Source organism: Chryseomicrobium palamuruense (genome assembly GCF_042649045.1).
Classification (GTDB): domain Bacteria; phylum Bacillota; class Bacilli; order Bacillales_A; family Planococcaceae; genus Chryseomicrobium; species Chryseomicrobium palamuruense.
On record NZ_JBHSEF010000008.1, the window covers coordinates 1 to 57030 of the forward strand.

Below are 57030 nucleotides of genomic sequence, written 5' to 3' on the forward strand. Positions count from 1 at the left end.
AAGGCTATTAATCATGCGCACCTGAAGGTGCGCTTTTTTCGTCTTGGAGTAATCTCAATTCGGGCTTACGATAGATAGGATTGAGGTGTATCGAATGAAGCGTGAACCACTATGGACGAAAAATTTTATTATGATAGCGGGTGTCAACTTTCTTCTGACGCTCGTATTTTTCTTATTGGTTGTCATTATCGGGTTATATGCGGTAGAGAGTTTTAATGCCACAACCAGTCAAGCGGGCCTTGTCACAGGGATTTTCATTGTGGGGACACTAATCGGCCGCTTATTTATTGGGGGAAAGATTGATCGCATCGGTCGCAAGAACACATTGATCATTGGATTTATCTTGTTCAATGCTGTGACTCTTTTATACTTTATCCAGTCCACTATCACTGTACTCCTTATTACGCGTCTTTTGCATGGTATTTCTTTAGGAATAGCTAGTACAGCTGCTGCAACCATTGTCGCTTATATCATTCCTATGGCGCGTAGGGGAGAGGGCATCGGCTATTTTAGTATGAGTTCGACACTTGCTACGGCGATTGGGCCATTTGTTGGTTTGCTTCTCATACAGTACACAACGTTTCCCGTCATCTTCACTATTTGTTTTGTAGTAGGCATAGTAGGGCTATTTTCAGCACTTCTAGTACAAGTACCTAACCAATCCTCTGCACCTGTTGAGGGGAAAAACATGGTAAAACGCTTTGCGGTCTCCCAGTATATTGAACCGAAAGCAGTGCCCATTGCCTCGGTTACTTTGTTTATCGCTTTTTGTTTTTCAAGTGTGTTATCATTTGTGAATTTTTACGCGATAGAATTAGATCTTTTACAGGCTGCCAGTGTATTCTTTCTTGTGTATGCCATCTCTGTACTAATCTCTCGTCCGTTTACTGGGCGGCTGATGGATGCGAAAGGTGCCAATTATGTCATGTATCCGGCATTTGTATTGCTTGCAACAGGTCTCGTTTTACTGGGAACAGCGAGTAATTCCTTTACGTTTCTCTTAGCTGCTTCCTTAATTGGTTTTGGCTTTGGGAATATGCAATCCTGCACGCAGGCGATTGCGGTAAAGATTACTCCGATGCACCGGATGGGGATGGCTACATCGACCTTCTTTATCTTCCTCGATGCTGGGTTAGGATTTGGACCTTACGTGCTTGGTCTATTGTTAGCTGGAGTTTCCTATTCAGAGATGTATATTCTACTGGGAGGCGTAGCAGCATCTACAGTGATTCTTTATTATGTGGTGTATGGTCGAAAAGATAAGTCATACCTTAGTGCACACTAGCTATTGCAGGTGGGATTGGAATTTGCTATATTGAAGTCAATACTGCAAATCAATGAAGCGGTCAAGTAAGAGTCGTACACGTTCAGAAAGTACAGTGAGTGATGAGAGCTGTACCGTCCATGCGTTCTGAAACCTCCCGCCGAGATGCTGTGCAAACACAGCCGGTCCGTCTACGATACAGACGCTTGAGATCGCTGTTCTGGCGAATAAAGGTGGTACCGTGTCTATCCAGCAGGAAGACGCCCTTTGGGGTGTTTTTCTGCTTTTTGTTTTGCTCAAATTAAAGGAGGAATAGCAATGTCAGTACAAAAAAATGATTTTTCCAAGTGGTATATCGATACCATCCAAAAGGCAGACCTTATGGATTATACACCTGTTCGTGGGTGTATCGCGTTTAAGCCAGATGGCTATGAACTGTGGGAACGTATTCAAGCTGAGATGGACCGCCGTTTTAAAGAAACTGGACATCGTAATGCATACTTCCCAATGTTGATTCCAGAATCTTTCTTCCAAAAAGAGAAGGATCATATCGAAGGTTTCTCACCAGAACTTCCATGGGTGACAGAAGCAGCAGGAGAACAATTAGAAGAACGCCTGGCTCTACGTCCGACATCAGAGACGATGATTGGTCATTTGTATTCCGATTGGATCAAGAGTTACCGTGACCTTCCTGTTCTTATCAATCAGTGGGCGAATGTTTTCCGCTGGGAGAAAAAGACGCTTCCTTTCATTCGCACGTCTGAGTTTCTATGGCAAGAAGGGCATACTGCTCACGTAGACGAAGAAGACGCACGTAAAGAGACGATGCAGATGCTTCAAATCTATAAGGAAGTCGTTGAAGACTTGCTAGCTATTCCAGTGTACGACGGGCAGAAAACACCATCAGAACGCTTTGCTGGAGCTGTAGATACATACTCCATCGAGGCGATGATGAAAGACGGGAAAGCCGTTCAAGCTGGGACTTCTCACTATTTAGGAACGAAGTTTGCTGAAGCATTTGATATCAAATATTTGAACAAAGAAAATAAGCATGTTCACGTCCATACAACTTCATGGGGAACGTCCACACGTTTAATCGGGGCAATGATTATGGTTCATGGCGATGAACAGGGGCTTGTATTGCCTCCAAAAATGGCACCTACACAAGTTGTCTTAATTCCTGTAGGGCCTTGGAAGAAGAAACCGGAAATCATCGAGAAGTTGGATGAGGTTTTTGCTGAGCTAAAAGCAAAAGGTATTCGTGTGAAACTGGATGACTCGGACCAATCTCCAGGCTACAAGTTCAATGAGTGGGAATTAAAAGGTGTGCCAGTTCGTATCGAACTTGGACCACGTGACCTTGAGAACGGACAGGCTCTGATGAAGGCTCGTGACGCAGAAGAGAAAGAAGCAGTTTCTTTGGAACAACTTGTCGCATCGATTGAAAACGAATTAACGGTCATGCAAACGCGTCTTTTAGAGAAAGCAAAGCAATTCCGAGAAGAAAACAGCCACACACACATCGATACGATGGAACAGTTAAAGAATCATATAGAAGAAGCACAAGCAGCTGGAAATGTACCAGGGTGGATACTAAGTGGCTGGTGTGGAGAAGATGCGTGTGAAGAGCAAGTAAAAGAAGAAACAAAGTTCACGACACGTAATATTCCATTCAACCCACCTGCTGAGAAGAAGGTCTGTGTCAATTGTGGAAATGAAGCGAAACATAGTGTGTGGTTCGGCCGCGCGTATTAAAATTCAAAACGCCTGGATGTCAGATGACGTCCAGGCGTTTTCCGTTGTATTCGCTATAGTTTCTTAGATTAGTCATGGGTGGGGAAATAGTAAAAGGTCATATGGTCACAGATAACAGGTCATGGGTTGACTCTGAAAGTGAAAAGAATACAAACGGCTTCTAGACGGAGTCTCACCGCCTAGAAGAGTTACTCATAGCGGGATGCATCAAAGTCTAGTTCAATCTGGTAATTACGTGCATTCACAAGACCAGATACTTTATTCGCATTGCGTTCATATTGCTGTGCCTTCTCCCGGTATTCATCAGGGTCAAAGCGGGCTACACGCACATAACTTGCTACTTCCCCATACCCAAACTCAGGCTGTTCTTTAGGTGATGCGCCAAGCTGTTTGTAAAGCATTGCTTGTGCACGTAGCTGCATCGCGTATTCAATCGCTTCCACTAGAGGAATAGCCTCTCCTTGATAATCGATGGCATTCGTCAAGTTCGCTTCATAGATCAACCGATCAAGAATCATGATATCTTGACGCATCACTTTGATGTCGTAGTCGATTTCATCAACCCCACGTTTTTGGTCAGGTAGAGATTGGCCTTTTTCTATAACAGAAAATGCGGCACGAAGAAGTTCTTGTTTGAGTTCTTTCACCTGTTTCGTGAGAAGACTACGAAGGCGAAGGCCGTCTGCCAGTGTGAATGAGTTCATTTATATCGTCCCTTCCGGATTGTCTTTTGATAGTACTACGAATTGCGCATCGCCTCCATGAATTTGAGTAAACATGGCAGCCGTGGCTTGCATCAGTTTGGTTGCCTCGTTATCAGCCGTCGTGGGAGACAGGTAGACAATATGAAGAGCGTTGATTGTCTCACGAGTAACTGCACTGCGCAACGAATCCACATAGGGACTTCCAAAAGGACCTGCTTCATCAGATGAGTGTAAAATTCCATGAAGGGTCGTTTCTCTTCCATTTAGTGCGGCATACTTTGTCGATTCTGTCCCAATATCAAATAGGATGTCATTGCCAATTCGGTCACTGTCATACAGTCCTAAAGGAATACTGTAATAGAGCGAGAAAAAAGTATTGCTGTCGACCGCCGAGTGCACGGGAGTGAAGTAGTTTTGTTTAGCTACTCTTCGATACAATGCTTCGGCAGATGGACGGTAACGGCTTGGACTCGTCCCTGTTTTTTTAAATAGCATACGCCAGCTTTCCAGATTCGGAAAATGGTGGAGGCCTTTTTCTTCAATTTCAAAAAATAGTTGTTCTTGAAAGAGCTGCAGACGACCTTTAAGCATTTGAGGCGAATCGCCTACAGAAATTTTGGTATAATGGATAAGGCCGATTTTCAGTTCAGGAATGACTTCGAGTAACTGAGGATGTAGTTTACTATGCATACTTAACCACCCTTTCTACATAGAAATCATACCACAGGAGGCGAGGCGGGTGAATGTTCAGGACTTTCAAAAGCAATTGATTCACTATGCCCACTCCATAGGAATCGATAAAATAGGGTTTACATCGGCTGCTTCTTTTCCGGATTTGAAACAACGATTAAAACTCCAACAACAGCTTGGATATGCTTCGGGGTTTGAAGAGCCAGATATTGAAAAACGAACAGAACCAATCAGACTTCTAGAGAACGCAGAAAGCATCATCTCTATCGCTATTGCGTACCCTTCTAAAATGAAAGATGCACCTCAAAGTAAGAGAGGGGCACGACGTGGGATATTTGCTCGAGCTTCGTGGGGAATGGATTATCACACCGTGTTACGTGAAAAGCTCGCAAAGCTAGAAGCATTTATTTTACTTCATGCACCTGATGCTAAGTTAAAGTCCATGGTCGATACGGGAGAATTATCTGACCGGGCTGTTGCAGAACGGGCCGGGATAGGGTGGAGCGCGAAGAATTGTTCTATCATTACTCCGGAATTTGGATCTTACGTCTACCTCGGAGAAATGTTGACAAACATTCCGTTTGAACCTTCTGTCCCTATGGAAGATCAATGTGGGGATTGCCGCTTGTGTTTAGATATTTGTCCTACAGGTGCCTTAATTGAGGGCGGACAGCTGAATGCCAAACGGTGTATCGCTTTTATTACACAGACAAAGACGATGGTTCCTGAAGAATTCCGTGCGAAAATAGGGAACCGGGTGTACGGATGTGATACGTGTCAGACCGTATGTCCGAAAAACAAAGGAAAACATTTTGCCCATCATGCGGAATTTACGCCAGATCCTGAACTTGTGAAACCGTTATTGTTGCCTCTGCTCGAGCATAACAATCGTACGTTCAAAGAGACGTATGGTCACATGTCGGGAGCATGGAGAGGGAAAAATCCAATCCAGCGGAACGCTATCATTGCACTTGTTCATTTCAAAGAGCGGGGAGCGATTCCGAAACTTATTTCAATACTGGAGTCGGACCCACGTCCGGTCATGAGAGGGACTGCTGCATGGGCACTCGGCGAACTTTCCTCACCGGAAGGACAAGCAGCCTTACGTATACGTAAAGAAACAGAAACAGAAGAAATCGTGCTGCAGGAAGTCGAAGCAGCCTTACTAAAGGAGTAAGAAAATGGCTATTCACATTGTTTTATATCAACCACAAATTCCTGCAAATACAGGAAATATTGCACGCACGTGCGCAGGAACTGGCGTCAAACTACATTTGATAAAACCTCTCGGGTTTTCTACAGATGACAAAATGCTAAAGCGGGCCGGCCTTGATTATTGGGAGCATGTCGATATCACGTATCATGAGTCTTTGGAAGACTTTATTGGTGCATTTCCGGAAGGTGAATTTTTCTTACTCACAAAATTTGGCTCTAAGCCGCATACGGAGTTTGATTACAGCGATCCATCTAAAGAGTACTTTTTCATCTTTGGGAGAGAAACAACAGGGTTACCCGTCGAGTTTAGAGAAGCTCACCAGGAACGTGCACTTCGCATTCCGATGAATGATAACATTCGTTCATTAAATCTATCGAACACAGCAGCCATTCTTGCTTATGAAGCTCTTCGCCAACAGAACTATCCAGGACTGCATTAAAAAAAGGACAGCCGATGACGGGCTGTCCTTTTTATACTTATTTTTGTGTAGTTGAACCTGGTTTATCGTCATAGCCTGCAGTAAAAATCGCAGAAAGGAATGCTACACAGACACCGAGGATTATTAATAATTTCATGGGTTGTGCCTCCTAGCGTAATAGTCTGTTTTCAGTATACAGGATTGCCGAAAAAAAAGAAATCATTCCGGACAGCTAATTATGGCAAAAAAGCGTCAATTCCGCTACCATTAAGAAAAAAGGAGGAACGGCCGATGACGAAAGAAAACAATTCACGTGAGAATGGTTCCATGGCATCTAATATGGAAGAGGTTAAGCAACTAGGAAAGCAAATGGAAAAACTACGTGACGAACGCGAATTGAATCAAGATGAGCGCGTTGCCGATCCAAGTCAACATGACCATGCACCGGAGACAGAAAAGCGAGAGGACTGACCAGTAGTGAACTTAACAAAAGATTCAACTGTACAATTAGCGAATGGAATCGAGATACCTCGCATAGGGCTTGGTGTCTATAAGATGACGGACCGCGAGGAAGCACTCCAAGCAATGGAACACGCGCTGGCTGTCGGGTATCGTCATATCGATACAGCCTCTTTATATGATAATGAAAAAGAGGTTGGGGAAGCTGTACGGGCATCTGGTATTCCTCGCTCTGATATTTTTGTTACCACAAAGGTTTGGAACTCTGATCAAGGATACGACGAGACATTACGAGCTTTTGAAAAATCGTTGAAATTGCTCGATATGGACTACCTCGATTTGTATCTGACACATTGGCCGGTCGAGGAAACCTTTGTCGATACGTACCGAGCAATGGAACGACTGTACGATGAGAAATTGATTCGCGCAACAGGCGTTTCGAATCACCATGCACACCATTTAGAAAAAATCATGGCACAGGCAAATGTCGCGCCAATGGTCAATCAAGTAGAATGCCATCCACGTTTAACTCAGTTTGAGTTACGGGAATTTTGTAAAGAACACGGAATCGCTGTGACAAGTTGGTCTCCGTTATCTCGAGGCCGATTACTTGAAGAGCCAAGTCTTGTTCGGCTTGCAGAGAAACATGGAAAATCTCCAGCTCAAATCATCATCCGCTGGCACCTACAAGGGGACTTAATCGTCATTCCGAAATCGGTCACTCCGAAGCGGATAGAAGAAAATATCGATGTCTATGACTTTGAATTGTCCACAGAAGACATGCGCACGATTGACGGCTTGAACTTAAATGAGCGTGTTGGAAAAGACCCAGATAATTTTCATTTTGATTTTTAAAACAAAACGCCATTCCGATTTACTGGAATGGCGTTCGTTTATGTGCGCGGAATTTCCACATTCACCAGTTCACCTGTAAATGGATGACGGAACTGGATACGGAATGCTTGAAGAGCATAGTGTTCAGTTTTAATAGGAAGTGCACCGTATAAGGTATCTCCAATAATCGGGTGACCGATATGAGCCATGTGCACACGAATCTGATGCGTACGACCTGTTTCAAGGAGGACATGCACCTTGGTCATCTTAGGGTTTCGTCCAACTACTTGGTAATGCGTGATCGCAGTTTGTCCTGTTTGAGAAACACGGCGTCGCGAAGGATGATGACGGTCAGCGCCGATTGCTGCTTTAATCGTGCCTTGGTTGTCTTGCATTTCCCCTTGAACAAGTGCTTCATACGTTCGGACAATCTGTTTCTTCTCAAGCATCTGATCAAGAATGGCTTTCGCAATCGGGTGCTTGGCGACGAGTAGCAATCCACTCGTTCCTTCATCTAAACGGTGTACATGCTCGGCATATCCATGGCCTTTGGAATCTAAATAATGGAATACACCATTCATTAATGTCTGTGTATCCGTCACGTCATTCGGATGCGTCTTCATCCCGGCTGGTTTACCCACAATGACGAAATGTTCGTCTTCATAAAACGGTTGTACCGGAATTTTAGGACTTGGGAAGTAGGAGGAACCTTCCGCTTCGTAGCGAAGCATGATGGTCGAGCCCACTTCAAGAGGCTGATCCCATGGAAGAGGAGTCCCTTCCAGCGTTTGAACCGCTTTTTGCATGCGCAATTCGTGAATCCGTTTCTTGCCGAGCTGCCATGAATCACGCAAGAGTTCTTCTGGTGTCATCGGGGCAGGAAATGTGATCTGTATTTGAAACTTCATAAGGTAAACTCCTTTAGTTCTTCACGACTTCGTCAAAGAAACGCAGAATTTGATCTTCTGGTAAAGCGCCTACAGCACGCATCTCTTCTTGACCATTCTCAAAGTGAACCAATGTTGGTGTTACTTCGATAGCAAAATCCTGCCACGCCTGTTCGTACTCCAACACATTGTACTGCACGATTTCGACATCTTCTTGCTTAGCTAAAGGCATCAGCACAGGCGTCATTTCTTTACAATACTGACATATTGGACTGAAGAAGTATACCGTTGTCGGTTCGCCAGATTGAATTTTTTCGGTTAATGCATCTGGCAGAATAATGTTTTGATAATTCTCGTCATCTAATAAATCGATCGTTGATTGTTCTAAGTTATCCGTGTCATACGGGTTGTTCGCGAGTTTTTCGCTATTCGACATATTCGTTAAGATAATAATTAAGACAAAGGCAGCGACAATGATACCGCCAAAAATAGCTAATTTTTTCATGCAGGATGGTCCTCCTTGATGAGTTTGAGTACGTACAAGCTGACTACGGCTATGGCAACGAATGCGGTGAATGCCATAAACGGAATCGTTATAAACCCTAAATAGTTCACATACTCACCTGTACATGACACACGGCCACAAGCCGGAGCAGATTCACGTAAAAAGTCGAGCTTTTGGATTCCATAATGATAGAGAGATGTCAGTGTACCGATGCCTGAAAACACGAGAGTAGTCCATGCGATTTTGGCATTTTTTTGAACGATGGCGACACCGATAAGTAGAACAAGTGGATACATCAGGATGCGCTGATACCAACATAACTCACATGGTTCATAATGACGAATCTCTGAAAAATACAACGATCCGAGGGTAGCAGTGAACGCAAAAATCCACATAAGCAGCAATGCGTTTTCAATTCGTTTCGACATACAGTTGATTCCTTTCAGTCAGCTTTTTCTATTCAAGTATAGACTTTCACTCAGGGCAAGTAAAACATTTTCAACCTCTTCTGTGACAGGGTATAATGAATGATAACGCGCAGAAGGAGGGGTTCAGATGAAAGAGGAATTCGATTCCACTCAATTTGAAAAACATATGATGATTCGTCAGATGACGTTTGCAGATATAGAAGCTATTTTAGAAATTCAAAAGATATCGTTTCCCGGGATGGAACCTTGGAAAGTTGAGCATCTCCGAAGCCACTTGACAGTATTCCCTGAGGGACAGTTGGTTGCAGAACTCGACGGGACGGTCATTGGTTCTTGCTCCAGCTTGATTATCAATTTTGACGAGTACGACGATCGTCATTCATGGTCGGATGTTACGGACGGAGGGTACATCACGAACCACAATCCGGACGGATACAATCTTTACGGAATTGAAGTCATGGTGCATCCGGAATATCGTCGTATGAAAGTAGGGCAGCGACTGTATGAAGGTCGGAAAGAAATTGCCAGACAATACAATTTAAAATCCATTATTATTGGTGGACGCATCCCGAACTATCATAAATATTCGGATGAGTTGTCTCCTCGCGAGTATGTGACAGCGGTCTCACGCCATAAGATTTATGATCCTGTCCTCACGTTCCAGCTGATGAACGGGTTTACATTAATGCGTATCAATCCGAACTATTTGCCGGACGATAAAGCATCTGGTAAATTTGCGACATTAATGGAATGGAACAATGTTGATTATATACCGCTATCGAAGCGCCATTTCCGTACAAGTTATCCAGTGCGTATTTGTGTCGTTCAATACATGATGCGGAAAATCAGTTCATTTGAAGAATTTGCGAATCAAGTGGAATACTTTGTTGATGTCGCATCCGATGCGCAGTCTGATTTTGTGGTGTTCCCTGAAATTTTCACTACGCAACTGATGTCGTTCCTAGAAGAACCATCTCCATCACAAGCCGTACGTCGTTTAACAGAATATACACCCCAGTACATGGAGCTCTTCAGCGACTTATCCGTACGCTACAATATCAATATCATCGCTGGTTCTCATTTTGTGAAAGAAGATGATGATGAGATTTATAACATCGCTTACTTGTTCCACCGGGACGGCTCGATTGATAAACAATACAAGATTCACATTACACCAAACGAGCGCAAATGGTGGGGAATCAGTGCAGGAGATTCCGTCCGCGTATTCGATACGGACTGCGGAAAGATTGCCATCCAGATCTGTTATGACATTGAGTTCCCTGAACTTGCACGAATCGCAACAGATATGGGGGCGAATATAATTTTCACTCCGTTCTGTACAGAAGATCGACAAGGCTATCTTCGCGTTAAATACTGTGCACAAGCCCGAGCTGTAGAAAACCAAATCTATACGGTCATTTCCGGAACAATTGGAAACCTGCCACAAACAGAAAACATGGACATTCAGTATGCTCAGTCAGCAATTTATGCTCCATCCGACTTTGAATTTGCCCGTGATGGAATTGTTGGTGAGACTGAAGCCAATGTGGAAATGGTGTTGATTGGCGATGTCGATCTTGAAATTCTGCGCCGTCAACGTCAAGACGGAACAGTCAAACAACTGAAAGACCGTAGACATGATGTCTACGCGGTTGAGTATAAAAAAGGATAAAGGGCTGGTCTTTGGACCGGTCTTTTTTCATAGGGAGAGATGACTGTGCATTCTTCATTAAATGACCATATGACACTATTAAAAGAAATTGCGGAGTTCTTAAATGAAGAGACAGAGATGGAGACGATGCTACAAGGGGCTCTAAAAAAGTTACTTACACGCAGCGTCTTTGCCTCCGGTTGGATTTTCTTTATTGACGGAAAAGGGAAACATAAACTGATTGCCGCTGAAAATCTTCCACCTGCCCTGATGGAAAATGATTGTCGTTCGATGAAGCGTGGCGGTTGTTGGTGTGTTTCACGCTACCATAACGGCGAACTTCAGAAAGCGTCCAATATCATTGAATGTCAGCGAATTGAACAGGCACGCAGACAGAGCGAGAAATCGTCAGGGGAAATCACACATCATGCGACCGTTCCACTTCAGTCCGGGAAGGAAAAGTTCGGACTTTTGAATGTGGCGACACCCAACACAATCGAATATGATCAGAGTGAACTGGCTTTACTTGAGTCCATTGCTTTTCAAATCGGCTCTGCCATCAAACGTATCCATTTGACGAGACAAGAACAAGAAATTGCCCTGGTACAAGAACGGAATCGACTCGCACGAGATTTACACGATTCCGTTAACCAGCTTCTCTTTTCTGTCACGCTCACCTCTAGGGGGGCCATGGAGATGACGGAAGATATGGAACTGAGAGATGCGTTTCATGATATTCATCAATTGACGCAAGAAGCGTTGACGGAGATGCGCGCACTAATCTGGCAACTCCGGCCGAAGGGATTGGAAACGGGACTTCTTGAAGGAATCAAAGGATATGCAGAAATGCTTGGTATTCACGTAGTCACTCATGTGTCGGGTGTCATCCAGCTGCCTTCCCGAATTGAAGAGACCATCTTCCGTATCGTCCAGGAAGGGCTGAATAATATCCGGAAACATGCGGGTACGAATCAAGCTGAGTTGTTTTTAACGGTGAATTCAACGGATGTCCTCGTTATTTTAAAAGATGACGGGAGGGGGTTCCATGCTGGGAAAATTCCAGGAACCCTTGCCTCTGTTGGTATGCAGAGCATGCGTGAGCGCGCTCAAGCCGTTGAGGGCACAATTGAATGGATCAGTGCGCCATCTGAAGGTACAGAAGTGTTCGTACGAATTCCATATTAGGGGGGAATGTAATGATTCGAATCGTGATTGCGGATGATCATCATGTTGTCCGAAGAGGTTTATTATTTTTTTTAAAGACACAAAAAGATTTTGAGGTCGTGGGAGAAGCGAAAGACGGACAAGAAGCCATTGAGCGGTCACTAGAAACGCAACCTGATGTGGTCTTGATGGACTTAGTGATGCCAACAAAAGATGGGATTCAAGCGACAAAAGAGATTAAACAGCAACTTCCAGATACGCACGTGCTAATGCTCACGAGTTTCTCCGACCGTGACCATGTGGTTCCTGCAATTGAAGCGGGGGCAGCAGGTTACCAATTAAAAGATATCGAACCGGATGAGCTAGCGAGTGTCATTCGTCAATTGATGAGTGGGGAAAAACCAGTCAATGCCGTCGCACAGACAGAACTAGAAAAAGAGCGGTCTGAATATAAACCTCATATTTTAAATCCATTGACGGCACGGGAGCAAGATGTGTTAGCGGAATTAACCAAGGGAAAAAGTAATAAAGACATTGCGTCAACTTTGTTTGTCACTGAAAAAACGGTGAAGACCCATATCTCCAATATCTTCGCAAAGCTCAGTGTGCAGGACCGCACGCAAGCAGCACTCTACGCTGTGAAGCATGGTCTGACAGAACCTAGCGGAAAAGGGTAAAGCCGAGTCGTAGGACTCGGCTTTACTCGTGTTCGATTAGATCGTATTCAGGCTCAATATGAACAAGTGCGAGAGCATGTGGCTTTGCTTTATGAATCTTGCGTTCAATTTCTTCCGTGATCCAGTGACTTTCTATGACATTGAGGTAAGGATCAACGGTAACCGTCACATCGATCATCGCTTGATTTCCGTGCATCCGTCCTTTTAAATCCAATACTTGATAGACACCCGGTGTTTTTCCTACAAGAACGTTCAGTGCCTCCGCATCCTCACTATTAAATCCATCAGAGAGCGTAAAGGCAGCGTCATAAAAGATTCCATACGCTGTGTAGAGAATAATCACGCCCACAATAAATGCAGTGAGTGAGTCGAGAATGGGAAAGCCGACGATGGCTCCAATAATTCCAATAGACGCACCGATTGATACAAATGCATCTGACCGATTGTCATAAGCAGCAGCTCGTAGCGCAGATGATTTTATTTTTCTCGCAAGAGCTATATTGTAGCGGTATACCCCATACATCACAACTGCACTGCCAAATCCAACGAACAGCGTAATGGGCGATGGAGCCTGTTGTACTGGGTTCATCAAACTTTGGAATGACTGAATGACTACTTGGATACCGATGATTGCCATAATGAATGCGGCGATTAGAGAAGAAATCGTCTCTGCTCGTAAGTGTCCATAGGCATGATGATCATCTGGGGGTTTTTGAGAGATTCGTAACCCAATGAGGACGGCAACCGATGCAATGATGTCTGTAAAGTTATTTAGTCCATCGGCACGCAGTGCTTCTGAGTTTCCGATGTAGCCTACGATATACTTTGTTGAAGAGAGGAGCATATAGACGGCAATACTGAGCCAGGCTCCTTTTTCCCCTTTGCGTAAGTTTGTATAGAGTTCCAAAATGTTTCCTCCCTGCAACACGACCTAAACGACAAAAACGACTTCCGAAGAAGTCGTTTTTTACTTAAGATATAGGTGCTGTTTCTTGTTCATCAGGCGCATCTAAACGAATCACTTCTAAATAATGAATCTGATGGCCATCAATCTCTTTAATTTTAAATTCAAAGCCTTCAGCTGTCAATTTATCTCCTTGAACAGCCTCATACTTTTCTTTCATGACCCACCCACCGATGGTATCGATATCTTCTTCTTCAAAGCGTGTGCCAAGTAAGTTATTGACGTTTCCGAGAAGCATCTTCGCATCAATGATATAATGGCCTTCGCTAAGTTTTTGAACTTCTGGTCGTTCATCTACGTCGAATTCATCTCGGATATCCCCGACAATTTCTTCAATAATATCTTCAATCGTCACAAGTCCCGATGTTCCACCGTATTCATCCATTAAGATGGCCATATGAATGCGTTCTCTCTGAATTTTAAGTAGAAGATCACTGATCGGCATCGATTCGATTACTTGAATGATGGGTTGCATATAGTTGATAACAGGCGTGTGCCCGCTCTTAGGGTCTTTAATATAAGCGGTCAATAAGTTTTTCATATTAACCAAGCCCATGATATGATCCTTGTCCCCGCTCGATACTGGGTAACGAGTATATTGTTCAATACCAACGAGCTCAAAGACCTCATTTAAGGTCATATCTTTTTCAATCGATGTGATTTCCGTACGTGGTACCATAATTTCTTTTGCTATTCGGTCATCAAATTCAAAGATTCGGTCCACATATTTGTATTCTGACTGATTGATTTCGCCACTTTTCAAACTGTCGGATAGAATCATGCGCAGTTCTTCTTCGGTGTGACTTACTTCTGCTTCTGATACCGGCTTTAATCCAAAAGACTTCGTTAATAAACGGGCAGAGCCATTTAAAAACTTGATGAATGGATACATGAGACGGTAAAACCAGATGAGGGGAGTGGCAGATAATAGCGTCACACGCTCCGATAATTGGATCGCTGCTGTTTTTGGAGCCAGTTCACCTACGACGACATGTAAAAATGTGACGAGAGAGAACGCAGCGATAAAGGATAAGATACTGGACATCTGTCCATGAATTCCAATCCATTCAAATAAAGGATGAAGCAGAGCTTCGGCAACAGGTTCACCAAGCCACCCTAGACCTAGAGCAGAAATGGTGATTCCAAGCTGACAAGCGGACAAGTACTCATCCAAATTCGATGTGACTCGTTTTGCTGCAGCAGAACCTTTTACACCTTCCGCGACAAGTTGATCGATTCGTGTATGACGAACCTTGACAATGGCAAATTCAGTTGCTACAAAAAAAGCGGTTAAACCAATTAAGACAACAAATGTTGTCAAACGTATGGCTATGTCCAAATAAAGACTTTGCTCCTAACCCAAATGAGGGGGAGAGACAAAGTGTACACCTCCTAATAATAGAAAAAATGGGTAATCACATTTATCATAAAAGAATATTACGGGATTGTAAAACTTTTTTAATGAGTTTCAGAGACGCGTTTGATTTGTTAAAATATAAGCACATTCTTATTTCTTAAGGAGGCACTATGGGGAATTTAAAAGAAATAGCAAAAGCATCAACAAAGCTTGGTTTGACATCATTTGGAGGACCGACTGCTCATTTAGGTTACTTCCGTGATGAATATGTAGAGAAACGCAAATGGCTCGATGACAAATTGTATGCTGACATTGTAGCCTTATGTCAGTTCCTACCGGGTCCAGCTTCTTCACAAGTAGGAATCGCCATAGGGATGATACGTGGAGGAATCCTAGGCGGAATTGTGTCATGGGCGGGTTTTACTTTGCCATCCGTTCTATTTTTAATGCTCGCTGCATACTTTGTGATCGGGTTTGGATTTACAGACAGTGGTATCATACAAGGTCTTAAAATTGTAGCAGTAGCCATTGTTGCACATGCTCTGTTAGGAATGCAGAAAAGCTTAGCACCCGACGCATTACGAATCGCATTTGCGATTGTTGCAGCGATACTAGTCTTACTTATTCCAACAGCCTGGGGGCAAATCGGAGTGATTGTTGGAGCTGGAGTCCTTGGGTATCTATTATTTAAAAAAGAGCAAACACCAGACCAGGTGAAGTTGTCCTTATCATTTGGAAAACGAACAGGAATCATAGCTTGGGTATTATTTGCAGGTTTACTAATGGTTCTCCCTATAATTCGAACGTTTTCTGACCATGCGTATATCGCAATTTTAGATACATATTACCGTGTGGGATCCATTGTGTTCGGAGGAGGGCATGTGGTCTTACCAATGCTCGAGCGTGAGGTGGACATGTCTAGTGACTTATTCTTAGCGGGATACGGATTGGCTCAGGCAGTACCAGGGCCATTATTTACACTTTCCGCATTTCTAGGACAGGTAACAGCTGGAATTCCTGGAGCATTGCTTGCTGTCTTTGCAATGTTCCTACCTTCTTTTTTACTTGTCATTGGAACATTACCATTCTGGTCAATCATTCGTTCCAAGAAAGGAATTCAAGCAGCACTCAAAGGAGTCAATGCAGCAGTAGTGGGAATTCTCCTGGCGGCTTTATATGATCCTGTTTTTACAAGTGCAGTCAGCTCGTCATTCGATTTTATCATCGTTCTAATTACGTTTACGCTTTTAACCGTTTTTAAATTTTCTCCTATTAAAGTAGTCGCCGTAAGTGCGTTGTTAGGCTTACTGTTTTACGGTGTTTAATTAAATTAAAAAAATATTGACACTTGGAAAATGAGTATGTTAGTGTAAAGAGGTACTAAATAATCAGGAATGGAGGCAGGAAACATGAAAACTTTAGTGAGTAAAAATCACAACAATTCTATGACTACCTTCCTGCCGAATATGACACATGTTCTATAACCTTTTTTAAAGGTTTCTATGCACATGTCCATCCTTGGGCATGTGCTTTTTTGTGTTCATTTACTTCCATTATTTAGAAAATAAAAGAGGAGTGAAGAAGATGTACAAAAAAAGTATGGCATTCAAAGTAACGTGGGTTGAGTCACTCGAAAGTGGTTAGTGACGGAAAAAGGAGAGAAGACTATGTTTAGTGTACTAGGGAAATTAAGTTGGTTTTTTAAAGACCATTGGGTTCGTTATTCGGTAGCTATTACGCTACTTATTATAGGAAGTGTTATTGAGGTCATTCCACCATGGATTATCGGAGAAGCCATTGATGCTATTACCACCGGGGAATTGACGAGCAGTACACTGCGCACGTATGTGATCTTATTCGCCGCCATTATTTTAGGTGGCTACATCACGAATTTTATTTGGCAGTACCAGCTGTTCGGTGGGTCTGTAAAGATTGAGCGCATTTTACGCACGCGCTTAATGTCTAAATTCTTACATATGACACCTGGATTTTATGAAAAAAATCGAACGGGCGATTTAATGGCTCGTTCAACGAATGATTTAAATGCAGTGGCGACAACAGCAGGTTTTGGAATCATGACATTGATCGACTCGACTCTCTACATGTTAGCTATTATCTTAGCAATGGGATTTTTCATTTCTTGGAAGCTTACGTTCTTTGCATTGCTGCCGATTCCAATATTAGCGATCATCATGCAATATTTAGGGAAAATCATTCATGAGAAATATATGGATGCTCAAGATGCATTCGGAAACTTGAATGACCGAGTATTGGAATCAATTGCAGGTGTCCGAGTCATTCGCGCGTACGTTCAAGAAAGACGAGATGAGCAGAATTTTGCAGATATGAGCAACATGGTGTTTGAGAAAAACATGGTTGTAGAACGAATTGATGCGTTGTTCGGTCCGATTACTAAAGTAGGAACTGGAATCAGCTATGTTGTAGCCCTTGGGTACGGAGCCCATCTCGTCAGCATAGGTGAGATGACGGTTGGAAATCTTGTCACGTTCAATGTCTATCTTGGGTTAGCCATCTGGCCAATGTTTGCCATTGGAGAACTCATCAATGTTATGCAACGGGGGAATGCTTCTCTTGATCGTGTTCAAGAGACACTGAATGCGGACGTGGATGTACCAGAACCACAGCGTCCAACGAAAGGAATGCCAGAGCCAACAGTTGGTTTCTCCCGTGTCCATTTCCAATACCCTACTTCTAAAGTAATCAATTTAGACCAGATTGATGTGCGCATTGAAGTAGGTCAAACACTTGGTATCGTTGGAAAAACGGGGGCAGGAAAAACGACATTTGTGAAGCAATTGCTAAAAGAATACCCGATGGGGAGAGGGACAGTTGAAATCGGTGATCTAGCGATTGCCGATCAAACACGAGAAGATGTATTATCACGCATTGGGTATGTTCCTCAAGACCATGTATTGTTCTCACGGACTATTCGCGAGAATATCTTATTCGGAAAAGATAATGCTTCAGAAGAAGACTTAAAGCAAGCGATTCATCTGGCATACTTTGAGAAGGACCTTAACAATTTACCGCTGGGACTTGAAACCCTGGTCGGTGAAAAAGGTGTATCCTTGTCAGGTGGTCAAAAGCAGCGTGTGTCAATCGCACGTGCACTGATTAAAAATCCGGATATTCTACTTCTTGATGATTCGTTGTCTGCTGTCGATGCGAAAACGGAATCTAAAATCATAGAAAATATCCAAAAAAATCGAACGGGGAAAACAACCATCATTACAACTCACCGTCTGTCTGCTATTCAACATGCAGATCATATCATCGTCTTAGATGATGGACGGATTATTGAACAGGGAACGCACCAATACCTTCTGGCAAACGGCGGGTGGTACAGAGAACAGTTTGACCGTCAACAGTTAGAGGAGGTGAAGGGATGAGTACTTCTAAACGTCTCTATCACTATGCAATGAAATATAAAAAGCCCATCTTTACAGGGCTTGGCTTGTTAACACTCGCGGTAATTGTAGACTTGATAGGTCCCTTTATTGCGAAGTATATTATCGATACACAAATCACAGCGGAACAAATTAACTTTGTTGTGATTGCCCAATTACTCGCGGTCTTTTTTGGACTGCAAGTAGCTGCAGCCATCTTTCGTTATTTCATGTTTATACAATTACAGATTGGAGCAAACCGAATCGTCCAGCGACTACGAAATGACGTCTTCGAACACATTCAACGTGTCCCTGTAAAATATTTTGATAACTTACCGGCAGGGAAAATCGTTGCACGTGTAACAAATGATACAGAAGCAATTCGTAACCTTTACGTACAAGTTCTTTCACAGTTTGCGACGAGTATCATTTCTATTGCGGGTGTTTATGTCGCTCTGTTCATATTGGATATGCGACTTGCTGCAATGGCTCTCGTCGTCATTCCAATCGTTTATATTTGGATGATCGGGTACCGTAAATATGCATCGCAATACAATCATATCGTCCGCACAAAACTTGCTGACATGAATGCGATGATCAATGAATCGATTCAAGGAATGTCCATCATTCAAGCATTCCGTCGTGAAAAACAGATGGCAGCAGAATTTGATGAGATGAACCAAAGTCACTACACGTATCAGAGTAAACTTTTGAAGCTGGATTCGGCGACATCGTTTAACTTAGTCTTTGTCCTACGGAACATGATGTTTCTTGGCTTCATTCTTTATTTTGGGTCGATATCCATCGGCACAGAAGCAGCTGTAACGGCAGGTACGTTGTATGCGTTCGTAGATTATATCACTCGTCTATTTAATCCACTGACAGGAATCGTTAATCAGTTCTCTCAATTAGAGAGATCGCTCGTTGCAGGTACGCGTGTATTTGAATTATTGGATGAAACGGGAGAACAAGTTTCGGATGCTCGTATTAAGCGCTATCAAGGAAATGTCGTCTTTGATAATGTGTGGTTTGCCTACAAGGAAGAAGAGTATGTATTGAAAAACTTGAACTTCTACGCGAAAAAAGGGGAAACGGTAGCTCTTGTGGGTCATACTGGGTCGGGGAAAAGTTCCATTATGAATCTGCTGTTCCGATTCTATGACCCGACAAAAGGAACCATCTATATTGATGGTGTTGATATGACATCACTTTCTCGTCAAGCTGTGCGTGAACATATGGGAATCGTACTTCAAGACCCATATCTCTTTACCGGTACCATTGCTTCAAATATCAGTCTAGATGATCCGAAAATTACGCGTGAGCGTATCGTTCAAGCAATGGAAGCTGTTGGCGGAGACCGAGTTCTGAAAAATTTGGAACTTGGACTAGACACGCCGGTCGTCGAAAAAGGAAGTACACTTTCGTCCGGTCAGCGACAATTGATTTCATTTGCGCGAGCTCTCGCTTTTGATCCGGCGATCCTTATTTTAGATGAAGCGACCTCCAATATTGATACAGAAACGGAAGAACTGATTCAACATGCGATGGACGTCTTGAAAAAAGGACGAACGACATTTATTATTGCGCACCGCTTATCAACGATTAAAAACGCAAACCGAATCCTCGTCTTAGATAAAGGAGAAATCGTCGAAAATGGCACGCATGATGAACTTGTCGCCCTCGGTGGTCAATATGAAAAAATGTATCGTCTGCAAGCCGGAACTGCCCAACTCGCGTGAAACCTTTTGGATTAGTCGGACGTAGTTATTTAGGAAGCTAAGTTGAGAGGAGATTATGCACGTGTCGATATTTCAAAAAATGCTGGCAAGCGTGGGAATCGGATCTGCAAAAGTAGATACCATCTTATCAAAAGCGGTTTACCGAGCAGGTGAGATGCTTGAAGGGACGATCAAAATTTATGGAGGTACAAGTGACCAACAAGTAGATGCGATTTATCTATCGGTTTATACCACGTATCTTCGTGAATCGGATGATCGGAAAGTGACGGATTACGCAGCTATTCACAAAGAAAAAGTTTCGGAGCGTTTTCTCATCACTGCTGGAGGGCAAAAGGATATACCTTTCCGTTTTACTCTTCCTTTTGATACGCCTGCGACAAAAGGCAGTACACGCGTATGGATACAAACGGGGGTGGATATTGCCTCGGCAAAGGACCCAACAGACAAAGATTTCATTCAAGTCGAACCTACACAGATTGCCCAACACGTCTTACAAGAAGTGGAACGTCTTGGATTCCGCTTACGCAAGTCGGAATGTGAGCAGGCGTCTCGTAAATACCGAGGCATCTATCCATTTATGCAAGAGTTTGAGTATGTGCCGATGACAGGAGAATTCTACGGAAAACTCGATGAACTCGAAATCGTATTTCTTTCACAAACGGCTGAAAAAGCAGAACTGTTACTGCAAATTGACCGAAAAGCACGTGGGTTTGGCGGTTTTTTAGCAGAGGCACTTGATCAAGATGAAACGTATGTGCCTTTGACTTTGACCAAGCAGCACCTGTCATCAATCCATGACCAGTTGTACCGCATTCTCAAAAAATATTCCTAATGAAAAACGCTTCGCCAATCCATTTTGGCGGAGCGTTTTTCAATCATAGACATGAAAAACCATGAGTTCATGGATAAATTGTTTGACCTGTTGTTCATTTTCCGGAGTAGCGTCCAACCAGTTGATGGTCCCGTCCTTCTCATATTCCGCACGATATTTTTCATGCTTATAGTAAAACTGCACTTCCCAGCCAGGAAGGGCTTTATTTTCGTAGAGTGAGCGGTAACTAAAATGCTGTAACATTTTTTAGACTCCTTTCATATGCTCATTTATTTTAGCATAAGTTCTATAGAAGGGAGAGAGCTGAATGAATACTGAACTTGAAAATGTGATTCGCGATAAATACGAAGCATATTACCACTATCGTCAACTATACGATCATACGAGAGACAAAACATTACGTAAGTCGATTCTGCATATTGCTGAAGATGAAAAAGCACATTACGAGATGTTCCAGCAACTTTATTTCCTGTTAACAGGAGACTACGTAAAGAATCTAAAGAAGCCCGAACCTTTTTCAGACAATCGACAGTTTTTACACCATGCTCTCGAGAAAGAACTCGATGCTGCTGACCACTATAAAATGCTTGTATTGAAAGCGCAAGGGTCTGAGCATGTTACTCCTTTTTGGATTGCTATGCACGATGAGATGGAACATGCCATCCGGCTTCAAACATATCTCTATGAATTTGATGAGAGGTCCTGATTCCTTCAGGAGCTCTCTTTTTGATATACTAACAGCTAGAGAATACAGAAAAAGGTGAAGAAATGTCCATTTTATTAACCATCCTCTTTATGGCGGTCATTGGTGCCATCATTGGTGCATTTACCAACCATATTGCCATCAAAATGCTCTTTCGACCATACGAAGCAAAGTACATTGGTTCGTGGCGAGTCCCATTTACTCCTGGGCTTATTCCAAAAAGACGTGAAGAACTTGCAACTCAACTTGGAAAGCTCGTGATTCATTATCTCTTAACTCCTGAACTGATTGAGCGAAAGTATTTAAATCAGCAAGTACGCGATAAAATCGAAGCATTCATCCATCAACAGGTTGTGGATCATGCGGGATTATCTGAAACACCAATTGAAGAATGGCTAGAACGAGCGGGAGTTTATGGGGCAGAGGAGCGGATTCAGACCGTTATAGAAGAACAAGTGGACTATCAGTCGCTTCGACTCATTCACTCTATTCAGACAGGCAAACTTTCAGAATTGATGCCAGAGAGCTGGATTGCGAAAGTGGATGCCAATGTACCGGAAGTGACAGAAATCATTCTCCAGAGAGGGCAAGACTACTTTGCATCCGAGCAAGGGAAGCAGACGCTGAAACAGCTCGTTGATGATTTTCTTGTATCGAAAGGCACGTTCGGTAATATGGTACTGATGATGGTGGGAGATTCCGACACATTTGCACGAAAATTGCAGCCGGAAATCAGCAAGTTTTTAACCGCACCGAATACGAAAAATCTTATCTCTGGTTTGCTTATAAAAGAGTGGAACGAGCTTAAAGAGCGTCCACTTGCGGAACTTCTTAATGGATTTGATGCAGAACCAGCAATTGCCGACGTAAAAGCTTATTTGTTCAATCAAATCAACCTGAAGAAGCAACTCGGTGAACCCATCACGAGATTTTTGCCAACGGCTGAAAGCTTTTTGACTGCCAAATTGATTCCTAAAGTAACCAATTATGGATTTGAGCGTATTCTGGCAGAACTGCCTGCATTGTTTGAGAAACTTAAACTTGATCAAGTCGTGAAAGAGCAAGTAAACACCTTCCCAGTTTCACGATTAGAGGAACTTGTGTTAGGCTTATCAAGAAGAGAATTTAAAATGATCACAATTCTCGGCGGTCTCTTGGGTGGTCTCATTGGAGTCATTCAAGGAATCATCGCTATTTTACTCAATAGTTAGGAGCATACGACATGAATATTTACGACGATATTAATCGCTTAGAAGCGACACTTCGCACGACTACCGAAATGCAAGATGTGAAGCAAGCCATCGAAGCTGTAAAAAGCGACGAAGAGGCAAAGAATTTATTTGAATCTTTCCGTAAAATCCAAATGACGCTACAAGAGAAGCAAGTAAAAGGTGAGGAAATTGCTGGAGAAGAGCTTGAATATGCTCAAAAAACAGCCCAGCTTGCCCAGTCAAATGAAAAGATCATGGTCATGTTAGAAGCTGAAATGAAGCTAAGCCAATTGATTGAAGAAATTAATCGAATTTTATTAAAACCTGTTCAGGAACTTTACGAACAATTTTAATAATATGCTGCTATTCATATGAATAGCAGTTTTTTTGAAGGATTTTTTGAGATATTTGACGAATTAAGTAGGAAGAGGAGGGGAAAGTATGTCATATCAAACACTTGAAGTCACAAAAGAAAAGCATGTTATTACGGTGACGTTGAATCGCCCAGATGCCCTAAACTCAATGAATGGGCAAATGATTCAAGAACTACGTGATTGCTTTACATCGCTACTAAACGAAAAAGATGCGCAAATACTTATCCTAAAAGGGAGTGGTCGTGCATTTTCTGCAGGTGGGGATATCAAAGCGATGCTCGCTAATGATGGATCTTTCGAAATGAAAACCATCATGAAACAACTGGAAGAGCTTGCGCTCGCCTATTATTCGCTGCCGATGTTAACTATTGCTTCCGTGCACGGAGCAGCTGCAGGACTTGGCTATAGTTTAGTGCTTGCTAGTGATTTCATTGTAGCGGAGAAATCTGCCAAACTCGCAATGAATTTTATAGGCATCGGCCTAGTACCGGATGGAGGCGGTCATTTCTTCTTGAAAGAACGTACAGGTATTCCTGGTGCGAAGCACATCATCTGGCAAGGAAAGATGATGACAGGGGATGAAGCCCACGCTGCGAAGTTGATTGATCAAGTAGCCGAAGATGGTACTTTACAAGACACAACGAATGCTCTAGTGAAGCATCTCTCGCATTCGCCAGTTGAAGCCATGATTTCTTCCAAACAGATTTTACACGGGACGAAAATGGATGAACTGAAATCTGTCTTAGCGGAAGAAGCGAAGGTTCAAACCAACTTGAGAACGTCAGAAGATCATCTCGAAGGTATTGATGCCTTTGTTTCGAAACGAAAACCTTTTTTCAATCAGTAAAGCTCGCCAATTTGGCGAGCTTTTTGATTAAACGTGGAATAATACAAGTTTCCCTGCTGTATTGACGAGACGATGAGTCGTTTCTGTAAACCCTTTTTCCTCCACTTGCTTTTCTCCTAGACGTTTCGCTTCTTCATCTGAAGCGAATTCCCACTTCTCTTCAGCAAGAAGCTTTCCGGTTGGATCAAAAGCTGTAAATGTGTAAGTGTGCACTTGCTTCTCCCCTTTCTCTATAGTCAGTATACAGAAAAATCCCATGTGATATAATAGAACAAGCATTCGATTTAGGGGGGATTTGCATGACCATTCATTTTTTTCATGCGGCGGATTTACATTTAGGAAGCCCATTTAAAGGACTTCAGCAAATTCCAGAAGACTGGCGGGAACGGCTATCACTGGCGTCGTATCTTGCATTTGATCGATTGATTGAAGACGCAGAGCGAAAGCGTCCCGATTTCATTGTCTTTGCTGGGGATATATATGATGGGGAAAATCGAAGTTTGCACGCGCAATATCGTTTTCAAGAAGGATTGAAACGCTTGTCAGCTAGCAATATCCCGGTGTACATTATCCACGGAAATCACGATCATTTAGCTGGGCGCTGGACACGATTTGACTATCCGCACAATGTAACAGTATTTCAAGAGGTTCCTCATACGCACATTCTGAAACTTTCTCATGCAACCGTTCAACTTACAGGGTTCAGTTATGCTGAGCGCCATATTCAAGGAGCTGTTATTGGGAAGTTCCCGGAAAGACAGTCAGAGGTTGATTATGCTATTGGATTACTGCATGGCAGTGAAGCGTCTCAGAAAGAGCATGATGTCTATGCACCTTTCTCAATTTTAGAATTGCAATCTAAGAATTACGATTACTGGGCTTTAGGTCACATTCATAAAAGACAAATTCTCACTGAAAATCCACCAATCGTCTATTCAGGGACCCTTCAAGGTAGAAACCGGAAGGAACGTGGAGAACAGGGATATTTGGAGGTAAAGCTACAGGGAAAAAGCGCAGAACTCACATTCTGTCCTGTTTCAACCGTCCGATTTGAACAAGTCGAAATCGATGGTACCGAAGTCCGTACGATGGATGAATTACTTGAATGCATACTTTCTCAAGTGACCGATTTGTCAGGTTATTGCGTAATAGACTGCTCTCTGCTCCTGAAAAAAGGGGATTGGCTTCAAGTAGAGAGTGATGAATTATATACATTTCTAAATGAAAAATTGACAGACCTTAGTACGCATCACTTTTTTAACCGAATGACCATTCAGTGGCAACAAGATATGCCATCTCCATTTAAGCAGCTGTTACAGTCAACCGAAGTAACCCGCTTGTCTGTAGGTTTGACCACCTATCTGCCAGAACGAAATGAGTGGGAACAGAGTGTGAGGGAAAAACTGCAGGCACTCTTGCAGGAACGGGGGAATGGACAATGAAAATCCTGGAACTTTATGTTTATGGATTTGGCCAACACCGCGACCAACATTTTCTGTTTGATGAAAGACAAGCCATCATAGGCCCCAATGAAAGTGGAAAATCAACACTCTATGAAGCACTCCTGCAAATTTTATTTGGATTTCCGACGCGTGCGAATAGCAAACGGATGGAACCGAAAAATGGAGGGAGTTTCGGTGGGTGGGCACGTATCGAGAAAGAAGGTACCCTATATCAAGTAGAGAGGGTGACTGGAAAATCTGCGGGGCATGTCACGGTCTCACGAGATGGGCATGTTCTTGGCGGAGAAGATACATTATCGACTATATTAAACGGACTAACACGATCACAAGTAGAAGCGATTTTTGCCTTTCATGTTTTCGATTTGCAACAACTTCACCAATTATCTGAAGAAGATTTAACCGAACTGTTCTTTGTCAGTGGGACGACCGGTAAGAACCCCTATGCGGATATCAAAAAAGAAGCTGAAAAGGAACTGCAACGCCTCTATCGTCCGGGTGGTAGAAAACCACTAATCAATCAACAGCTCGACAAATTGAAAAAACTAGAGCGCTCTCTCGATCAAGCCGCTTCACAGGAGCAGCTTTATTCTCAGCTGCAACACGAAGAAGAAAGCTTACATAAAGTCATTCACACTGGGCGAGTGAAGGTTAGAAGATTGAAAGACTTACTTTCATCAGCGGAAGAACAGCAAGTGTTGCTTCCATACTTTGAGGAATATGATGAATTGATACAGCGAACCACACCTTCCTATTCCTTAATTTCAGAAGAACAAGAAACCCTTGCGCTCGCATGGGAAAAAGAGCGACGAGAACTTTCTGCGCGACTTGAGAAAGTCGCGCAGTCCTCGATAGATTTCCAAGATACCAACCAATTGAAATATGACATTCAACAATTGGAGGATTTCCTTCAAAAAGAGACGCAGTGGCGTGAAGCCCGGGCAAAAATATCTGAACTAGAAGAGCAGCTAGAAGCGATTGTGCGAGAACAACAACCCATTCTCTCGTCGCTACAGCTGCCGGAAGACGCGGTGGAGAAACATTTGCCGTCATTTGATTTATCTTACCAACAAGAAGAACGACTGCAGAAGTTAATGACCAAAGAAAGAATGCCCACATTTTCAGGTCCTTTGTTGTTCTTTCTTGCGGCTTTAGTAGTGACTGTTATAGCAATTCTTTCGGAACAATGGTGGGGATTATTTCCAGCTTTATTATTTGTCGGTCTTGGCTTTCTGAACCAATCATCCAAGAAAGAAGTATCATCTGCTGACATAGCCATACAGCAATTTTTTAAACCCTATCATATTCAAGTTAGTTCTACCTACAGAGCCGAGACGATCTTTGATTCATTGCGTCAGCTTCAAAAATTAGAAGTTGCTTATCGTCAAATCGAAGAACGCTTATACCAGTTCCAGGAAATAATTGATCGCATTCATCATGAAGCAAAAGATATCCATGTAGAAGAACTGGGTCAAGGAGAAGCCTTCCGAGAAGTACGCAGTCAGTTAAATGCAAAGTATGCTCAGTTAAAAGCGTTACAGTTAGCCAATGAAGAATCGGCTCACCAAAATAAAAAGAAGCAGGACTGGAAAGAAGAACTCGATCTGTTGACGCATCAATTGACCTCCATTTTTGATGAACTCAACATTTCATCCGTGGAAGAATTTTATGACCGCCTTACGTACTCGAAGCAAATGCGAAAAGATCAAGAACGTCTAAAGGAAATACGCCTCCGTATTGAAGGGAAAGAGCGAAGAGACCTCTCCAAATCAAAAATTCAGATTGAACTAGATGAAGCAGAGACAGAGTTGGAAGATTCTATTCATGCGCTTATGACGGTGAAACAGAAGATAGAACAAGTGATCAGCAATCAAGAGCGCAGCATGCTACTGCAGACTTTTGAAGAAGAAAAGGCGTATTATGCTTCCCTGGTGACGGAATATGCTGCTTGGAAGACGCTCTCTGAGAGAATTGAGCAGATGTATGCTCACTACCAACAGGAAGTATTCCCAGCCACTCTACAACGTGCGAGTGACCTGTTTAAACGGTTTACAGCAAATGCGTATACCTTTCTACATTATCAAGAAGGAAGTTTTTATGCGGTTCATTCTCAGGGCCATCGTTTTAAACCCGAAGAGCTGAGCCAAGCGACGAAAGAGCAAGCCTATCTTGCGTTACGATTTGCATTAGCGGAAGAAATGGCGAAGGAGAAACCGTTTGTGCTTCTGATGGATGATCCGTTTGTCCATTTTGATGCGGTTCGTTTTCAACAAGTGGTACAATGGTTGTTGAGTGAAGACAATACACTGCCGTTTATTTATTTTTCTTGTCATGAAGAAATCATGGAAGCGCAACCTTCCATTTCTATAGTGAACTTGCAAGCAGAGAGGAGCTTATATTATGAAAGGGATCACAACACTACGCGTAGGAGATTCAGTTGATCATTATCTATTAATCAAACAAAGCACAACAGGTGTAACGACCGTCGGAAAACCGTTTATGTCACTTGTCCTTCAAGATAAAAGTGGAGATATCGAAGCAAAGCTCTGGGATACCAGTGAGGAGCATGAACGTCTGTATGGTGCGGAGCAAATTGTTAAAGTAGGGGGAGAAATCCATGACTATCGCGGCAAACTTCAACTACGTGTAAAAAGTATACGTCCTGTGAAAACGGATGAGGGGATCGGCATTACTGATTTGGTACCTTCTTCAGAGAAATCTAAAGAAGAACTGATGACGGAACTCACACCTTATCTCTTTGAAATGAACAATCCAAACATTCAACGTCTGACACGTCATTTGTTGAAAAAACACCATCAAGCGTTTACTACGTATCCGGCAGCTACACGTAACCACCATGACTATGCATCAGGTCTGATTGATCATGTGGTCTCCATGCTGCGTTTAGGGAAGGCGCTTGCTGAACTCTATCCAACACTTAATAAGGATTTGCTTTATGCAGGAATCATGTTGCATGACGTAGGAAAGGTTATCGAATTATCCGGACCAGTGGCTACTTCTTACACGATTGAGGGTAATTTGTTAGGCCACATTTCGATTATGGTGAACGAGATTGCCATGGCTGCCAAAGAACTTGAAATCGAAGGCGAAGAAGTCATGTTGCTTCAACATTTAGTTCTTTCCCATCACGGAAAAGAAGAGTGGGGCAGTCCGAAACGTCCAATGGTTCGAGAAGCCGAAATACTCCATTACATCGACAACATCGATGCGAAAATGGCGATGTTAAATCGTGCACTAGAAAAGACAAACCCTGGTGAATTTACAGAACGTCTTTTCCCACTTGAGAATCGTTCCTTCTACCGACCTACGTTTGATTAAAAAAAATCCACTGCTTGAGCAGTGGATTTTTTGTTATTCAGCTGAATCTTCTTCAGTTGTTTCTTTAGCAGCTGGCTCTTCGTAATCTAAGAAGTTCGCAAGTGCTGCATTTAAATCTTCATCTTTAATTTCTACATTTCCGTCCTTCATTAACTGAGCGACTTTCCCAAATAGCGCATTCGTATCCGCTTTTTCAAGCTTCACTTCACGCGCTAACTCTTCTTTCATATCTTCATATGATTTTTCAATATCACGTTTTTCAACAACTTCAATGATGTGGAAGCCAAATGACGTTTGAACTGGATCACTGATAACACCTGGCTCTAAAGAAAATGCGACTTCTTCAAATTCAGGGACCATCTGGCCTTTTCCAAACCATCCTAAGTCTCCGCCTGAAGTTTGAGCTTGTGGTTCCGTAGAGTATTCTTTCGCGAGCTCCGCGAAATCTCCACCGTCTTCAAGCTTTTGCTTCACTTCGTTTGCTATCGCTTCATCCTCAACTAAGATATGACGAGCGTTTACTTCTGTCTTTTGTGCATCGTATTTCGCTTGAATTTCTTCCTCAGAAGCTTCTACATTTTCAATTAAGGCTTCTTCTTGTAACAAGTTTAATTTTAGGAATTTTTTATACGACTCTTCGTTGTACCCTTGCTGAGCAATATACGCCTCGAAGTTTTCGCCATATTCTTCTTTATCTGCATCAAGAGCCGCTTGGACTTGTTCGTCAGATACATCATATTTAGAATCTAATGTTTTTTCGATCATAAGTAGTTGAAGAGCTTGATCGCCAATCGAAGCTTTCATTTCGTTATAGAGATCCTCTTGAGTAATATCTCCAAATTCAGAACTTACGACAACTTGTGATGTGGATTCTTCGTCAGAGCATGCACCCAAAGCAAAAATAGACGCTGCTAGCGCAGTTGTTACTACGATTTTTTTCATACTATAATCTCTCCTAACTATTTTCAGACAATGCTTACTATAACATAAACGAAAAAAAAACAAAATAGTTGCATCACTGCCTAAGCAGTGAAGTATTAGCTGTCATATGTTAGAGGACAAGGGGGTGAGAACATGGGTAATAACTATTCAGGCGGCGGAACAGGCTTTGCACTGGTTGTCGTTTTATTTATTTTGTTGATTATTGTAGGGGCTATTTTCTATTATTAATTCCAAAAGAGAACGGATGCCGTATAGGCATCCGTTCTTCTTAACTAACATAAGTTATTTCTACATAAAGTGCAACGAACAGTACCATTATACAAAAATTGAGCATACGGAATACTTTCGTTTGTTTTTCTTCTGATAGTTCACGCGAAGTGACGAAGGCATAAGCCATTCGATTGATTTGAAAAAAATAGAAGGCGGCAAAGACCATTAATGCCAAGATAATCATAACGAAACTCCCTTCACTAGCCTCTTCATCATAGCAAATAGGGAAGTCTGCCGCAACAAATTAAACCCGTGGTGCTACTAGGATTTCATAGCCGTCTTCGACTTCTTCAATAAACGCCTTTTTCGGGGAATGGATTAATTCTTTCACATAAATTAAGTCAATGACACACATTCCGCAGTGATAAGCAAACAGAATCTGGAAGTAATGAGCGAATGATGGCCAAATGAGCATCCCAGAAATAAATACAGCGGAAAGTAACAAAAATGGTAACAGTAGTGCAAAAATAAAGCGTCCTTTACCGATCGGTTCACAAATTCGAATCATAAACATCGGTATGATGCGAAAATGCATCGTGCGAATAAGTCGGACTCTTCCTTTTTGTGAGACTAAAGGAAGGTAATGCAGGAACTTATGAACAGGGTAAACAGCCAGAAATCCGATAAGAAAGAACAGAAAATACTCACTGGATGCTCCACTATCTGTCATAAATGTGAATCCAATATAGGTAAAAGAAAAAATGATAAATACAAGAAATGAAGATAATAAAAAGATGCGATCATAACCATATTGTCGTTTAATATTAATGCTTTTCCAGCATTGCATGGTAACACTCCTAAGTTGATTGTTCAAGAGTATACAATACGATGTTTTTAGAGCTTTTTCAAGTGCTTCCTATTTAAAATTTTTGTAGCCGCTTTCATTCCTTCTCTTCAAAGTCAAATTCATTCTCGATGTTGGCTAAAGATCGTTCAAAAATATCCATAAAATCATCACCATAAATGTTTCGAATTACAGCCATCATATCCATAAATTCAGGAAAACGACCATAGATCGATTTGATGGGAAGAGAGCCTTCAATCACCGAATGGGACGTATTATGATAATTCTCATACATCTCCTCAAGTAGGGCAGATCCTTTGTCTGTGACTGTCACATACGTGTTTCGCTTATCATCTTCTCGTTTAGAGAAAGCGAGTAGTTCCCGTTGTTCTAATTTTTTTGAAAAGTTGAAGGCGGTAGAAACGTGCATCACACCAAATTTGGCGATATCAGAAATGGTGGCTCCTTTTAAATGATACGCAATCCACAAAATGTGATGTTCATTTATATTCAAGTCATACGGTTTGATCCACGCCTGCCAGTCCTTTTCAACAGCTTTCCATAATGCTTTTGAAAGTTGGCCGAGTCGTTGACTAAATATCATGGCTTCTTTTAGAGAATAGTTTTCTGACATAGAGTTTCCCACCTTTACCGTTCGATTTTGTTAGTATTAGTATACCAACAGAACGTTAGAAACGGAAATACTTGAATAGAATACTATTGGTTAAAAAATAAAACAGGTACCTAAAGGATACCTGTTACGATGCTTGCTCTTTCGATTTTTTAGGAAGGGCTTGTTGAATTTCATCCATGGAACGTTGGATAGCTTCAAGATCTTGTTGAATTTTCTCTTGTATTGGAGCCGTTTCTCTTTGCCAAGTATCAATACTTTCTTTCATTCCAGTCAACGTGTCTGGCGCAATTTCTTTTGCAGAATTGATGACCTGTTGCAAAGATTCCTTTACTTCTTGAAACTGTACTTTAACGTCTTGAAAATCTGATTTAAATCCAGCTGAAGTCGCTTTGATTTTTGAACGTACTTCTTTCCCGCTCTTGGGTGCTGTAAGCAAGATGGCTACAGAAGATGCGACAGCTCCACTAAGCAGACCCCAAACAAATTGGCTTTTATCCATTCGAGTCACCACTTTCATTTCTCTCTTGTTGTACCTATACCATTCTATAGCTTCATTTAAACATGTGTCGAAATACGCTGTCTATAGAAAAAGCCGATTTGCACGGGGGCAAATCGGCTTGTCGATTAAGAGTTAGCTAAAGCTGTGTTAAAGCTTGTTCGTTTTAAGGTTTGTTGAACGATTGGATAGATAATCACTAGTGCGATGGTGTTTAATGCAATGGTTGGTAGGACAACAAGTAAATAAAGTTCTCCAAAAGGAACTTCTGCTCCCATGATAAAGATTGCACTAGTTAAGAAGATGGCTCCTGATAATGCTGTTCCAGCTGCTGTCACAATCGCTTGTATCACTAATTTAGTTGCTAAAGATTTTAATGCAATTATTACTACGAAAAATACGAATGCTGTAATGGCTTTGTCTATCACATTGGGAATAAATCCTGCCGGAAACGTTGAAAATAGACCCGATAGAATTCCTGTTGCAAGACCGACCACAACCGTATTTTTTATTGTAGGCGTTAATAAAATGGCGATAAACATCATTGTAAGTAGAAAATCAGGTTTCATCCCACCATTGATTCCGGGAATAACCAGGTACAACACAGTTCCCACACCTAATAACATTGCGGATAACACTAAACTTTTCGTATTCATTTTTTACTCTCCTCTGCTCATTCTAAGCTATTTGCTCTCCAATCGTGCGCTCTATGCCAATTGCGAAAGCTTATAAGGTATTATACCTGATTTTTTAGATATTGCAATTACATTGCTTAAAGTTTTTCTGATAATTCCCCTGCGAGTTGTTGTATGCGCTCGATTGTGTATTCTTTTTCTTTTGTACGCCACGTAGCTTTAAAGCCATCCGATTCATCATAGCGAGGGATCAGATGAAGGTGGAAGTGGAAGACGCTTTGACCAGCAGGTGCGCCGTTGTTATTTAATAAGTTCATTCCTGCAGGATGATAAGATTCTTTAAGTACGCTTGCTAAGCGAGGAACGATTTTAAATAGGTTGGCTGCCTGCTCTTCAGACAAATCATAGATTGATTCTTTGTGTTCTTTAGGAATGACGAGAATATGGCCCTTTGTAAGAGGCATGATATCCATGAATGCGAAGACATGCTCGTCCTCATAAATTTTAGCACTAGGAATCTCTCCATTTATTAGTTTGCAAAAAATACATTCTGTCATTTACAACACTCCTTAACGTCATCATTACTTGTAGTGTACCATATGAACAAGAGAATGAGATTTTTTCAGAGAGATGCTAAACTAGTATCAGAAAGGGGCCATGCGCCATGTCTTTACTTAAAGTTGAAAACGTCACAGGCGGATATTCCAAACGACCGGTTTTAAAGGATATTTCGTTTACTGTTGAACCCGGGGAACTCGTGGGCTTAATCGGATTAAATGGAGCGGGGAAGAGTACGACCATTAAACACATCATTGGATTGCTTGAACAACAGCAAGGAAATATCGAGATCAACGGTCAGTCCTTGAAGACCAATCCGGACATCTATAGAAAGTCTTTTACGTATATTCCTGAAACTCCCGTATTATATGAAGAATTAACATTACAGGAGCATTTAGAGCTTGTTGGATTAGCTTATTCAATTGAACCCGAAGAACAAAGAATACGAACAGAGCAATTACTCTCTGAATTCCGCATGGAAAGGCGAATGAAGTGGTTTCCAACTCACTTTTCTAAGGGAATGAAACAAAAAGTCATGATCATGTCGGCATTCATGGCTAATCCTCTGTTGTATATTATTGATGAACCCTTCGTCGGACTTGATCCTCTTGCGATTCGCGCTCTGCTTGCTCAACTTGAAAAAAGGAAACGAGCAGATGCCGGAATTTTGATGACCACTCATGTATTGACGACGGCAGAAAAATATTGCGACAAATTAATTTTGTTGCATGAAGGACAAATTCGTGCCTACGGGACAATGGATGATCTCCGTGCAGCTCTTCAGATGCCTGGAGCTAGCCTCGATGACCTGTACATTGCTATGACTGAGGAGACAAGCCATGCTTAACCTCAACTCCCTCTATGGTGAACGATTTCAGTCGTATTTTATTGAACTTCAAAAATACATGCAGTATATGTTGTCCGGTCACATTGCCGTAGTATTATTATTTACTTTAGGAGCAGCAGGCTATTCCTATAGTGAATGGTTAAAGCTGCCTCATCCTGAATTTCCATTCGTGTTCGTGGCAAGTTTCGTGCTATCTGTGATTTTAGTGCCGAATAAACCTGCCCTTCTTTTTCGGCATGCAGATCAATACTACTTGCTACCAATGGCCGAATCCCTCCCAAGTTATATCAGACCTGCACTTCACTACTCTGTATTTGTTGTGGCTTTACGAAGTCTTGTAGTGCTAGTTGCCTTATTGCCGATGTTGGCCCGTGTGGGTGGAATAAGTTCGTCGGTCTTACTATTAGTTGCTGTTATCGTTGTCTTGCTTGCCTATTGGAACGTTCATACAAAATATGTAGCAACAGTGGCTTGGGTTGTGCCTGCTTATCTTGATTTCAGTATTCGTTTCATCGTCTTATATAGTCTTTTTTATAGTGTATTATCTGAAAGATTTGCCATTTCCATTGTCATTGGTGTGGCGGGGATCTTGTATCTATGGTACATGAAGAGAGAAAGTCAAAAACCATTTCCATTTGACCGCATGATTGCAAGTGAACAACAACGTATGCAACGTTTTTACCAATTTGCGAATTACTTTACAGAAGTGCCCCACCTCCGCAGTAAGGTGTCTCGTAGAGCTTTTTTGGATGGGGCTCTGTCAGATGAGACACTGAATCGCTTCTTGCTCAGTAGAAGTTTTATTCGAAAAGATGAATTGTTTTATACATGGTTACGTCTTGCGATTCTTATGGTTCTTGCGCCACTTTTTAGTTTTTCTCTTCTTGCCGCCGTGTTTGTTGTTGTGTTTACGTTTGCAATCAGTCTGCAGCTGTACCAGGGACTTCTTTATAATCAACTCTTCAGAATGGATATGCTGTATCCACAAGCAAATGAGTCCCGTGAAACAGCGGCCATCCAACTTACGAGAAAAGTGGCCTATAGCCCATTGTTCGTCGCCTCGGTTCTACTCATATGGCAACATGGTCTTTTGTATGGCATAGTAGCACTTGTCAGTGGAATCGTTTTATCCGAATGGTTCTATCTACGCAAAAAGAAGAAGCAGTAGGAGGGATTACTCCTCTGCTTCTTCTTTTTTTGTCCGGTACACGTGCGTGTATGGCGCGCTTGTGAATATGTTTTGAGTGGATGCTAGTTTTTCGAGTTGTACAGGGTTGTGTTTTAGCCACTGCTCATAACTAGAAGCACCTGACCATTGTGACAAAATCAAATAGGTGTCAGCTTTAAGGGGCTTTAGTACGCGAAGCGCAAACAATCCAGGTTCATTTGAAGTGGTTTGAGTAAGCTTAACCGCTTCATGTTCAAAAACGGGGCGGCCTTCATCGGAAACGGGAATATAGTAAAAATAAAAATAGCCGTTTTCATGAAAGTTTCCGTAAGAAGCCAAGACTTCATAGGAACGAGGAGTTTGAAACTTTGTTTTCCCATCAGTCTCATGAAGTAACAAGGTTCCTGAAGAGCCGTAAAGAACATGCATCTCTGCGCTTCCATATTTCTCTTGCAGTTGTTTCAAAAATTCCGGTGTACCTGTTGTCGTGTGAATGTACGTCATATCTTTCACTCCTTTTTACCTAGTTTCCCCAATGTTCACAAATTGAAAACACTTTCCGGAAGATACAAAGGCAATTCTATGACAATTTGTATGGATATCTATACAATAGATGAGAGAAGTTCTAAAGTAAGAAATAGACTAATTGAGCAGGAAAGGCAGGACACTATGAAGATAACGAATGATACATTGCTGCGTGCAGCACGTGGAGAAAAAGTAAGTCACACACCTGTATGGTTTATGCGACAAGCAGGAAGGTCTCAACCGGAATACCGCGAAATTAAAAAGAAGTATTCTTTAGAAGAAATTACGAGACAACCAGAGCTTTGTGCATACGTAACGAAGCTGCCTGTCGACAACTACAATGTGGATGCAGCTATCTTGTATAAAGACATTGTCACGCCACTGCCAGGTATCGGTGTAGATGTTGAAATCAAAGCTGGGATTGGTCCGGTTATTTCAAATCCGATTCGTACGGTAGCAGACGTAGAAAAATTAGGTGAGTTTGATCCTGAGACACATGTTCCTTTCGTTTTAGAAACGATTCAAATGCTGACAAAAGAACAGTTGACAGTGCCTCTGATTGGGTTCGCTGGTGCGCCATTTACACTCGCGAGTTATATGATTGAAGGAGGCCCTTCAAAGAGTTATAACAAAACGAAAGCATTTATGGTGTCCGAACCGAAAGCTTGGTTTGACTTGATGGATAAGCTCGCTGATATGATTATCATCGATATCAAAGCGCAAGTAAAAGCTGGCGCAAGTGCGATCCAGATTTTCGATTCATGGGTTGGTGCACTAAATGTAGCAGACTACCGCCTCTACATCAAACCTATAATGACTCGTATTTTCTCGGAACTTCGTGAGACAGGCGTGCCGCTGATCACATTCGGTGTCGGTGCTAGCCACTTAGCAAATGAATGGCATGACCTTCCGGTAGATGTCGTGGGTCTCGATTGGAGACTTTCTATTGAAGAAGCACGTCAACGAGGCATTACGAAGACGGTACAAGGAAACTTAGATCCTTCCTATTTGATTGGATCTTGGGAAGAGATTGAAAAACGAGCAAAAGTGATTGTTGAGCAAGGAGTCGCACACCCTGGTCACATCTTTAACTTAGGGCACGGTGTGTTCCCGGAAGTCGATCCGGATGTATTGAAACGCTTAACTGAACTTGTTCATTCGTACAGTCGCGAACTAATTCAACAAAACTAATCTGAGGTGGAATTAGCATGAAGAAGAAAATGGGATTATTAGTCATGGCTTATGGAACGCCATATAAAGAAGAAGATATCGAACGTTATTATACCCATATCCGTCACGGGCGGAAGCCAAGTGAGGAAGCGCTTCAAGATTTAACGGATCGTTACCGCGCAATCGGGGGAATTTCACCGTTAGCAAAAATTACGGCAGATCAAGCACAAGCGATTGCGAATCGCTTGAACGAAGTCCAAGACGAAGTGGAGTATGTATTATATATCGGCCTAAAACATATCGAACCTTTTGTGGAAGATGCAGTAGCTAGCATGGCACAAGATGGCATTAAAGAAGCGGTCTCACTCGTATTGGCTCCTCACTTCTCTACATTCTCGATTAAATCGTACAACGGACGAGCAAAAGAAGAAGCGGATAAGTATGGCATTTCACTTCGTTCTGTGGAAAGCTGGTATGATGAACCAAAGTTCATCGAGTACTGGAACCAAAAAATTTCTGCTACATTTAATGGTATGAGTGATGAAGAACGTGCAAAAGCATGTTTAATTGTTTCTGCACACTCGTTACCTGAGAAAATTTTAGCAGGTGGAGATCCCTATGCGGATCAGCTACATGAGACAGCTCGTCTGATTCAACAAGCGACTGGTGTTGAAAATGTAGAAGTGGGCTGGCAGAGTGCTGGCCAAACGCCAGAGCCTTGGATTGGTCCAGATGTTCAAGATTTAACCGAAGAATTATATAACGACAAAGGCTATCGCAGCTTTGTTTACACACCGGTAGGGTTCGTAGCGGATCACTTAGAAGTTCTATATGACAACGACTACGAATGTAAAGTCGTATGTGACCGACTAGGTGTGAACTATTACCGTCCAGGAATGCCAAATACAGATCCATTATTTATTGATGCGGCAGTCGATGCCATTCAAAAAGTGTTAGCTTAGGAAATTTAGTAGAGAAAGAGATGAAGGGTATGGCGGAAAACAGAAAAAAAGTAGCCATCATAGGAGGGGGCATCACGGGACTTTCAGCAGCCTATTATTTGCAGAAACAAGTCCGTGAAGAAAATCTTCCGATTGACATTTATCTGATCGAAGCCAGCTCCCGTTTAGGTGGAAAGATTCAAACGTTACGTAAAGATGGTTTTGTCATCGAACGCGGGCCAGACTCATTTTTAGAGCGGAAGCAGAGTATGGCAAAACTTGCTGGAGAACTTGGAATTGATGATCAATTGGTGAATAATGCGACAGGGCAATCATTTGTCCTTGTGCATGACCAGTTGCATCCCATTCCGGGTGGTTCAATCATGGGAATCCCTACTGAGTGGAAGCCATTTGTAACAACTGGTTTATTCTCTTGGAGTGGAAAGTTGCGAGCTGCGGGAGACCTGGTTATCTCGCGTTCTGGTATTGAAGAAGATCAATCACTCGGTACCTTCTTCCGACGCCGATTTGGACCGGAAGTGGTGGAGAACCTTGTCGAGCCATTGCTTGCTGGTATCTATTCAGGAGATATTGACAAGCTTAGTCTACATTCGACGTTCCCACAATTTTATGAAGTCGAGAAAAAACACCGCAGTCTGATGCTAGGGATGAAGAAGACAAGACCTTCTACTTCTACGCCTCAAGCAGCGAACCGGAAGCCGAAAGGGATTTTCCAGACGTTCACAGGTGGTCTTCAAACGATTGTAGAAGCTCTGGAAAACGCATTAACTGATGTGACGATTATCAAAGGGGCAAAAATCCAAACACTTTCGAAGCATCATGAGGATGAAGTACGCCTTCAATTATCAACGGGTGAAGAAAAAGACTTTGATGCCGTGTTGTTTACAGTACTTCATCATCAACTCGCTGAAATTTTTGAAGATGAAGGAATTCTTCAACATCTAGCGGAAGTCCCTCTTTCTTCGGTTGCAACTGTAGCCATGGCTTTTTCAGAGGACCAAGTCATTCAAGAGAAAGAAGGAACTGGCTTTTTAGTCTCCCGGAAAAGCGATTATGCGATTTCCGCATGTACATGGGTCAATAAGAAATGGCCGACGACTTCTCCAGATGGAAAAGTATTGCTTCGGAGCTTTGTTGGAAAATCTGGAGATGAATCGATCGTCGAACTTCCCGATCATGAAATTGAAGAAATTGTGCTACAAGACTTAAAAAAGGTCATTGAAATCAAAGGTTCTCCTGAATTTACTGTAGTGACACGCTATCAAAAAGCGATGCCTCAATATCTTGTAGGACACAAGACACGTCTTACGCAAGCCAAAGAAGAACTTGCCACGCATTATCCAATGATTCAACTCGCGGGTGCTTCATTCGAAGGTTCCGGATTGCCTGACTGTATCGATCAAGCTGTTCGGGCAACTAACGAAATACTTCAGTACCTAAAGCCACGTCTTTCCTAAGTTGTGGCTTCTATTTTAAAAGTATGAGAGGAAGTCATTCAATTGAAAAAATGGTTGGCTCTAGTTGCATTAGCACTAGTGGTAAGTGGGTGTACACAAGAAGATAGTCACGAAGATCACACGATGCATGACGAAGATGTGGCAATCGTTGAAGTTGAAATCATAAATGAAGCAGTCTATAATCCTGGTGATGAAGTCACACTATCTGCTCGCGTGTCACAGAGTGGAGAAGCGGTAGATGACGCAGAGGAAGTACTGTTTGAAGTATGGGAGTCTGGACACTATGAAGAGTCGCAGAAAATAGAAGGCGAGTTGTCGGAAGATGGCGTATATGAAGCCACCTACACGTTTGAAACGGAAGGCGTCTTCTATATGTTTGCCCATACAACAGCACGTGATATGCACGTGATGCCAAAGCAGATGATTACGATTGGAAATCCTGATCCAGCTGACGTATTAGAAGACAATTCATCCGATACAATGAATCATAAATAATGAAAACCGAGTTTACGTAGTGATTACGATAAACTCGGTCTTATTTTTGTCTATTCATGTCGGACTCCTTAGGCTTGGGAATTACATTTTTCACACTGTGTATTGTAGCATTCATGCATCTCTTCCATTTGGTCTCCACAGCTTGCACATTGTTTTGCGGGTAAGTTTCTGAAGAATTCAACGACGTTTTCAATCATTTCGGTCACCTCCATCTGTTATATAACTGTTTAACTTATTTGAAGTGTAATATAACACAGGTTTTGTTGTCAACCATAAACGTATAAAATCATGTAAAATAACTAGAGAAAGGGGTTGTCACCATGCTTTTTATCGATAACAAAGGAATTACAGATCCACGCATCAACCTTGCGATTGAAGAATATGCCCTCAATACAATGGATATCGAAAAAGATTCATTTTTCCTGTTCTATATAAACCAACCATCGATTATTATTGGACGCAATCAAAATACAATCGAAGAAATCAACACAGACTTTGTAGAATCCAATGGTATTTTACCAGTTCGCCGACTTTCCGGTGGAGGAGCCGTTTATCATGATCTTGGAAATTTGAACTTTAGCTTCATCACGAAAGATGATGGAGACAGTTTTCGCAATTTCAAGAAGTTTACGCAGCCGATTGTTGATGCACTAGGTAAAATGGGTGTTCAGGCAGAACTGAGTGGACGAAATGATATTCTGGCGGAAGGTCGAAAGATTTCTGGGAATGCGCAGTTTTCTACCAAAGGTCGAATGTTCAGCCACGGTACATTGATGTTCGATACAGAAATCGAGGCGGTAGTATCTGCTTTACGTGTACGTAAAGATAAGATTGAATCAAAGGGGATTAAATCGATTCGCAGTCGCGTAGCGAACATCTCTGAGTTTTTGGATGAACCGATGACAATTGAAGAATTTAAAGAAAAACTACTCATCTCTATTTTTAATGGAAAAGAGAACATCAATTACTACGAGTTGACGGATGAGGATTGGAAACAGATACACGCGTTATCTGAAAAGCGCTATCAGACGTGGGAGTGGAACTACGGGAAATCGCCTAAATTCAATTTGGATCATTCTCACCGTTTCCCACCAGGTACAGTCGATTTAAAGTTGCAAGTTAATAAAGGAATCATCGAAGAAGCTGCCATTTTTGGCGACTTCTTTGGTGTCGGTGATATGGTGGATGTGGAAAGTCGGTTAAAGGGAACCGTGTATTCCAAAGACGCCATTGACCAAGCGCTTGCGGACATCGACATTCCGACCTACTTTGGCGGCATTTCACGTGAGGATTTCTTATCTCTTATCTATTAATATGTACAAGGTATTCGAAGAGTGAATAGACAGACGCTTGCTCGTTCATGGAGCGAGCGTTTTTTACAATGAGAAGGAGGCTTTTATGGATAAGCACCGGATTTATATTGTAGAAGATGATCAAAAAATTGCAGAAATGCTTGCGAGCATGTTAAACAAGTATTCGTATGAAACGAAAATCGTGGATGATTTCGATCGAGTGGTTGAGGAAGCCGATGACTGGAAGCCACATCTTATCTTGCTAGACATTAACTTGCCTTCCTACGATGGGTATTATTGGTGTCGTCAACTCAGACAAGTCACGACATGTCCCATTATCTTTCTTTCCGCACGTTCGTCTGAAATGGATCAAGTCTTTGCCATTGAAAATGGCGGTGATGATTACATTACGAAACCATTCCATTACGAAATCGTCTTAGCTAAAATAAAGAGCCATTTGCGACGAAATTTTGGGGAATATGCCCGGACGCAAGAAGAACGAAAAGTGACACTTGGTAAAATGACATTATTTATGGAGCGACTCGAGCTTCAAGTGAAAAATGAAGCGATTCCCATGCAAAAGAAAGAGTCGACGATTCTTGAGCTTCTATTCAAAAACTACCCGAAAGTAGTCTCGCGGGAACAATTGCTTGAAGAGTTGTGGGACGACCAGTCATTTGTTGATGAAAACACATTAAATGTAAACATGACACGAGTTCGTAAAAAGCTACAAGATTATCATGTATTATCCACAATTGAGACAGTTCGAGGGGCTGGGTATCGACTCGTCCTTCATTCGGAGGAAGCGTAGTGACGAAGTTATTTGTACGAGAGCATCTTTTAACTATTCTATTTCCTATCGTCATTGCTGGTATGAGCTGTCTACTATTTTGGTTGGATGGATATGGTTCTGTTAATACGATGCTTTACGTTTTTATCGTAACCGTCGTGTTGACCGCAGTCCTTCATTTTTATCTGTATTTACGAAAATACAAGTATTACCGGAGAATTACGACTCCACCAAAGGCAATGGAAGATATGCTTGAGAAACTTTATGCTTCTCCAGAACAATCAGCCGAACAACACTATATGAAACAACTCTATAAACTGTATCAGCAAGAAGTTCAAAGTTTATACTCCGCTCAGAAAAGACATCTACAGTTTATGAACGGATGGGTTCATCAGATGAAAACTCCGATTGCTGTTATCGAATTAATGATACAAGAGCAAGACCGAATTGATAGCCAATCGGTATCTGAGGAAATGGAACGCTTGAAACGAGCCTTGGAAGCTGTGTTAATGAACGCGCGACTCGATACGTTCGAAGAAGATCTTCGCATCGAACGCGTTCACCTTTCTGACATGGTGAAAGCCATTGTGAATGAAAACAAGCGTCTTTTCATTCGTAATCAACTATATCCACGTGTGGAAATCGATGAAACTGTGGAAGTGACGACGGACCGGAAATGGGTGCAGTTCATCATTACGCAGTTTATCACGAATGCAGTGAAGTACTCATTTACCCCACAGTCTTCTATCTGGATCACGTCCGAACGGACACCAGGTCGAATCAGTCTGACCGTAAAAGACGAAGGAATCGGTATCCCTAGTAGTGATATCAAACGTGTCACAAGGGCATTTTTTACGGGGGAGAATGGACGAAAAACAGGGGAATCGACAGGTATGGGCTTGTATATTGCCAATGAAGTGTGTGAACGATTGGGGCATAAGTTAGAAATTGAATCCGAACAACAAGTCGGAACATCTGTCACCATTCACTTTATTGAAGAACAGGAAGGGGAGTCATAATGGCCATTGTAGAAGCAAGAAATATTTCCAAAATCTATGACGGCAAAGTGGCTCACCTCGCTATTAATCAACTTTCTTTTGAAGTAGAACAAGGAGAGTTCCTCGCCATTATGGGTCCATCAGGATCAGGGAAAACCACATTGTTAAATATGCTATCGACCATCGACGAGCCGACCTCTGGCACCTTAACGATTGACGGAGTGGATCCGCAACAATTTACTGCCAAGCAAGCTGCATTGTTCCGAAGAGAACGTTTAGGCTTTGTCTTCCAAGATTTTAATTTGTTGCCTGCTTTGACAGTCGAAGAAAACATGGTCCTTCCGCTTACGCTTGCCAATTACCCAGTCGATGAAATGAAAGGACGACTCGATCAACTTCTCTATGATTTACATTTAGAAGATGTTCGGAAAAAGCAGCCAACGGAACTGTCGGGAGGACAGGCACAGCGAACAGCGATCGGTCGAGCGCTGATCCATCAGCCCAAACTGTTACTTGCTGATGAACCGACAGGAAATCTGGACTCCAAATCATCTAAAGATGTGCTTGAACTATTATCTGGAGTGAACAAAGAGCGACAAACGACCATTATTATGGTTACGCACGACCCCATTGCTGCTAGTTATTGTGACCGAGTTCTCTTTATTAAAGACGGAGAATACTTTAATGAAATATATAAAGAAGACTTACGACAAACATTCTTCCAGCGTATCTTGAACGTCTTGTCGCTGCTAGGAGGAAATGTCAATGACCTTTCTACAGTTCGCTTATCGTAATGTCATTCGCAATCGACGTGTCTATGCGGCATACTTCATGGCGAGCAGTTTTTCCGTTATGGTTTTTTTCATTTACTCCATGCTGTTATTTCATCCGTCGATTGAGAACCAGTTTATTCAAGAAATTGCCTTTCTCGGAATGGCCTTTGCAGATGTTGTCCTTGTTATTTTTACATTGTTCTTTTTACTCTATTCATTAAGTGCGTTTTTACAAGCTCGTTCAAAAGAGTTTGGCATTCTCCAACAGCTCGGAATGGACCGTGGACAATTACAAAAATTGGTTTTCGTAGAGACGATGATCCTTGGGGTCATTGCACTAGGTGTCGGAATTTTTTTCGGTTACATCTTCACGAAGTTTTTCTTTATGATTGTCAAAGCCATGCTTCTTTTAGATGCCTTGCCACTCTATTTTAGTTTAGAGCCATTCCTTTTGACTGCACTTGTTTTTTTAACATTGTTTGCGTTGATTTCGTTTGCGGGTACCATGTTCATTCGTCAAAGTTCAATTGCGGACCTCGTTTCAGGAGGGACGCAACTTCGAGAAACGAGCACCTATTCCAAAGTAGGAGCCCTATCTGGTTTTGTCTTTTTATTTGTGAGTTATGCGCTCGTCATCTACTCTCTATTTGAAATGAATGTATGGATCTCCTCTGTGATTATTTTATGTGCGATATTTGGAAGCCACTTCTTTTTTAAAGACAGTTTGCTTTCTGTGATCGTCAATCTACAGCGTTTTAAGAACGTGTACTGGCGCTCCACGCGCATCGTCACATTTTCGGATGCACTTGTTAAGATACGCGAGAATGCGCGCATGTTTTTTATCGTTACTATGGTCTCTACAGTCGCCATTATTTCAGTAGGTGTCGTCGCGTCATTAACAAGTTTTGCAAATCAGTACAGAGAGAGTAACCCGATTAGTGTGTTATACGTAAGTAATCCGGACAATCCTTTTGAGCAGCAACACATCGATCAGTTGACACGTGATTTTTACGAACAAAACTTGACGTACACACTTTTAACAGCGGAGATTGTCAAACAGACATCCGCTGCAACAAGAACGCCCATACAAATTTTAAGTGAGTCGGATGTCAATGCCATTGCAGCTGCTTTAAAAGAACCTCTGGTCGACTTATCACCTGGAGAAGGGTTACGCTTTGGGAAATGGGTAGAACAAGGTAGGCAAGAGCTGATTCACTTACGTGAAAATACTATTTATTTCCATGTAGAAAATGGTTATACGCATTTTCCGTTGCCAGCTTCAGCTTTTGATAGTCCAGCCTACGTTCTCTCCGATGAAGATTTTGTGAAGATCGAGAATGCCTATCTGTATGGCAGTTGGGACGAAAGTGTATCGCGTGTATTTGCGTTTCATGTACCGGATTGGCTACGCACAGAAGAAATAGGTTTGACTCTGGATAGGGAAATCCTTCACTCGTATGAACAAGAGATATCCCTGCCGTATTATTTTGATAATCCGGGCCTCAATTATTCGTATATCAGTTCAACATTTTCTCTATTACTGGTGACAGGCTTGTTAGTAGCAGCCGTCCTTATTCTAGCAGCGGGAAGTTTTATTTACTTTAAGTTTTATACCAATTTAGAAGTCGATCGGCGTCAGTTTGAGGCACTACGACATATGGGTTTTACTAACGAAGAATTACGTTCGGTGGCAGACAAACAATTGCTTCCGCAATTTTTCTTACCTTGGGGACTCGCTATGCTGCATGCCACGTTTTCTTTCTTGTTCTTACAAGCGGTGTGGGTCGACATTGCAGCGATGTCCATTGCTATGGAGATGCTCGTCGTATTAGGTGCCTTTACGCTTATTCAATTTGTCTATTATTATTTGATTCGCTGGCGCTATTTTGCCCATCTGCAGCTACAATCCTAAAAGCTTTCTTCGGAAGGCTTTTTTTCTTTGCCAATTGCTATTCGTCAGTATATTTAGTAAAATGAAGTTAAATGAAATGAATGACTATTCATTCAATTTTGAAAGGGGTATTCGATGAGTTTAGTTCAACGTGTTCAACAACAAGCGCAACACCATCCTACCAAAGCCGCTTTTTCGTTTATGGGAAAAGAAACGAGCTATGCCGAATTTGAAGGCAGTGTAGCGAAGTTTGCAGGGGCATTAAAAGCTAGTGGAGTAAACAAGGGGGACAATGTGGCATTCCTGCTAGGGAATACACCACACTTTTTGATTTCCTTATACGCAACGATGCGTATCGGAGCAACTGCAGTACCTATTAACCCAATTTACACGCCAGATGAGATTTCTTACATCCTTAAAAACAGTGATGCGAAAGTAGTCATTGCACTTGATCTCCTGTTGCCACTGGTCGAGCAAGCAGCTGGCGCATTTCCACAGGTATCAAATTACATCATTTGTGAAACGTCTCCAGAGACTCCAGAGAAATTACAAGCTTTACCGGATGCAGTAAAGCAAAAAGTGAAATCGTTTACATCGCTTCTTCAACGTGGGGAAATGATTCTACCGGTAGAAGTAGCACCCGATGATACAGCAGTCATTCTTTACACGTCTGGAACAACAGGTCATCCAAAAGGTGCGATGTTGACGTATGAAAATATCTATTCGAATGCACGCGATGTAGCAGATTACTTACAATTTTCACCAGAAGACCGTGTGCTTGCAACGCTTCCTGTCTTCCACGTATTTGCTTTAACCGTAGTTGTCAACGCACCTCTTGTGACAGGGGCAACGATTATTTTGGTTCCTAAATTCTCACCTGCGGATGTGTTTACTGCAGCGAAAGAACAACAAGCTACAGTATTTGCTGGTGTGCCAACGATGTACAATTTCTTATACCAGTTCCCGGATGGAAATCCGGAAGACTTTTCAACAGTGCGATTAGCCATTTCAGGTGGTGCTTCGTTACCAGTAGCGTTACTACATAATTTTGAAGAAAAATTCAATGTGCGTATCTCAGAAGGATATGGTTTATCCGAGGCCTCTCCAGTAACGTGTTTCAATCCGCTTGACCGCGACCGTAAAGCAGGTTCTATTGGCACATCCATCATTAATGTAGAAAACAAGATTGTCGATGAGCTTGGGGAAGACCTTCCTGTTGGCGAAGTGGGTGAATTAATTGTCCGCGGTCCGAACGTCATGAAAGGGTATTATAAGATGCCAGAAGAGACGGCGAATACCATTCGAGACGGTTGGTTGTACACTGGAGACCTTGCGAAAAAAGATGAAGAAGGATACTTCTATATCGTCGACCGCAAAAAAGACATGATTATCGTGGGCGGATATAACGTCTACCCGCGTGAAGTCGAAGAAGTTCTGTTTGCGCACCCTGGTATTATGGAAGCTGCAGTTGTCGGCGCCCCAGATCCTAACTTTGGCGAGCAGGTTTTAGCATTTGTCGTGCTAAAAGATGAGAAGCTAAGTACAGAAGAAATTCAAGAATTCTGTAAGGAAAAACTTGCAAAATACAAAGTCCCTACACGAATTGAAATTCTTGAGGAACTACCGAAAAATACAACAGGAAAAATCTTACGCCGTACACTCAAAGAGCAATCGGCGAAGTAACTGAACCGGCCTAGTGCCGGTTTTTGTGTTGAAGTGTTTGGATTTTTGTGACGATTCAAGTATACTAAAGAAGTATTTTGAGATACGAAGTAATAGGAGGATATGAAATGGTGAAAACTAAATTAACCGCGAATGATCTTTTCGATATTCATTCAGTTACAGCACCTGTCATCTCACCGGATGGGCAGCGCGTAGCCTACATAACAACTACAATTGATGAAAAGAAAAACACCTACTTCAGCAAATTGTGGGTGACGCAGTCAAATGGCGCACAAAAATCTGTTGCTTGGACCACTGGAGAAGAACGTATTTCTAATGTGACATGGTCGCCATCTGGCAATCACCTGAGCTTCCTTTCTACACGTAATGAAAAAAATCAACTGTTTGTCTTATCTGCTCACGGTGGTGAAGCACAGAAGATAACATCACTTCCGTTTGGCGTTCAGTCTTACGAATGGGACCCATCGGAAACCAAACTATGGTTTACAGCCACTTACCATGAAGAACACGGATGGGAGGATGAAAAGAAAGACGACAAAAAAGATGATTTTCCAAAGCCTTATATCGCCGGCAAAATGAAATACATCCAGGATGGCAATGGTCTCGTTAAACAGGACCGTTTCAATCAAATTGGTACGGTCAATATTGATACAAAAGAAGTTTCGAAGTGGTCAGACACGTCTTTCTCTCAACATCTGCACACGATTTCGCCTGATGGGAAGAAATTTGTCGTCTCGGAACATCCGAAAGAAGATGATGACGTCTTTGAGAACACGCTGTACTTAGTAGATGTGGATTCGAAAGAACGTCAAGAACTAACACAGGAAAATGGTTCATATTACGGGGCAAGATTCTCACCAGATGGGAACTATATCGGCTTTATCGGATCACATCGTACCTATGAAAATGCGACACACGCAGACCTCTATGTCTATGCAATGGAGCAACAAGCTGTGCAAAACTTGACAGAGTCTGTCGATGCACCGGTAGGCGATTATGTGGTTGCAGATATTCAACAAGGCGCTTCAGCTCCTTCTCTTGTATGGACAGAGGAGAACCATGTTTATTTCCAAGTGTCTACACATGGAGATGTTCGTATCTATATGACGACACTCGAAGGCGAGATGTATCCTGTCACGCAAGAAGGGGAGCATGTATATGGCTACGACGTCTCAAAAGACGGAAAACATCTTGTCTTGACCGTCAGTTCACCTGTCTCACCAGGAGAGGTTTATACGCAGACAGTGGCCACGGGAGAACGTACACCGTTATCCGCTCACAACGCGGAGTTTCTCTCTACGAAGAACATCTATACACCTGAGCCCATTATTTTTGAAGGTCCAAACGGATGGGAAGTGCATGGATGGATCATCCGACCGGAGGAAGCAAAGAACAAAAAAGTTCCACTCGTGACGAATATTCACGGTGGGCCACACGCGTTTTATGCTAATACGTTCTTCCATGAAATGCAGCTCCTTGCAAATAAGGGGTACGGGGTTCTCTATATCAACCCTCGTGGTAGTCACAGTTATTCTCAGGAGTTTGTTGATGCAGTACGAGGCGATTACGGTGGGAATGATTACTTAGACATAATGGCGGCAGTGGATTATGCACTTGAGACATATGATTGGATTGATAAAGAACGTCTTGGTGTAACGGGTGGATCCTACGGTGGATTTATGACGAACTGGATTGTTGGACATACGGACCGTTTCAAAGCAGCCGTTACGCAACGATCTATCTCGAACTGGATCAGTTTCTACGGAGTTTCTGATATTGGCTTCTACTTCACAGAGTGGCAAATCCAAGGGGATATGAATGATGTTGAAAAATTATGGGATCACTCACCGCTAAAATATGCGAGTCAAGTCAATACACCACTTCTAATTCTGCATGGTGAAAATGACTTACGTTGTCCAATTGAACAAGCACAACAACTCTATATCACTTTAAAGCGCATGGGTAAAGAAACAGAATTTGTTCGCTTCCCACAAGCAGATCACAACTTGTCTCGTACTGGTCTTCCCAACCTTCGAATCGAACGACTCCATCAAATTACAGGATGGTTCGAACAATATCTATAAAAAAACAAGCCGGCTCATTGAGCTGGCTTGTTTTTTTATTTCCCTTTGAACAAAGGCTTTCGCTTTTCACTGAAGGCAAGTAAAGCTTCGACACGATCCTCAGTAGGAATCGTCAATTCATACGCTTTTCGTTCAATTGACAGGCCGGTCTGGAGGTCTGCATTCATCCCATTTTTCACAGCGAATTTAGCTTGCTGCAACGCAATTGGTCCATTTGCTAAAATAGCTCCTGCAAAGGCTTCCGTATCCGCTATTAACTGGTCATCTGCTGTGACCTTTGTTAAAATGCCATACTGGTATGCTTCTTCCGCTGTCATTTTCTTAGCGGTCAAGATGAGTTCTAAAGCTTTTGATTCTCCAATCAGACGTGGAAGACGCTGGGTCCCACCCGCGCCAGGAATGATAGCTAAACTCGTTTCTGTTAATCCCATAAAACTGCGTTTTGATGCAATTCGGAAATCACATGTAAGTGCTAGTTCCATGCCGCCACCAAAAGCAAATCCATCCATCATGGCAATTGTCGGTTGTGGCAAATTTTCAATCGTCGTAAATACTTCACCAATTTTATAAATATTTCGTTTCACTTGCTCCGTTGTGAGTGTTCTGCGTTCTTTCAAATCAGCGCCCACGCTGAATGCTCTTCCACCAGTCGCACTAAATATGACCAGACGAATATCCGGATTGATGCGAATAGCATCTGCCACTTGCCCGAGTTCCAGCAACATATCGTAATTAAAGGCGTTCATTGCATCGGGTCGGTTCAACGTGACAACGGCTACATGATTCTTTTGTTCATATAAAATAGTTTCCATATCCATCCCTCCATATGTAGGGTATCACTTTCGAAACCGCCTGTCATCTGCATAAAAAAGCCTCCCGCAGGGGAGGCATAGGTGAATTATTCGATGGAGTCATCTGAAGCATATTCGGAATCCCCAGATTGAGAGGAAGAGTCATCTTCAGATAAGTTTGAGTTACCAGGCTTTAATTCTAAGTGGACCTGAAGTAAGTCTTTCGTTTCTTCTAAGCTTTCTTCATCCAGCTGCCAGTAGTAAACGCCAGTTGACATGTCATCATAACCGCTTAATGTCAGGGTGTCTACTTGTGGCATACCGCTAGAGATGTAATTAAAGAATGATTTCATATCGTCAAAGGATAAATCTGTCTTCATGTTGCTACCAATGGCATCAATAACATCGCCATACTTTGTAAACGAAGAAGCAGATGAAGCTTTATCTATTAGTGCTTCCAAAATCATTTGCTGACGTTTTCCGCGTTCAATATCGTTATCTAACATACGCGTACGAGCCAGTGCCAATGCTTCACGACCATCAAGTGTTTGACGGCCTTCTTTTAATTGAATTGTATATTGGTCGTTTTCATCTTTTTCAAGACGATCGTAAGGGACATCTACTGTTACACCATCTAACGCATCAACAACGTCAATGAACGCAAAGAAGTTCATTTTGACATAATAATCAATTGGAATATCAAGAAGCTCTTCGACCGTTTCTATCGCTACACGTGTACCGCCGTTGGCATGCGCGTGTGTGATTTTATCGTTGTATCCAAGTTCTGGTACATACACGTATGAGTCACGGGGAATGCTTACTAATTTAATAGTTTTGTCTTTATTGTTAAGAGTTGCCACCATCAATGCATCTGATCGACTGGATTCATCTCCGTAACCGCGGACTTCACTGTCATCAATTCCTACGAATAAAATGGATACATTATCGGTAAGAGGTTTTACTTCTTCTTCACGCAAGTCCGAACCTTTTGCCCGCGATTCAATCGCTTGATAACTCTTATTTGCGGCATTTTCCGCTTTTTTCGCTAAATAGACACCGTATGTCGTAAAAAGAATAGCGAATGATCCTACCAAAATTAATAGGGAATAGAGAATGGTCTTCTTTTTTGACCGTTTGGTTTTTTTAAATTGTGTTCGATTCATCCTGAACTCCTCCTGAAGAGTATCCATTTAACATCTATCAAAAGAAATAGATGCGCATTTCTCAAGTATACTACATTTAACAAGTAATTAATATTTATTTGTTTGACAATCGATTTCTATAAAATGCTCAAATTCAACTGTACAAGTAGCTTGAGCACTTGTTATCGAGGTCATCCATTCGGTAAACTCTTCTGCTTGTTCAGCACGTACATCAATCAAAAGATTTACATTATCTGTATACTTAATTTCATTTAAAAGATAAACACTGGATCGTAGGTTATTTTCAATTTTACCTAATAAATGATAATCGATTTTTACATTGTAGCGTAGATGATTGACACACTCTACTAGTCCACTTGCTTTGATAGCTTCAGAAACCGCACTCCCATACGCTCGAATTAGACCGCCACCACCTAATTTGATGCCACCAAAATAGCGTGTGACAACAGCTGTGACATGACGTACCTGTTGCTTTTTCAATACTTCGAGCATAGGAACGCCTGCAGTTCCACTAGGTTCCCCATCGTCATTTGCTTTTTGGATTTGATTTTGATTCCCAATCACATAAGCTGAACAATTATGATTCGCCCCTTTATGTTGATTTTTTATGAAATTGATAAATTCTTGTGCTTCTTCTTCCGTTTCTGTTCGTTGCAAATAACAAATGAAGCGAGATTTTTGAATAACCGTCTCGTTAGAAACGGCCTGTTTTATCGTAATGTAATTTGAATTCATTGCCTGCTCCTTTTTAAAAATTGAAATCGTAATGTAATATAATTTTAATATCCTTTTGGGAAATAAGTGCTATAATAGATTCTGTCAGGTTTTGAAATTGTGTATCTTGAGATACAGATGTACCCCCTACAACTTAGGAGTTGACAACTAGACACGCTAGAAATCTATTTATCTCCGTTTCTAATTTTATTTGTTCGTGCAGGAATACATGAAATGGAAACAATTCATCAGCTTATTCGTCTTATTTAAGTATACATGGCTTGATTTTAAAACGTTAGTGAGAATTTTTTAAAACTCTAATTTTCAAGTTTACAGCAATAATAAATGAGGAATAAGAATGATAAATGTAACGCAGGCATAGGAGGATATTCGTATGACAAAAATTATCATTATAGATGATCATCAACTTTTCCGCGAAGGTGTGAAGCGGATTTTAGATTTTGAAGATACGTTTGAAGTAGTAGCTGAAGGTGACGATGGATCAGAAGCGTTGCGCTTATATGAAAATCATCGCCCAGATATCGTATTAATGGATATCAATATGCCGATTAAAAGTGGTATTGAAGCAACACAAGAATTAATTGCACACTTTCCCGAAGCGAAAGTGATTATGTTATCTATCCATGATGACGAGACGTTTGTTTCGACAGCTCTTAAAACAGGGGCGTCAGGTTATATGTTGAAAGAGATGGATGCCAATGCCATTGTTCAAGGAATTAAAGTCGTCGATAAAGGCGGCAATTACCTCCATCCGAAAGTTACAAAAAATCTTGTAAGTGAATTCAGACGTTTAAGTGAACGTGAAAATAAAGGGAACTTCCATCAAACCGACATCCGTCGTCCATTCCATTTGTTGACGAAACGGGAATGTGAAGTACTCCAGTTATTAACGGATGGACAAAGTAATCGCACAATTGGGGAAACTTTGTTCATCTCAGAAAAAACCGTCAAGAACCATGTATCCAGCATTCTACAAAAAATGAATGTGAACGACCGCACCCAAGCAGTTGTGACGGCTATTAAAAATGGTTGGGTTGAAGTGAGATAACTAGTATAAAAAAAACAAGCATCTCGTGCAGGGTGCTTGTTTTTTTGCAACTTTTTTTTCTAGATGTCGTTCTGTAAAAGGATGACGAATGCTGGCGGAGAATTCGAACGTTTCATGACAAAAAGATATTCTGTTTGATTCCGAGACATTTCTATGCCAAAATACGTCTAGCAGGAGGAATGACAAATTGAAAAAACGAGTAGGATGGCTTGTTGGTTTATTGATCGTATTGCTACTGAGTGCATGTGCAGGGGAAGAGCAAGCTGCAAATGAAAATTCAACCGCTGATTTAGTTCCACAAGGGAAGCAAGCAATTGAAACACATGCTGCTGAATCAACGAACGAAGAGCAGCAAGTTGGTTTTGAAATAGCCGGTGGTGTCATTGAAGAAGCACAAAATGTTCCAGAACAAGAGAAACAGCAAATCGTTCAGGCATTTGAACAATATATTGAAGCATTTAATCACGAAAATATCGACGACTACATGGCGCGTATTTCTGAGAATCCAAAAGGATTTGATTATGAAGCCGAAAAGGAATTTGTTCAAGAGACATTTGAAGAGTACGATACAAAGCGAACACCAAGTGATGTAACCATTATCAAATATGATGAGCAAGAAGCACAGGTATTTGCCAACCTTGAGATTGAATTAGAACAACATTCAACAGGAGGCAAAGTGACAACAAATGGTCGTCAAGTCACCGTATTCACAAAAGAAGATAACAACTGGCTTGTCACCAGTGTATACTTTATACGCGATTAGAACCTCTTTCTTTTAGAAGGAGGTTTTTTCTATGTATTCGAGCAGCGATTTGCTATGATGAGTGTACGAGTATATTTCCAAAGGGGCATGTGAAGAAAGGGAAGATTCCATGAACCTTGTTAAAGAATTAGAAGGCAAACTACTAGAGAGACAGCGCCTTGTCAGTCGTGAAGATGAAATAAATCACGTATTGGCAGACGGCTTGGTAATAGAAGTCAATGGTATCGAGGAAGTTGACCTCTATTATGGTTGGAAACAAAAAAGATGGAAATGCAATAGGTGTCTGGCGACTCAGCCTCATCAATTTTCCGCCCATCATTGCTTACGTTGCGGCAAGTGGTGCACGTACTGTAGACATTGCATCCAAATGGGGAAAATAGCGACTTGTACAAAGTTATTAAAATGGGTAGGTGAGCTGTCGAAAGTATCTCATTTCACTTTAAGCCCACTTGAAACTGCCTTATCATCTGCTCAACGACAAGCGGCAGATGAGTGGATTGAAAACTATCGGATAGGGAATCAGCATTTAATACATGCGGTTTGTGGGGCTGGCAAAACAGAGATAATGTTTCAAGTCATCCATCATATGCTTTCTCAGGGCTTACGAGTATGCGTGGCTGCGCCACGTACGGATGTTGTATTGGAATTATATCCGAGGTTTTGTACAGCTTTCCCACAAGTGACCGTACAAGCGTTTTACGGAGGAGCTGAAAAATCTATAGGCCTTGCCGATATAACGATAGCCACTACGCATCAATTGTATCGTTTCACTAAAGTTTTTGATCACATCATTGTTGATGAAGCAGATGCTTTTCCTTATAGCATAGATGACACCCTTATTCAGGCAGTGATTACCTCAAAAAAAGACAATGGCTGTATTCACTTTGTTTCTGCAACGCCAAACAAGCGGCTTCCCTATGATTCAGAGACCGTACTTTCTAAACGATTTCATGGACAACCGTTACCGGTGCCACGATTTGAAAAATTGATCGGTTATGAAAAACAACTAAAGAAACATCGGATTCCAAAGAAATTACAGCGTTGGATGACGACATGTGACCAAAGAAATCTCCCTTATTTGATTTTTCTTCCAACAATCCGACAAATCGAGGATTTCCCGGGAAATATGCCACGAGTCCATGCCGAGCACCCCATGCGAAAAGAGCGAGTTATACAGTTAAGGAACAAAGAAATTCAAGGATTGTTGACTTCGACGATCCTAGAACGCGGCATCACAATTGAAAATTTACAGGTAGCAGTAGTCGGGGCTGAAAAACCGATTTTCACGTCCCAGGCACTCATACAGATTGCAGGACGAGTGGGAAGGTCTTCGAAATTTCCAGCAGGCGACATTGTTTTCTTTCATCATGGTATTTCGGACGCCATGGTAAGAGCGAAACAGACGATTGAAGGACACAATCGATGAAAGACTGTCTACTATGTAGCATTCCAATTCGACAGCTTACGTGGGGAGGACTAGTGGGAAGGTCTGGGGATTGTATTTGTGACGATTGCCGTTCTGGATTTGAACGAATCGATTCCCAACCTTCGAGAAGTTACTTTCAAGAAACTATTTATGAAAAGTCATTAGATACTATTCATTGTATCTATAGTTATAACGATTCTATGAAAAGTTTTTTTCATCACTATAAGTTTTTAGAAGATGCAGCTTTAGCAGAAGTATTTCGAAACGAATTTCTAAAACTTCGTCCAGCTGTTCCGATACCGATTGCACCAAACTTCGACCATCTCAAGAGAAGTTTCGCCCCGGTAGAAGCGTTACTTCCAGCAGCGAACGTTTTATCCATTCTTGAGAAGAACACACAAGTGAAGCAGTCTACCCGGAAACGGGGTGAACGTGTAACGTCAACGAATCCATTTTCTATTCGAAGCCATGTAGAGGTTCCAGAAGAAGTATGGTTAGTGGATGACATTTATACAACAGGCACGACACTTCATCAGGCAGCTTATGTGTTAAAAGAGGCAGGAGTAAAAAAAGTGCACGGGTTCTGTCTTGCCGAAACGTTGTTAAAAAAGTGATGTCAGTTACAGACTGTCGTGGTACACTGTGAAAAAAAGGGGGATTGTCATTTGAAAAAAGTAGTTATCGTAGTTACGCTTCTTTTCCTACTTCAACCTGTCGTTTATGCTTCAGCTACCAGTATCCCTGGCTCTGGCAATCAAACAACTACCCAAGTAAAATCACTCACGAAAATTGCAAAAATCCGTTCGACTATTACAAAAGCGACTGTGCAAGAGCAACCTGCTAAGCCGCTATCACCGACTGGCCAATCCGTCTATCAACGCCTACTTAATATACATAGTTCATACCATGAGATCCCTTATCTATATGGTGGCACCACGAAAACAGGTCTAGATTGCAGCGGATTTATTTATTTAATTCATAATGAAGCAGGTTTACCCATTATGCGGTTAAGCAGTGAAGACTACTTCAAAAAGGCGAAACCTGTTTTACAACCGGTACCAGGGGATTTAGTTTTCTTTGAAAACACCTATAAACCAGGTATCTCACACATGGGAATTTACATTGGAAATCAACAATTCGTGCATGCCGGCTCCAAAGGTGTCGAAATCACGAGACTATCTGTTTCTTATTGGAAAGATCGCTTTGTTTCCTTTAAGCGGTTGGATACAGTAACAAATTAATTTCCTATTTCGCATGTACACGATATTGTGTACATGTTTTTTTTTATAGAGTTAGCAAATTCGCATGATGGTGCCAATGTAAGCGATTGCAATATAATTGAACTTTCGGAAATAACAGAATTCTTTTTATAATTAGGGTTGACGGTCCTTTGTTCTAATTGTATGATTACTGCAATATATTTCATATTGCAAATGATTACAAAAGAGAAGTTGGTGGTTGCATGCGCAGTGACATGATAAAAAAAGGTGTCGATAGAGCCCCACACCGTAGCTTGTTGTATGCTACGGGTGTGAAAACGAAAGATCTTGGAAAACCGTTCATCGGTGTATGCAATTCGTATATCGATATTATTCCGGGACATCGGCATTTAAACGTGTTTGCAGAGGTAGTAAAAGAAGCTATATGGGAAGCTGGCGGCGTTCCATTCGAATTCAACACAATTGGTGTCGACGACGGTATTGCCATGGGCCACATCGGCATGCGTTATTCGTTACCGAGTCGAGAACTCATTGCAGACTCTGCT

Annotated in this window: 61 protein-coding genes (1 of these 61 only partly in view); 40 read left to right on the forward strand and 21 right to left on the reverse strand. The window is 41.9% G+C overall.

Going from position 1 to position 57030, the window contains the following annotated elements; genetic code table 11:
* Positions 1 to 94: 94 nt before the first annotated feature.
* The gene (locus ACFO0S_RS00450; protein ID WP_378139001.1) at positions 95 to 1285 is read left to right on the forward strand and encodes an MFS transporter; all 1191 of its coding nucleotides are present in this window, start codon (positions 95 to 97) and stop codon (positions 1283 to 1285) included.
* A gap of 297 nt (positions 1286 to 1582) precedes the next feature.
* Positions 1583 to 3019 (forward strand): proline--tRNA ligase, encoded by a 1437-nt coding sequence (gene proS / locus ACFO0S_RS00455; protein WP_378139003.1) that lies wholly within the window; start codon positions 1583 to 1585, stop codon positions 3017 to 3019.
* Between the two features lie 188 nt (positions 3020 to 3207).
* Here the strand turns inward: proS and ACFO0S_RS00460 are convergent, their stop codons facing one another.
* Together ACFO0S_RS00460 and ACFO0S_RS00465 are read right to left on the reverse strand one after the other, a co-directional pair.
* The gene (locus ACFO0S_RS00460) at positions 3208 to 3723 is read right to left on the reverse strand and encodes a hypothetical protein (RefSeq protein WP_378139005.1); all 516 of its coding nucleotides are present in this window, start codon (positions 3721 to 3723) and stop codon (positions 3208 to 3210) included.
* A complete protein-coding gene (locus tag ACFO0S_RS00465; protein WP_378139007.1) occupies positions 3724 to 4413 on the reverse strand; it encodes a B3/B4 domain-containing protein in 690 nt (229 codons plus the stop codon).
* A gap of 49 nt (positions 4414 to 4462) precedes the next feature.
* Between ACFO0S_RS00465 and queG the strand changes: the two genes are divergently transcribed.
* The 4 genes from queG (at position 4463) to ACFO0S_RS00485 (ending at position 7361) form a co-directional block, all read left to right on the forward strand.
* A complete protein-coding gene (gene queG / locus ACFO0S_RS00470) occupies positions 4463 to 5590 on the forward strand; it encodes a tRNA epoxyqueuosine(34) reductase QueG (RefSeq protein WP_378139009.1) in 1128 nt (375 codons plus the stop codon).
* Positions 5591 to 5594: 4 nt separating this feature from the next.
* On the forward strand, positions 5595 to 6068 hold the full coding sequence (trmL, locus tag ACFO0S_RS00475) for a tRNA (uridine(34)/cytosine(34)/5-carboxymethylaminomethyluridine(34)-2'-O)-methyltransferase TrmL (RefSeq protein WP_378139011.1): 474 nt from the start codon (positions 5595 to 5597) through the stop codon (positions 6066 to 6068).
* Positions 6069 to 6338: 270 nt separating this feature from the next.
* Positions 6339 to 6518, forward strand: coding sequence for a hypothetical protein (locus tag ACFO0S_RS00480; protein WP_378139013.1), 180 nt, complete (start codon positions 6339 to 6341; stop codon positions 6516 to 6518).
* A gap of 6 nt (positions 6519 to 6524) precedes the next feature.
* Positions 6525 to 7361, forward strand: coding sequence for an aldo/keto reductase (locus ACFO0S_RS00485; RefSeq protein ID WP_378139015.1), 837 nt, complete (start codon positions 6525 to 6527; stop codon positions 7359 to 7361).
* A 38-nt stretch (positions 7362 to 7399) separates the two neighbouring features.
* Here the strand turns inward: ACFO0S_RS00485 and ACFO0S_RS00490 are convergent, their stop codons facing one another.
* The 3 genes from ACFO0S_RS00490 to ACFO0S_RS00500 are packed head-to-tail and all read right to left on the reverse strand — an operon-like array spanning position 7400 to position 9160.
* Positions 7400 to 8248 (reverse strand): RluA family pseudouridine synthase, encoded by an 849-nt coding sequence (locus tag ACFO0S_RS00490; protein WP_378139017.1) that lies wholly within the window; start codon positions 8246 to 8248, stop codon positions 7400 to 7402.
* Positions 8249 to 8261: 13 nt separating this feature from the next.
* Positions 8262 to 8732, reverse strand: a complete 471-nt coding sequence (locus ACFO0S_RS00495; protein ID WP_378139020.1) for a thioredoxin family protein — start codon at positions 8730 to 8732, stop codon at positions 8262 to 8264.
* Positions 8729 to 9160 (reverse strand): disulfide oxidoreductase, encoded by a 432-nt coding sequence (locus ACFO0S_RS00500; RefSeq protein WP_378139022.1) that lies wholly within the window; start codon positions 9158 to 9160, stop codon positions 8729 to 8731. Before ACFO0S_RS00500 ends, ACFO0S_RS00495 begins: the two co-directional genes overlap by 4 nt.
* A 127-nt stretch (positions 9161 to 9287) precedes the next feature.
* Here ACFO0S_RS00500 and ACFO0S_RS00505 point away from each other — a divergent pair, with 127 nt between their 5' ends.
* From ACFO0S_RS00505 to ACFO0S_RS00515, 3 genes are read left to right on the forward strand one after another with little or no spacing between them, the layout of a single operon-like run.
* Positions 9288 to 10832 carry a GNAT family N-acetyltransferase gene (locus ACFO0S_RS00505; protein ID WP_378139024.1) on the forward strand — a complete coding sequence of 515 codons (1545 nt, stop codon included), beginning with the start codon at positions 9288 to 9290 and terminating at the stop codon, positions 10830 to 10832.
* A gap of 45 nt (positions 10833 to 10877) precedes the next feature.
* Positions 10878 to 11996: a GAF domain-containing sensor histidine kinase gene (locus tag ACFO0S_RS00510; RefSeq protein WP_378139026.1), complete on the forward strand. Its 1119-nt coding sequence runs from the start codon at positions 10878 to 10880 to the stop codon at positions 11994 to 11996.
* Positions 11997 to 12007: 11 nt separating this feature from the next.
* Positions 12008 to 12652 carry a response regulator transcription factor gene (locus ACFO0S_RS00515; protein WP_378139028.1) on the forward strand — a complete coding sequence of 215 codons (645 nt, stop codon included), beginning with the start codon at positions 12008 to 12010 and terminating at the stop codon, positions 12650 to 12652.
* A gap of 22 nt (positions 12653 to 12674) precedes the next feature.
* Here ACFO0S_RS00515 and ACFO0S_RS00520 read toward each other — a convergent pair whose 3' ends face one another.
* A complete protein-coding gene (locus ACFO0S_RS00520) occupies positions 12675 to 13559 on the reverse strand; it encodes a cation diffusion facilitator family transporter (RefSeq protein WP_378139030.1) in 885 nt (294 codons plus the stop codon).
* 64 nt (positions 13560 to 13623) lie between these two features.
* Complete coding sequence (locus tag ACFO0S_RS00525) at positions 13624 to 14955, reverse strand: hemolysin family protein (protein WP_378139032.1); 1332 nt, start codon at positions 14953 to 14955, stop codon at positions 13624 to 13626.
* A gap of 188 nt (positions 14956 to 15143) precedes the next feature.
* Between ACFO0S_RS00525 and chrA the strand changes: the two genes are divergently transcribed.
* From chrA to ACFO0S_RS00545, 4 genes are all read left to right on the forward strand, one after another.
* Positions 15144 to 16298, forward strand: a complete 1155-nt coding sequence (gene chrA / locus ACFO0S_RS00530; protein WP_378139034.1) for a chromate efflux transporter — start codon at positions 15144 to 15146, stop codon at positions 16296 to 16298.
* A gap of 342 nt (positions 16299 to 16640) precedes the next feature.
* The gene (locus ACFO0S_RS00535) at positions 16641 to 18383 is read left to right on the forward strand and encodes an ABC transporter ATP-binding protein (RefSeq protein ID WP_378139036.1); all 1743 of its coding nucleotides are present in this window, start codon (positions 16641 to 16643) and stop codon (positions 18381 to 18383) included.
* Positions 18380 to 20119: an ABC transporter ATP-binding protein gene (locus ACFO0S_RS00540; protein WP_378139038.1), complete on the forward strand. Its 1740-nt coding sequence runs from the start codon at positions 18380 to 18382 to the stop codon at positions 20117 to 20119. Before ACFO0S_RS00535 ends, ACFO0S_RS00540 begins: the two co-directional genes overlap by 4 nt.
* 55 nt (positions 20120 to 20174) lie before the next feature.
* Positions 20175 to 20951, forward strand: coding sequence for a sporulation protein (locus tag ACFO0S_RS00545; RefSeq protein ID WP_378139040.1), 777 nt, complete (start codon positions 20175 to 20177; stop codon positions 20949 to 20951).
* Between the two features lie 39 nt (positions 20952 to 20990).
* Here the strand turns inward: ACFO0S_RS00545 and ACFO0S_RS00550 are convergent, their stop codons facing one another.
* Positions 20991 to 21194 carry a DUF5342 family protein gene (locus ACFO0S_RS00550; RefSeq protein ID WP_378139042.1) on the reverse strand — a complete coding sequence of 68 codons (204 nt, stop codon included), beginning with the start codon at positions 21192 to 21194 and terminating at the stop codon, positions 20991 to 20993.
* 64 nt (positions 21195 to 21258) lie between these two features.
* Here ACFO0S_RS00550 and ACFO0S_RS00555 point away from each other — a divergent pair, with 64 nt between their 5' ends.
* The 4 genes from ACFO0S_RS00555 to ACFO0S_RS00570 all read left to right on the forward strand — a co-directional run bounded on the left by ACFO0S_RS00555 (position 21259) and on the right by ACFO0S_RS00570 (position 24086).
* Positions 21259 to 21657 carry a ferritin family protein gene (locus tag ACFO0S_RS00555; protein ID WP_378139044.1) on the forward strand — a complete coding sequence of 133 codons (399 nt, stop codon included), beginning with the start codon at positions 21259 to 21261 and terminating at the stop codon, positions 21655 to 21657.
* Between the two features lie 62 nt (positions 21658 to 21719).
* Positions 21720 to 22865: a DUF445 domain-containing protein gene (locus ACFO0S_RS00560; protein WP_378139046.1), complete on the forward strand. Its 1146-nt coding sequence runs from the start codon at positions 21720 to 21722 to the stop codon at positions 22863 to 22865.
* An 11-nt stretch (positions 22866 to 22876) separates the two neighbouring features.
* Positions 22877 to 23218, forward strand: a complete 342-nt coding sequence (locus tag ACFO0S_RS00565) for a YlbF family regulator (protein WP_378139048.1) — start codon at positions 22877 to 22879, stop codon at positions 23216 to 23218.
* An 88-nt stretch (positions 23219 to 23306) separates the two neighbouring features.
* A complete protein-coding gene (locus ACFO0S_RS00570; RefSeq protein ID WP_378139050.1) occupies positions 23307 to 24086 on the forward strand; it encodes an enoyl-CoA hydratase in 780 nt (259 codons plus the stop codon).
* 27 nt (positions 24087 to 24113) lie between these two features.
* Here ACFO0S_RS00570 and ACFO0S_RS00575 read toward each other — a convergent pair whose 3' ends face one another.
* A complete protein-coding gene (locus ACFO0S_RS00575; protein ID WP_378139052.1) occupies positions 24114 to 24299 on the reverse strand; it encodes a YhzD family protein in 186 nt (61 codons plus the stop codon).
* Positions 24300 to 24385: 86 nt separating this feature from the next.
* Here ACFO0S_RS00575 and ACFO0S_RS00580 point away from each other — a divergent pair, with 86 nt between their 5' ends.
* From ACFO0S_RS00580 to yhaM, 3 genes are read left to right on the forward strand one after another with little or no spacing between them, the layout of a single operon-like run.
* Entirely contained in the window at positions 24386 to 25528 is a 1143-nt protein-coding gene (locus ACFO0S_RS00580; RefSeq protein ID WP_378139055.1) for a metallophosphoesterase family protein, read from the forward strand.
* Entirely contained in the window at positions 25525 to 27987 is a 2463-nt protein-coding gene (locus ACFO0S_RS00585) for an AAA family ATPase (protein ID WP_378139057.1), read from the forward strand. The genes ACFO0S_RS00580 and ACFO0S_RS00585 overlap by 4 nt, the downstream gene beginning before the upstream one ends.
* Positions 27947 to 28885 carry a 3'-5' exoribonuclease YhaM gene (yhaM, locus tag ACFO0S_RS00590; protein WP_378139059.1) on the forward strand — a complete coding sequence of 313 codons (939 nt, stop codon included), beginning with the start codon at positions 27947 to 27949 and terminating at the stop codon, positions 28883 to 28885. Before ACFO0S_RS00585 ends, yhaM begins: the two co-directional genes overlap by 41 nt.
* 33 nt (positions 28886 to 28918) lie before the next feature.
* Here the strand turns inward: yhaM and ACFO0S_RS00595 are convergent, their stop codons facing one another.
* Entirely contained in the window at positions 28919 to 29827 is a 909-nt protein-coding gene (locus ACFO0S_RS00595) for a peptidylprolyl isomerase (protein WP_378139061.1), read from the reverse strand.
* Between the two features lie 132 nt (positions 29828 to 29959).
* On the opposite strand from ACFO0S_RS00595, the gene ACFO0S_RS00600 reads away from it, so the two are divergent.
* Positions 29960 to 30055, forward strand: coding sequence for a YjcZ family sporulation protein (locus tag ACFO0S_RS00600; RefSeq protein ID WP_378139063.1), 96 nt, complete (start codon positions 29960 to 29962; stop codon positions 30053 to 30055).
* Positions 30056 to 30095: 40 nt separating this feature from the next.
* On the opposite strand, the gene ACFO0S_RS00605 is transcribed toward ACFO0S_RS00600, so the two are convergent.
* The 6 genes from ACFO0S_RS00605 to ACFO0S_RS00630 all read right to left on the reverse strand — a co-directional run bounded on the left by ACFO0S_RS00605 (position 30096) and on the right by ACFO0S_RS00630 (position 33203).
* Positions 30096 to 30281 (reverse strand): hypothetical protein, encoded by a 186-nt coding sequence (locus tag ACFO0S_RS00605; protein WP_378139065.1) that lies wholly within the window; start codon positions 30279 to 30281, stop codon positions 30096 to 30098.
* A 60-nt stretch (positions 30282 to 30341) separates the two neighbouring features.
* Positions 30342 to 30884 (reverse strand): DUF3267 domain-containing protein, encoded by a 543-nt coding sequence (locus ACFO0S_RS00610; RefSeq protein WP_378139067.1) that lies wholly within the window; start codon positions 30882 to 30884, stop codon positions 30342 to 30344.
* A 94-nt stretch (positions 30885 to 30978) separates the two neighbouring features.
* Positions 30979 to 31515 (reverse strand): HTH-type transcriptional regulator Hpr, encoded by a 537-nt coding sequence (locus tag ACFO0S_RS00615; RefSeq protein ID WP_378139068.1) that lies wholly within the window; start codon positions 31513 to 31515, stop codon positions 30979 to 30981.
* Between the two features lie 124 nt (positions 31516 to 31639).
* On the reverse strand, positions 31640 to 32014 hold the full coding sequence (locus ACFO0S_RS00620; protein WP_378139070.1) for a YtxH domain-containing protein: 375 nt from the start codon (positions 32012 to 32014) through the stop codon (positions 31640 to 31642).
* A 125-nt stretch (positions 32015 to 32139) separates the two neighbouring features.
* Entirely contained in the window at positions 32140 to 32667 is a 528-nt protein-coding gene (locus ACFO0S_RS00625; protein WP_378139072.1) for a tryptophan transporter, read from the reverse strand.
* Between the two features lie 116 nt (positions 32668 to 32783).
* Entirely contained in the window at positions 32784 to 33203 is a 420-nt protein-coding gene (locus tag ACFO0S_RS00630; protein WP_378139075.1) for an HIT family protein, read from the reverse strand.
* A gap of 107 nt (positions 33204 to 33310) precedes the next feature.
* On the opposite strand from ACFO0S_RS00630, the gene ACFO0S_RS00635 reads away from it, so the two are divergent.
* Positions 33311 to 34051: an ABC transporter ATP-binding protein gene (locus tag ACFO0S_RS00635; protein ID WP_378139077.1), complete on the forward strand. Its 741-nt coding sequence runs from the start codon at positions 33311 to 33313 to the stop codon at positions 34049 to 34051.
* On the forward strand, positions 34044 to 35219 hold the full coding sequence (locus tag ACFO0S_RS00640) for an ABC transporter permease (protein WP_378139079.1): 1176 nt from the start codon (positions 34044 to 34046) through the stop codon (positions 35217 to 35219). Before ACFO0S_RS00635 ends, ACFO0S_RS00640 begins: the two co-directional genes overlap by 8 nt.
* 6 nt (positions 35220 to 35225) lie before the next feature.
* Here the strand turns inward: ACFO0S_RS00640 and ACFO0S_RS00645 are convergent, their stop codons facing one another.
* Entirely contained in the window at positions 35226 to 35723 is a 498-nt protein-coding gene (locus ACFO0S_RS00645; RefSeq protein WP_378139081.1) for an antibiotic biosynthesis monooxygenase, read from the reverse strand.
* A 165-nt stretch (positions 35724 to 35888) separates the two neighbouring features.
* On the opposite strand from ACFO0S_RS00645, the gene hemE reads away from it, so the two are divergent.
* Genes hemE through ACFO0S_RS00665 form a run of 4 tightly spaced genes read left to right on the forward strand, consistent with a single transcriptional unit; the run spans position 35889 to position 39828 of the window.
* Positions 35889 to 36935, forward strand: coding sequence for a uroporphyrinogen decarboxylase (hemE, locus tag ACFO0S_RS00650; protein ID WP_378139083.1), 1047 nt, complete (start codon positions 35889 to 35891; stop codon positions 36933 to 36935).
* Between the two features lie 17 nt (positions 36936 to 36952).
* Positions 36953 to 37876, forward strand: a complete 924-nt coding sequence (gene hemH, locus ACFO0S_RS00655) for a ferrochelatase (protein WP_378139085.1) — start codon at positions 36953 to 36955, stop codon at positions 37874 to 37876.
* 29 nt (positions 37877 to 37905) lie between these two features.
* Entirely contained in the window at positions 37906 to 39333 is a 1428-nt protein-coding gene (gene hemY, locus ACFO0S_RS00660) for a protoporphyrinogen oxidase (RefSeq protein WP_378139087.1), read from the forward strand.
* A 42-nt stretch (positions 39334 to 39375) separates the two neighbouring features.
* Entirely contained in the window at positions 39376 to 39828 is a 453-nt protein-coding gene (locus tag ACFO0S_RS00665) for a FixH family protein (protein ID WP_378139089.1), read from the forward strand.
* A 68-nt stretch (positions 39829 to 39896) separates the two neighbouring features.
* Here the strand turns inward: ACFO0S_RS00665 and yhfH are convergent, their stop codons facing one another.
* A complete protein-coding gene (yhfH, locus tag ACFO0S_RS00670; RefSeq protein WP_378139091.1) occupies positions 39897 to 40025 on the reverse strand; it encodes a protein YhfH in 129 nt (42 codons plus the stop codon).
* 123 nt (positions 40026 to 40148) lie between these two features.
* On the opposite strand from yhfH, the gene ACFO0S_RS00675 reads away from it, so the two are divergent.
* From ACFO0S_RS00675 to ACFO0S_RS00705, 7 genes are all read left to right on the forward strand, one after another.
* Positions 40149 to 41141: a lipoate--protein ligase gene (locus ACFO0S_RS00675; RefSeq protein WP_378139094.1), complete on the forward strand. Its 993-nt coding sequence runs from the start codon at positions 40149 to 40151 to the stop codon at positions 41139 to 41141.
* 85 nt (positions 41142 to 41226) lie between these two features.
* Positions 41227 to 41931, forward strand: coding sequence for a response regulator transcription factor (locus ACFO0S_RS00680; RefSeq protein WP_378139096.1), 705 nt, complete (start codon positions 41227 to 41229; stop codon positions 41929 to 41931).
* Positions 41931 to 42929, forward strand: a complete 999-nt coding sequence (locus ACFO0S_RS00685) for a sensor histidine kinase (protein ID WP_378139098.1) — start codon at positions 41931 to 41933, stop codon at positions 42927 to 42929. Before ACFO0S_RS00680 ends, ACFO0S_RS00685 begins: the two co-directional genes overlap by 1 nt.
* On the forward strand, positions 42929 to 43702 hold the full coding sequence (locus tag ACFO0S_RS00690) for an ABC transporter ATP-binding protein (RefSeq protein ID WP_378139100.1): 774 nt from the start codon (positions 42929 to 42931) through the stop codon (positions 43700 to 43702). Before ACFO0S_RS00685 ends, ACFO0S_RS00690 begins: the two co-directional genes overlap by 1 nt.
* Positions 43674 to 45593: an FtsX-like permease family protein gene (locus ACFO0S_RS00695; RefSeq protein WP_378139102.1), complete on the forward strand. Its 1920-nt coding sequence runs from the start codon at positions 43674 to 43676 to the stop codon at positions 45591 to 45593. Before ACFO0S_RS00690 ends, ACFO0S_RS00695 begins: the two co-directional genes overlap by 29 nt.
* A gap of 114 nt (positions 45594 to 45707) precedes the next feature.
* Positions 45708 to 47255, forward strand: coding sequence for a fatty acid--CoA ligase family protein (locus ACFO0S_RS00700; RefSeq protein ID WP_378139104.1), 1548 nt, complete (start codon positions 45708 to 45710; stop codon positions 47253 to 47255).
* Between the two features lie 107 nt (positions 47256 to 47362).
* The gene (locus tag ACFO0S_RS00705) at positions 47363 to 49339 is read left to right on the forward strand and encodes a S9 family peptidase (protein WP_378139107.1); all 1977 of its coding nucleotides are present in this window, start codon (positions 47363 to 47365) and stop codon (positions 49337 to 49339) included.
* A 35-nt stretch (positions 49340 to 49374) separates the two neighbouring features.
* Here the strand turns inward: ACFO0S_RS00705 and ACFO0S_RS00710 are convergent, their stop codons facing one another.
* From ACFO0S_RS00710 to ACFO0S_RS00720, 3 genes are all read right to left on the reverse strand, one after another.
* On the reverse strand, positions 49375 to 50151 hold the full coding sequence (locus tag ACFO0S_RS00710) for an enoyl-CoA hydratase-related protein (protein WP_378139109.1): 777 nt from the start codon (positions 50149 to 50151) through the stop codon (positions 49375 to 49377).
* Positions 50152 to 50237: 86 nt separating this feature from the next.
* Positions 50238 to 51293 carry an LCP family protein gene (locus ACFO0S_RS00715; RefSeq protein WP_378139111.1) on the reverse strand — a complete coding sequence of 352 codons (1056 nt, stop codon included), beginning with the start codon at positions 51291 to 51293 and terminating at the stop codon, positions 50238 to 50240.
* Positions 51294 to 51380: 87 nt separating this feature from the next.
* Positions 51381 to 52028: a YigZ family protein gene (locus tag ACFO0S_RS00720; RefSeq protein ID WP_378139113.1), complete on the reverse strand. Its 648-nt coding sequence runs from the start codon at positions 52026 to 52028 to the stop codon at positions 51381 to 51383.
* 373 nt (positions 52029 to 52401) lie between these two features.
* Between ACFO0S_RS00720 and ACFO0S_RS00725 the strand changes: the two genes are divergently transcribed.
* From ACFO0S_RS00725 to ilvD, 6 genes are all read left to right on the forward strand, one after another.
* The gene (locus tag ACFO0S_RS00725) at positions 52402 to 53076 is read left to right on the forward strand and encodes a response regulator transcription factor (protein WP_378139115.1); all 675 of its coding nucleotides are present in this window, start codon (positions 52402 to 52404) and stop codon (positions 53074 to 53076) included.
* Positions 53077 to 53263: 187 nt separating this feature from the next.
* Complete coding sequence (locus ACFO0S_RS00730; RefSeq protein ID WP_378139117.1) at positions 53264 to 53839, forward strand: nuclear transport factor 2 family protein; 576 nt, start codon at positions 53264 to 53266, stop codon at positions 53837 to 53839.
* 109 nt (positions 53840 to 53948) lie between these two features.
* Complete coding sequence (locus tag ACFO0S_RS00735) at positions 53949 to 55265, forward strand: ATP-dependent helicase ComFA (RefSeq protein WP_378139119.1); 1317 nt, start codon at positions 53949 to 53951, stop codon at positions 55263 to 55265.
* Positions 55262 to 55879 carry a ComF family protein gene (locus tag ACFO0S_RS00740; RefSeq protein WP_378139121.1) on the forward strand — a complete coding sequence of 206 codons (618 nt, stop codon included), beginning with the start codon at positions 55262 to 55264 and terminating at the stop codon, positions 55877 to 55879. Before ACFO0S_RS00735 ends, ACFO0S_RS00740 begins: the two co-directional genes overlap by 4 nt.
* Before the next feature lie 51 nt (positions 55880 to 55930).
* The gene (locus ACFO0S_RS00745; RefSeq protein WP_378139123.1) at positions 55931 to 56506 is read left to right on the forward strand and encodes a C40 family peptidase; all 576 of its coding nucleotides are present in this window, start codon (positions 55931 to 55933) and stop codon (positions 56504 to 56506) included.
* Positions 56507 to 56727: 221 nt separating this feature from the next.
* Positions 56728 to 57030 carry the start of a dihydroxy-acid dehydratase gene (gene ilvD, locus ACFO0S_RS00750; RefSeq protein WP_378139125.1) on the forward strand. Its footprint extends 1365 nt past the window's final position, so only the first 303 of its 1668 coding nucleotides appear in the window; the start codon lies at positions 56728 to 56730; its stop codon lies beyond the right edge, outside the window.

What these genes read in the sequence shown, in the direction of transcription:
- ACFO0S_RS00560 (WP_378139046.1), top strand. Translation starts at nt 21,720, where the DNA reads ATGTCCATTTTATTAACCATCCTCTTTATGGCGGTCATTGGTGCCATC.
- ACFO0S_RS00580 (WP_378139055.1), top strand. Translation starts at nt 24,386, where the DNA reads ATGACCATTCATTTTTTTCATGCGGCGGATTTACATTTAGGAAGCCCA.
- ACFO0S_RS00710 (WP_378139109.1), bottom strand. Translation starts at nt 50,151, where the DNA reads ATGGAAACTATTTTATATGAACAAAAGAATCATGTAGCCGTTGTCACG.
- ACFO0S_RS00690 (WP_378139100.1), top strand. Translation starts at nt 42,929, where the DNA reads ATGGCCATTGTAGAAGCAAGAAATATTTCCAAAATCTATGACGGCAAA.
- ACFO0S_RS00615 (WP_378139068.1), bottom strand. Translation starts at nt 31,515, where the DNA reads ATGTCAGAAAACTATTCTCTAAAAGAAGCCATGATATTTAGTCAACGA.
- hemH (WP_378139085.1), top strand. Translation starts at nt 36,953, where the DNA reads ATGAAGAAGAAAATGGGATTATTAGTCATGGCTTATGGAACGCCATAT.
- ACFO0S_RS00545 (WP_378139040.1), top strand. Translation starts at nt 20,175, where the DNA reads ATGCACGTGTCGATATTTCAAAAAATGCTGGCAAGCGTGGGAATCGGA.
- ACFO0S_RS00450 (WP_378139001.1), top strand. Translation starts at nt 95, where the DNA reads ATGAAGCGTGAACCACTATGGACGAAAAATTTTATTATGATAGCGGGT.
- ACFO0S_RS00550 (WP_378139042.1), bottom strand. Translation starts at nt 21,194, where the DNA reads ATGTTACAGCATTTTAGTTACCGCTCACTCTACGAAAATAAAGCCCTT.
- ACFO0S_RS00490 (WP_378139017.1), bottom strand. Translation starts at nt 8,248, where the DNA reads ATGAAGTTTCAAATACAGATCACATTTCCTGCCCCGATGACACCAGAA.
- ACFO0S_RS00705 (WP_378139107.1), top strand. Translation starts at nt 47,363, where the DNA reads ATGGTGAAAACTAAATTAACCGCGAATGATCTTTTCGATATTCATTCA.
- proS (WP_378139003.1), top strand. Translation starts at nt 1,583, where the DNA reads ATGTCAGTACAAAAAAATGATTTTTCCAAGTGGTATATCGATACCATC.
- ACFO0S_RS00610 (WP_378139067.1), bottom strand. Translation starts at nt 30,884, where the DNA reads ATGCAATGCTGGAAAAGCATTAATATTAAACGACAATATGGTTATGAT.
- ACFO0S_RS00495 (WP_378139020.1), bottom strand. Translation starts at nt 8,732, where the DNA reads ATGAAAAAATTAGCTATTTTTGGCGGTATCATTGTCGCTGCCTTTGTC.
- ACFO0S_RS00515 (WP_378139028.1), top strand. Translation starts at nt 12,008, where the DNA reads ATGATTCGAATCGTGATTGCGGATGATCATCATGTTGTCCGAAGAGGT.
- ACFO0S_RS00555 (WP_378139044.1), top strand. Translation starts at nt 21,259, where the DNA reads ATGAATACTGAACTTGAAAATGTGATTCGCGATAAATACGAAGCATAT.
- ACFO0S_RS00570 (WP_378139050.1), top strand. Translation starts at nt 23,307, where the DNA reads ATGTCATATCAAACACTTGAAGTCACAAAAGAAAAGCATGTTATTACG.
- ACFO0S_RS00635 (WP_378139077.1), top strand. Translation starts at nt 33,311, where the DNA reads ATGTCTTTACTTAAAGTTGAAAACGTCACAGGCGGATATTCCAAACGA.
- ACFO0S_RS00595 (WP_378139061.1), bottom strand. Translation starts at nt 29,827, where the DNA reads ATGAAAAAAATCGTAGTAACAACTGCGCTAGCAGCGTCTATTTTTGCT.
- ACFO0S_RS00695 (WP_378139102.1), top strand. Translation starts at nt 43,674, where the DNA reads ATGACCTTTCTACAGTTCGCTTATCGTAATGTCATTCGCAATCGACGT.
- ACFO0S_RS00700 (WP_378139104.1), top strand. Translation starts at nt 45,708, where the DNA reads ATGAGTTTAGTTCAACGTGTTCAACAACAAGCGCAACACCATCCTACC.
- chrA (WP_378139034.1), top strand. Translation starts at nt 15,144, where the DNA reads ATGGGGAATTTAAAAGAAATAGCAAAAGCATCAACAAAGCTTGGTTTG.
- trmL (WP_378139011.1), top strand. Translation starts at nt 5,595, where the DNA reads ATGGCTATTCACATTGTTTTATATCAACCACAAATTCCTGCAAATACA.
- ACFO0S_RS00725 (WP_378139115.1), top strand. Translation starts at nt 52,402, where the DNA reads ATGACAAAAATTATCATTATAGATGATCATCAACTTTTCCGCGAAGGT.
- ACFO0S_RS00735 (WP_378139119.1), top strand. Translation starts at nt 53,949, where the DNA reads ATGAACCTTGTTAAAGAATTAGAAGGCAAACTACTAGAGAGACAGCGC.
- ACFO0S_RS00605 (WP_378139065.1), bottom strand. Translation starts at nt 30,281, where the DNA reads ATGATTATCTTGGCATTAATGGTCTTTGCCGCCTTCTATTTTTTTCAA.
- ACFO0S_RS00585 (WP_378139057.1), top strand. Translation starts at nt 25,525, where the DNA reads ATGAAAATCCTGGAACTTTATGTTTATGGATTTGGCCAACACCGCGAC.
- ACFO0S_RS00500 (WP_378139022.1), bottom strand. Translation starts at nt 9,160, where the DNA reads ATGTCGAAACGAATTGAAAACGCATTGCTGCTTATGTGGATTTTTGCG.
- ACFO0S_RS00630 (WP_378139075.1), bottom strand. Translation starts at nt 33,203, where the DNA reads ATGACAGAATGTATTTTTTGCAAACTAATAAATGGAGAGATTCCTAGT.
- ACFO0S_RS00625 (WP_378139072.1), bottom strand. Translation starts at nt 32,667, where the DNA reads ATGAATACGAAAAGTTTAGTGTTATCCGCAATGTTATTAGGTGTGGGA.
- hemE (WP_378139083.1), top strand. Translation starts at nt 35,889, where the DNA reads ATGAAGATAACGAATGATACATTGCTGCGTGCAGCACGTGGAGAAAAA.
- ACFO0S_RS00720 (WP_378139113.1), bottom strand. Translation starts at nt 52,028, where the DNA reads ATGAATTCAAATTACATTACGATAAAACAGGCCGTTTCTAACGAGACG.
- ACFO0S_RS00680 (WP_378139096.1), top strand. Translation starts at nt 41,227, where the DNA reads ATGGATAAGCACCGGATTTATATTGTAGAAGATGATCAAAAAATTGCA.
- ACFO0S_RS00640 (WP_378139079.1), top strand. Translation starts at nt 34,044, where the DNA reads ATGCTTAACCTCAACTCCCTCTATGGTGAACGATTTCAGTCGTATTTT.
- yhaM (WP_378139059.1), top strand. Translation starts at nt 27,947, where the DNA reads ATGAAAGGGATCACAACACTACGCGTAGGAGATTCAGTTGATCATTAT.
- ACFO0S_RS00715 (WP_378139111.1), bottom strand. Translation starts at nt 51,293, where the DNA reads ATGAATCGAACACAATTTAAAAAAACCAAACGGTCAAAAAAGAAGACC.
- ACFO0S_RS00460 (WP_378139005.1), bottom strand. Translation starts at nt 3,723, where the DNA reads ATGAACTCATTCACACTGGCAGACGGCCTTCGCCTTCGTAGTCTTCTC.
- ACFO0S_RS00465 (WP_378139007.1), bottom strand. Translation starts at nt 4,413, where the DNA reads ATGCATAGTAAACTACATCCTCAGTTACTCGAAGTCATTCCTGAACTG.
- ACFO0S_RS00480 (WP_378139013.1), top strand. Translation starts at nt 6,339, where the DNA reads ATGACGAAAGAAAACAATTCACGTGAGAATGGTTCCATGGCATCTAAT.
- ACFO0S_RS00740 (WP_378139121.1), top strand. Translation starts at nt 55,262, where the DNA reads ATGAAAGACTGTCTACTATGTAGCATTCCAATTCGACAGCTTACGTGG.
- ACFO0S_RS00600 (WP_378139063.1), top strand. Translation starts at nt 29,960, where the DNA reads ATGGGTAATAACTATTCAGGCGGCGGAACAGGCTTTGCACTGGTTGTC.
- ACFO0S_RS00505 (WP_378139024.1), top strand. Translation starts at nt 9,288, where the DNA reads ATGAAAGAGGAATTCGATTCCACTCAATTTGAAAAACATATGATGATT.
- hemY (WP_378139087.1), top strand. Translation starts at nt 37,906, where the DNA reads ATGGCGGAAAACAGAAAAAAAGTAGCCATCATAGGAGGGGGCATCACG.
- ACFO0S_RS00675 (WP_378139094.1), top strand. Translation starts at nt 40,149, where the DNA reads ATGCTTTTTATCGATAACAAAGGAATTACAGATCCACGCATCAACCTT.
- ACFO0S_RS00535 (WP_378139036.1), top strand. Translation starts at nt 16,641, where the DNA reads ATGTTTAGTGTACTAGGGAAATTAAGTTGGTTTTTTAAAGACCATTGG.
- yhfH (WP_378139091.1), bottom strand. Translation starts at nt 40,025, where the DNA reads ATGATTGAAAACGTCGTTGAATTCTTCAGAAACTTACCCGCAAAACAA.
- ACFO0S_RS00565 (WP_378139048.1), top strand. Translation starts at nt 22,877, where the DNA reads ATGAATATTTACGACGATATTAATCGCTTAGAAGCGACACTTCGCACG.
- ACFO0S_RS00620 (WP_378139070.1), bottom strand. Translation starts at nt 32,014, where the DNA reads ATGGATAAAAGCCAATTTGTTTGGGGTCTGCTTAGTGGAGCTGTCGCA.
- ACFO0S_RS00540 (WP_378139038.1), top strand. Translation starts at nt 18,380, where the DNA reads ATGAGTACTTCTAAACGTCTCTATCACTATGCAATGAAATATAAAAAG.
- ACFO0S_RS00645 (WP_378139081.1), bottom strand. Translation starts at nt 35,723, where the DNA reads ATGACGTACATTCACACGACAACAGGTACACCGGAATTTTTGAAACAA.